The sequence below is a fragment of the Streptomyces sp. SYSU D01066-1 genome, from assembly GCF_054956795.1.
In genome coordinates this window covers 166767-214752 of record NZ_JBUDHV010000010.1, presented here as the reverse complement: position 1 = coordinate 214752, position 47986 = coordinate 166767, and the positions used below count along the sequence as shown (strand labels likewise).

Genomic DNA, 47986 nt, shown 5'->3' with positions numbered 1-47986 from the left:
GCGGCGACCCTGTCGCCCCGGGCGAGCAGCTGTTCGGTGAGGTGACGGCCGAAGCCGGAGGACGTACCGGTGATGAACCAAGTGCGGGTCATGGTGTTCCCTCTCGATGAGTAACTAACTGGTTATATTCATACACCGTGCCGGGCACCGTGTAAACACCTGGATGGTTATGTACGATGGGCGCATGCCACCCGATGCCACCGAGACCAAGCGGCGCCTGATGAAGGCGGCCGTCGACGAGTTCGCCGCCCACGGCCTGGCCGGCGCGCGGATCGACCGCATCGCCGAGGCCGCCAAGGCCAACAAGCGGTCGATCTACATGCACTTCGGGACCAAGGAAGAACTGTTCGACATGGTCGTCGCCGACAGCATGTCGCAGTTGGCGGCCGCCGTCGCGATCGACGCGGGCAACCTGTCCGACTACGCCGGCGCACTGTACGACCGCCTCGAACAGCGGCCCCACATCCGGCGGCTGTACCTGTGGGCGGGACTGGAACGCCAGCGGCCCATCGACGCCGAAGTCGCCGAGTACCGCAAGAACGTCACCGCGATCCGAGCCGCCCAGGAAGCGGGCCGCATCCGCGCGGACATACCGGCCCTGGACCTCATGGCCATGGTGATCGCCCTGGTGATCAGCTGGGACACCGCCTCCTGGTCGCTCAGGGCTCTGCGGGCGGAAAGCCCGCACACCTCCCCCGCCGACCGCCGGGCCGCTCTGACAGCCGCCGTCACCACCCTGGCCCAGCCGCCCTCACCCCCCGCCTGACGGCGATGCCCGCCGGCCAGGAGCGCGGCGGGCACCACCGCCCGCGTCCTGCGCCTGCGCCGGACAGAGGCCAGCCGCCGGACAGAGGCCCGCCGGCTCCGGACGGGCCCTCGGCGCCCGGTCCGCACCGGACGGGGCGCACCCGGCGCACCCTGCCGTCGCGTCGTGCGCACCGCGACAGGGGAAGCGCGTACCACAGCAACAGAGCGAACGGCGTTAGACCAAACGGCGTTGAGACAGCTCCTGGACGGCTGCCGAGACAGCTGCCGACGGCCGGCCCGCGGCCACCCGCCCGCGGCCGTCGGCCGGTGTCAGAGCGCACGCCTAGACTCTCGGCTCATGTCGTCCACCAACTCCCCCGCCCCCAGGGGCACTTCCGGCTCCGCCGCCACCCCGGAGCCCGCGCCCGACGCCGAGACACGCGTGCGCGAGCTGATCGCCGTCACCGACTCGGGGCAGGCGCTCACCCAGGCCGCCGAACTCGCCGCCGCGGCCGGCCTGCCGCACGAACTGCTGCTGCACCTGTGGCCGTCCGCCGCCGACCCGGACGGGTTCTGCGCCGCGCTGCTGGCCCCGGCGATGATCCGCGAGGGTGTCACCAGTCTGTTCCTGACCTCGGTGACGTCGCTGCGCGGCCTGCGCCACCTCACGATGCTGCGCAGTCTCACCGTCTTCCGCTGCAAGGAGATCACCGACATCACCGACCTGGCCGATCTGACCGGCCTGGTCGAACTCGACCTGAACGGCTGCGCCGGGGTCCACGACCTCACCCCGCTCAGCGGCCTGACCTCGCTGACCAGCCTCGAACTGCACCGCTGTCGCGCGGTCGAGGACACCAGACCGCTGCTGCCCCTGAGGAACCTGCGCCACCTGGACCTGAGCATGACCGGAGTGCGCAGCGCCGCCGGGTTCGGCGCGGCCTTCCCCCGGCTGGAGAAGCTCAGCCTCCAGGGCTGCCGTTCCTTCCGGGACGCCGGCCAGCTCGCCGGCCTCGGGGCGCTCACCGAGCTGAACCTCGGCTGGACCGGCGTCCGCGACCTGGACGGCCTCACCGGCGTCAGCGGCGTCCACACCCTCGACCTCGTCAGCTGCAAGCGACTGACCAGCCTCAAGGGCATCGACGCACTCCCCCTGCTGACCGAACTGCGGCTGGAGAAGTGCAGCCGGCTGGAGAGTCTCGACGGTCTCGGCGCCCATCCCGGCCTGGACCGCGTCCACGTGGAGGAGTGCCCCGCCCTGCGGGACCTGCGCGGCCTCGCCGCCCTGACCGACCTGAGCTCCCTGCGCCTGATCTCCTGCGAACAGCTGGCGTCCCTCGCCGGGCTGGAGGCACTGACCTCGCTGGTCGCCCTGGAGATCGAGGCGTGCCCCGCGGTGAGCGACCTCGCCCCGCTCGACGGGCTGCCCGAGCTGAACCTGCTCTACCTGCAGGAGGTCGACGGGCTCCGCGACCTGACCTCACTGGGCTCCCTGCCCGCCCTGGAGACCCTGTCGATCAGGTGGTGCCCCGCGCTGCGCGGTCTCGGCGGTCTCGGCGAGCTGCCCCGGCTGGCCGAGCTCCGCGTCGACAGCTGCCAGAACCTGTCGGAGCTCGGGCCGATCGGCCATCTGAGGGCCCTGCGCGAACTGTGGGTGGAGGACTGCCCCTCCCTCGCGGCAGTCGGCTCCCTCGGCACGCTGCCCGCCCTGAAGGAGATACGGCTCAACGGCTGCGCGGTCCTCGCCGACCTGTCCGGACTGGCCGGTTGCGGGGTCAGGAAGCTGAGCCTGTCGAACCTCCCGATCCTGACGGACCTCGACGCTCTCGCGGAACTGCCGCGGCTGCGCGAGCTGGCGGTGCACCATTGCCCCCGGGTCCGGACGGTCCCCGCCCAGCAGTGCAAGCACGTCCTGCTCTTCGAGCTGCCCTGGACGGACCTGTCCGGCCTGCGGGCCGGTCCCGCCCTGCGGACCATCCAGCTCTTCTCTGAGGTGCTGACGGACATCAGCGCGCTGACGGCCCTGCCGGGTCTGGCCGATGTCGACATCGACTTCTGCACCGCGCTGGAGGACTGGAGTCCGCTGCTGGACGTCCCAGCCCTCGACCGGTTCAAACCACCGCGCTACCAGACGTACGAGATAGAGAAGGACGGCGGCACCGACCCGGTACTGGACGCACTCGCCGCCCGGGGAATCACACGGTACGAGTAGGCCCCCACGAACTCAGCACTCCGAACCCCGGACCCCAGACCCCGGAGTTCGGGGTCCGGGGTTCGGGCCCCAGAACAGGCAAAGCACTCTCCGCACGGGCCGTCATCCTCCCGGTCTCATCCTGAACGGCCCCGTGCCCGCCAGGACGAAATCCTCGAAGTCCCTGACCAGTGCGGAGCGGCGGCTGTCCCCCATGGTGGCGGACACGGTGACGGGCGACGCTGCCTGAGCCGGCGAGGCGGACACGGATAGCGCTGCCTCCCATCGCGCGAAGGGTCTCCCCCCGACCGTGCTGCTCCGGCTGGAGAGTGAGGACGGCCGAATCTTCGTCTTCCGCCTTCGAAACCGACGACTGGGTCCGGCACCCGGTCACGCCCACCGAGGAAGGGTCTCGCGTGTGCGCCGACTCGTCACCCGGTCAGCGGCGACCCCGACCAGCCTCCACCGGAGAACGGGGCCAGATGATCGAGCCGACGTCTCCCTCGACGACTCCCGAAGTCACGAACAAACGGCTGCCGAGGGAACGGGCCCGGCCGTCGTCACCTCGCTCCTGGCCGCCGGCCTCGCGCATCGGCTCGACTTCGAGTGCGTAGCCGCCGGTCGTGACCTGGACACGGCTGGCCGTCTCGACCAGTTTCCGCAGTTCAGCGACGATCTCCGCATAGCGGTTCACGCTGAGGCTGCCGACCCTGTCGGCGGTCTCGATCTCTTCGGGCATGGCATTCACCCACGACCGCGGCCCGGGCACAGCCCCGCGGTCGTGGCGAGCCCCAGCACCATTTCTCGACCGAGAGTCAGACCGGAAGTACGACTGGATGGCCTTTTATGGCCGAACGGTGCGATCCCGCCAGGGAAGGGCTGGAAACAGTCGCGTCACGCGGGGGCTTCGTGGGGAGGTAGGAGCGGTCCCATTGCTTGGAGTAACCAGGGGGTCACATGGGGTGGAAAAGTTCGTTCGATGAGGCGATGGAGAGACTCGCCGGGACAGAAGGCCAACTGAAGGCGGCTCAGCAGAGGCTCGAGCGTCTCGACGATCCGACGGTCGGGCTGACCGCGCTGCATAGCGAACTGGTCCAGAACCGCCTGAAGATCCTAGAAAAGATCGAGGGGGGCATCACCGGGCTGCGCGAGGAGAACCGAGAGATCCGTCGGCGCCAGGACCGGATGATCAGCGACCTGAACGACACACGGGGCGAACTGCGGCAACTACTTGACCTCGTCGAGGTCCTGCGGTCCTCCGCTCCGCCCCGGACACCCGGCGAGAGCACGTCGGCACCTTCCGGGGAGACGGGGCAGCCGCCCGGCCCCGAAGCCGGCGATGGCCCGACCGACTCCGCCGACACCGAACACCAGGGGGGAACCATGGAGAACAGCGAGCACCAGCCACAACCCGAGGACGGCGCCCAGGAGCAGGACCCCGCGCTGAAGAACGCCATCGAGGCCGCCCGCCAGGGCACCGGCACACCCGCCGGCCGGCTCCCCGCGGCGCCGCCGCAGGCCTCCGCCGGCGCGGACGACCCACGCGTCGCCCACGGCGTCCTCCTGCTGAAAGCTGCCGGCGTGGCCTCCGTCGAACTCATCGCACACCGCGACACCTGGGAGTGGCTCGCCGCCCTGGCCGCCGGCCACAGCCACTTCCGCACCCCGCCCTCCGTCGAGGACCTCAAGGACGGACGAGAAGGCCGAGTCCAGACCGTCCTGTCCGGGCGCTCCCTCATCGCCCTGCTCATCGAGCTGTGGAACACCCGCTCCACCGCGGCTGCGCTGCAGAGCGAATGGGCCCTGGCCACCACGGCCTACCACCGCATCGAGGCCGAACTCACCGATCCCGCCGGGCAGGGACAGACCATCCGCGTCTTCCTGGACGACGGTTACCCGCCGGAGACCGGCGACTGACACGGCGGACGGCGGTCGCCCCGATGGGTCCGGGGCGGCCGCCGGGAGCGGGGCGGCCGCGTTTTTGCACCGAACGGCCCGGCCGACCGTACGCGGGGGCGGCCCTGGCGGTGATCACCGAGGGGCGGGCGTGCGACTGACGATCGACACCGAGAAGGACACCTACGACACCTACGACCAGGTCTGAGCGGTGGCTGTTCGACGTGTTCGCCGCGCTGGTGCCCGGGCACGCGAGGTGATCCGCCAGAGCGTCGTTCCCGGCGGCCGGGCCACCCACGCCTCGGTGCGGCAGGCCTCGCCCCGGTCATCCCGTGCTCGCAGTCCGGCGGCGCGCTGAGCGGCGTCTCGGCAGCGAAACGGCGCCCCGGCCCGGCCGGCGAGGCGGAAGTCCTCCGGCGTGCCGAGCGGACCCGTGTCCACAGCGTCGGCCAGGCACCGCTGGAGCCGCTCCGGAAGGCCCGCGTCCTCGCCGGCGCGCGCTTCGATCCGCTGCGCCGCGCTGAGCCCGGGTGGTACGAGCATGGCGGTCCCGCGGCATCACTCCGGGCTGGTCCGCGCCATGACCGGAGGCACGCGCCGGTCCCTCAAAACACCTTATAAAGACCAGGGTTGTTCGCATGACGTCGCTCCAGGGCCCCCGTCATGGATCTGGTACGCGCGTCCCGGGAACCGGCCGTGGACACGGCGCGGCTCCGTACGGGGCGCCCCATGTGCCAGGTGATCGAGTCCGCCCTGGCGGCGGGCGGCGCCGGCCACGTGAACATGCTCGCGATCGACGCCTTCGGGGACGCGGATGCCGGCAGCGGACATCACTGTGCTCCCTCCCGTTCCTTGAGTGCACGGGTACGTGCCCGTACCCGACACGCGCAAAAGGGACAGCAAGGCTCGAACCGAAAGACGACCGCTCCCGTGCCGACTGATGACGCGGGTGGGCGCCGGGTACCCACGGAGCCATGACAGAGGTGATGCAAGCAGGTCTGTGGGGGTTGGTGGCAGGTTCGGCGCTGCTCGTCGGGGCGGTGGCGGGGTTCGGGCTGCGGGTGCCGCAGAAGGTGATCGCGACGGTGATGGCCTTCGGGGCCGGGGTACTGCTGTCGGCGGTCAGCTTCGAGCTGGTCGCGGAGGCGTACGAGCAGGGAGGTCTGGTCCCGGCGGCGATCGGCGCGCTGGCGGGTGCCGCGGCCTACACCGCGGGCAACGTGTGGCTGGCCCGGCGCGGCGCCCGGCACCGCAAGCGCTCCGGCCACCACCAGCGCCAGGCGCAGCCCTCCGAGGAGCAGCAGAGCGGTTCGGGGCTCGCGCTGGCCTTCGGGGCGCTGCTCGACGGTGTTCCGGAGTCGGCGGTCATCGGGGTGAGCCTGCTCGACGGCGGAGCGGTGAGCCTGGTGACCGTGGCGGCGGTGTTCATCAGCAACGTCCCCGAGGGGCTGTCCAGCTCGGCGGGGATGAAGAAGGCCGGCCGCGGCAAAGCGTACGTCTTCGGGGTCTGGGGTGCCATCGCCGCGGCGAGCACCCTCTCCGCGGTCCTCGGCTACACCGTGGTCGGCGGCTTCTCCCCGGCGGTGATCGCCGCCGTGACCGCGGTCGCGGCCGGGGCCATCCTCGCGATGATCGCCGACACGATGATCCCCGAGGCGTTCCAGGACGCCCACCTGGCCATCGGCCTGGTCACCGTCGGCGGCTTCCTGGTCTCCTTCGCCCTCTCCCACACCTGACGAGGCCCTCGCAGCCGGCCCGGCCCGCTGCCGGAGGCGACGGGCTCGTCGGCCTGGCGGCCGGGCCCCGTGCCGACGGGCGAGATCGCCGGACACGGACGACGGGCGAGGCCGTCGGACACGGATGACGGGTACCGGCCTGTCGACGCCGGTGGCCGGCTCCGGGTCCGCCGGCAGGACTTCCGTGCGTGCCGGACGGACACCTCACCGAGGGCGCCGAGGAACATGCCCGCTGCCGGACGGGCCGGCCGGCTGCCGCGCGGTCCGCCCAGGAGAGGACGGAGGTCATCGTGTGGCGGGAGGCGTGGCCGACGGCAGCGGAGTGAGTCTGATGTCCTTGTCCTCGCTGCCGCTGGCGAGCCAGCGGGTGTCGGGACTGAAAGCGACCGCGAGGACGTGGTGGCCGTGGCGAACGCGCATGACCCGGTCGCCCCGCCCGGTGTCCCACACTGCCGCGGTGCGGCCCGTGCTCGCGGTGGTGAACCAGTGACCGTCGGGACTGAAGACGATCGCCCTCACCGCGACGCTGTGGCGGACCAGCGGGTTGTGACGGCCGCTGCGGAGGTCCCGGACGCGGGCGGTGCCGTCCTCGCCGGCGGTTGCCAGCCGCTTACCGCAGGGGCTGAAGGCGACCGCCTTCACCACGTGGTGGCGCCTCAGCCGGAGCTGGGCGTCGCCGTCGGCCGACCAGACCCGTACGGAGCGGTCCCCGGACGCACCGGCCAGGAGCTGCCCGTCCGGGCGGAAGGCGGCGTCGGACGCCACTTGGTCGTGGCCGATCCTCAGCAGCGGCTCTCCGTTCGACACATCCCAGACCCGCACCGTGCGGTCGGCCGAGGCGGTGGCCGGGCGACCGCCAGGACGGAGACGGTCGCCGTCCAGCGGTGAGCTCCGTCTCACCGGGCACCTCGCCCACGCTCACGGCCCGGACCGCCCGCCCGTGCGCGCACCGGTGCCGGCCCGGCGGTCGGAGGGCGTGCTGGGCGTCCCCTGGCGGCCCTTGGGCGAGAGGTGCTCTTCCGAGCTGGTGGGCACGCGGTGCAGCAGCCCGTCCTCCAGCTCGCCGTACTGGCCGGTCCGCTCCAGCGGCGGTGAGTAGGCGTGGATGGTGACCGTGGGGCCCGCCTGCGGCTCGCGGCGCATGCGGTGGATGAAGGTCTCGTCGAAGCAGAAGCCCTCGCCGGCCGGCACCCGGTCCCCCACCGGCCGTTGCCCGAGCCGCAGGTGTTCGTGCCGGACGGCGCCGCGGGCCACGTGCACGGCCCCCGCCGAGCGGTCGTGGTCGTGGTAGCCGGTGTCGTGCTCGTCCTGCGTCCACTCCAGGACCCAGACGCCCACGTGCTCGTCGAGGAAGAGTTCCGCGTAGCCGCGGTCGTCGACGGGGTGTTCCAGCAGGTCCGTCCACAGTTCCTCCGCGTCGGCGACGGCCGCGGCGAGTTCCTGGAGTTCCTGACCGCTGAGCGTGCGGCCGGGCAGGGGGTAGGGCAGTCGTGTGTTCATCGTCCATGCCTCCTGGCCCTTGGGCCGCCGCCGGTCGGGGGAGTTCCGTGCGGCCAGGCGGCGGCCGGTCGGGGCAGGGCCGTACCTGGCGGCCACCGGCCGCCCATGACGTCGAGGACACCGTGCGCGGCGGCGGTCGTCACCGCCGGCACGGAGACGGAACTCCTGCCCACGCTCGCTTCCCTTCCACAGGACCGCCCGGGTACCCCAGCGCGGACGTCCTCACCCGGACCTCTGGCGGTACAGGCCGGTCTCGCTCCGAGGGGGCGCTCACGCGCCCAGGGGCTCCGTGGTCCGGGTGGTGGTGTCGTAGGTGCGGGCCTCGGTGAAGGTGCCGTCCCAGGGGTGGGCGAGGGCGGCCGGAAGGAGGCCGTCGGCCCAGTTCGCGGAGGTGGACCGGGTCCGGCCCAGGGTGATGTGCGGTACCCATCGTCCTGGCGCGTGCAAGGGGTTCCCGTCCGCGTCGTCCCGCGAGCGGAGGATGTGCCACACGGTGCGGTGCAGGTCCAGCAGCGCGGGGCCGGGTACGACCCGCCAGGCCAGTGTCCTGGTCCGGCCGGTGAAACGGAGCGGACCGGCGAGGCGCAGGGGCAGGGGCAGGGCGGCCAGCGCGGCCACCAGGCGCTGCCGGGTGGGGTGCGGCAGCTCGTCGCAGGTGGCGACCGTCAGATGGGGGCGGTTGGTCGCGTGCCGGTGACTCGCCAGGCTGGGCAGTCCGCGGGAGGCGAGCTCCCGCCAGACCTCGCGCACCCGGGCGTCGGTGGCCGGGTCGGGCAGCAGCTCCACGGTGTGCACCGCAGCAGCGTAGGCCCGAAAGGCGGGGCGGGGCCGGCGCGGCGAGGGCGGGATCCGCCGAACGAGTGGCGCTGTCTCACGTTCGGTGGTGCCGATGAGTCACGACGGTGACGGACAGGGCATCGGCCAGGAATCCGGCCGTCACCCGCTGCCGCCCCCGCGCCGCTCGCGGTGTGGGTCACGGGGAGTCGACGGGCTCCGGGCGTCCCCGTACCGGGCCGGGCCGGGCGGCGGCCGTGGTCGTGCCGCGGGCCGCGGCGCGGGCGGGGCCGTCGGGGAGGGTGAAGGCAAAGACCGCGGTGACCGCGGCCAGCGCGGCCAGCGCCAGGTACGCCTGCTGGTAGGCGGTGACCGGCGGGTCCGCCACGGCGGCGGGCGGGGTGCCCAGGACGAGGACGGCGGTCACCGCGGCCGGGGCGAGGGCGCCGCCGGTCTGCCGGACGACGGTGTTCAGCGTGGTGGCGTGCGGCAGGTCCCGCGGGTCGATCGTGGCGAGGGAGGCCACCGTCGTCGGGATGAAGAAGCAGCCCATGCACAGGCCGAGCAGGAACATGTAGAGGCGGAACGTCCACAGGCTCGTGTCCGCGTCGCAGGTGGCGAACAGCAGCAGCACGGCGCTGACGCCGGCCGTGCCGCAGCCGACGATGAGACGCGGGCCGATGCGGGCGTACAGCACACCGACGACCTGGACGGTCAGCAACACGCCGAACGCCTCGGGGAAGGTGGCCGTGCCGGACTCCGACGCGCTGCGGCCCTGGGCCTGTTGCAGGAAGAGCGGCCCCAGGTACATGGCGCCGAGGATGGGCACCAGGCCGACCAGGTTGAGCAGGTTGGTGTCGCGGAAGAGGCGGTCGGCGAACAGCCGTATCCTCAGCAGGGGGACGCGGACGCGCAGTTCGTGGACGACCGCGGCGGCCAGCAGGACCGCGCCCGCGGCCAGGGAGACGACGACGGCGTCCGACGACCAGCCGCGGTTGGGGCCTTCGCAGACGCCGAACATCGCGGTGCCCAGGCCCGCCGCGCTCAGCAGCAGGCCGGGCAGGTCGAAGCGGCTCGGCCGGCCGTCGTGGTGCCCGGCCAGGAACAGCGCGCCGAACAGTACGGCCGGCAGGCCGACCGGCACGTTGACGTAGAACACCCACCGCCAGGACAGGTGGTCCACCAGCAGCCCGCCCAGGACCGGTGCGACGGCCGGGGCGATCTGCTGCGGGATGATCGTGTACCGGGAGACGCGTACCTGCTCGGAGGCGGTGAAGGTGCTGAACAGCAGCGCCGCCGAGGCGGGCAGCAGCAGTCCGGCGGACAGGCCCTGGACGGCGCGGTAGGCGACGAGCTGGCCGAGGCCGGCGGCCGCGCCGCACAGGGCCGACGACACGAGGAATGCGACGAGCGCGGTCAGCAGCACACGTTTGCCGCCGAACCGCTCGACCAGCCACGCGGAGGCGGGTATGGCCATCGCCAGGCAGACCGGGTAGACCACGACGACCCCGTCCAGGGCCGCCGCCGTCAGCTCGAACTGCCGGGCGATGGAGGGCAGCGCCACGGTGGTGATAGCGCCGTCGACGATCGCGATGAAGGTCACGCAGACGCAGACGACCGGGACGACGAGACGCTGGCTGAGGCGGAGGGACAGGGCAGACAGCACGGAGGAGTGACGTCGGCGCATGTGCTGAGCATACACACTATGTGTGGGTTCAGTACCCTGGACCCCTCGGTCACGAACGCGTGCCGGAGCGGAAGACAGGACGGCGGACATGGCGACGGTGCAGGGCAGCAGCGACATCCTGATCGACGAGTTGTACGAGACGACGTACCGGTTGCGGAACTTCGTGGAGACCCGGCTGCGGGAGAAGGGGGCGTCGGTGGCGCGGCTGCGCGCGCTGCGCATGCTGGACCGGGCCCAGGAGCCCCTGCGGATGCGGGATCTGAGCGAGATGGCGGGCATCGCGCCGCGCACCGCGACCAGCATCGTCGACAGTCTGGAACGTGACGGGCTGGTGGAGCGGGTCCGCCACCCCCGCGACCGTCGGGCCTTCCTGCTCCGGCTCACCGACGAGGGCGTGCGCTGTCACCGCGAGGCCGAGGAGGTCGACCGCTTGGCGCTCGCGGAGGCGACGGCCGCCCTGGACGCCGGTGAGCGCGAGCAGTTGCGCGGTCTGCTCGCGCAGATCAGGAAGCACACGGTCTGACGGCGGCGGACGACAGGGGACGGGGGGGCAGGGGACGGGGGGCAGGCGATGGGTGACGGCCGGGGTCCGGGCCGGTCAGGACGGTCAGGACGGTGATGACGGTTTGTCGGCCGGCTCCGCCGTCCCCGCGGACGACGGTTCGTCGGCCGGTTCCGGCGTCCTGGTGGTCCGCGCCGGGTGGCGGGCGCGGCGGACGGTGACGAAGGCGGCCAGGACGGCGCCGGTCGCCAGGACCAGCAGGCCGCGCAGCCAGACCGCGGCCTCGACCTGGGTGGCGAGCAGCACGCAGGACGCGGCGCCCAGCACCGGCAGTACGGTCGGGGCCCGGAAGTGGCCGGTGTCCCCCGGATCGCGGCGAAGCACGAGCACGGCGACGTTGACCATGAGGAAGACGACGAGGAGCAGCAGGACCAGGGTGGACGCGAGGGTGGCGACACTTCCGGTGAGGGCCAGTGCCGTCGCCAGCGCGGTGGTGACCGCGATCGCCACCCACGGCGTACGGCGGCCGGGCAGCACCTTGGTCAAGGCGGCGGGCAGCAGTCCGTCGCGGGCCATCCCGTAGGCGAGGCGGGAGGACATGATGCCGGTGAGCAGCGCGCCGTTGGCCACCGCGACCAGCGCGACGGCGCTGAAGAGGCGGGGCGGCACCCCTCCGGCCTCCTCGACGACCTCCAGCAGCGGCCCGCTCGACGCGGCGAGCCGGGCGGTCGGTACGGCGGCCGACGCCGCGAGGCCGACCAGGACGTACACGGCACCGGCGGTCGCCAGCGCGCCGAACAGGGCGCGCGGGTAGGAGCGCCGCGGGTCCCGGGTCTCCTCGGCGACGTTCACCGAGGTCTCGAACCCGACGAAGGAGTAGTACGCCAGTACCGAGCCGCTGAGCAGGGCCGCGGCGGCGCCCTTCTCGGGGGTGCCGAGCCGGGTGAGCCGGCCGGGGTCGCCGTCGCCGCGCAGCAGCAGCCAGGCGCCCAGCGCGACGATGACCAGCAGCCCGCCCACCTCGATCACCGTGGCGACGACGTTGGCGCGGGTCGACTCCCGTACGCCCCGGGTGTTGACCAGGGCGAGCAGGACGAGGAACAGCACCGCGACGAGGCCCACGGGCAGGGTCACGAACGCGGACAGGTAGTCGCCGCCGAAGCCCCGCGCCAGCGCGGCGACCGAGACGACGCCCGCGGCGAGCATGCAGAAGCCGGCCACGAATCCGGCGAAGGGGCCGAAGGCGCGGGCGGTGTAGTGGGCGGCGCCGCCCGCCCTGGGGTACTTGGTGGCCAGTTCCGCGTAGGACGCGGCGGTCAGCAGGGCGAGCAGCAGCGCGACGGCCAGCGGTGCCCACACCGCTCCCCCGGCGTCGGCGGCGATCTGGCCCACCAGGACGTAGACGCCGGCGCCGAGGACGTCGCCGAGGATGAAGAAGTAGAGCAGGGGGGTGGTCAGGGCGCGCTTGAGCGCCGGTCCCTCGGTGTCCGCCGACAGCGGTTTCGCGACTCTTGGCATGCCCCGACAAGTCCCCCGCCCTCCGCGCGTCACGCATCGGTGTTCGAGCCGGGGCAGGTCAGGCGCTTCCCCGCGGAGACAGCGACGTCGTGCGGATCACCATGGCGGCCAGGCGGGCAGAAGGCGCGCGCTCACCGGGCCCGAGGTGGTGGGCCGGGTCCGCGGGTTGGCCGGCGGCGCCCGCTCGGTGGTGTCGGCGTGCCTCGGAACGCGCCTGCCGGCCGCCGCCGGTCCGCTCGACGGCAAGCGCGCGAGCACGCACCGGCCGACCGCGCACCCGCCGACCGCGCCGCAGCTCGCCGCCGAGCATCCGGGGGCGGGGCCGATGCCGATCCGCTCCTCGTGCGGGACGGGGCGGTGCGGGCCGGCGCGGGCGTCAGCGTTGCCTGGGCCGGTTCCTCGCGCTGGTCGCCGGCGGCCCGCCATTCGTCCCGCCTCTCCGGACGAAGCTCACGCACGTCCCCCGGGCAGGCACCGGTCGTGTCCCGACGACACGGGTCAGGGTGTTCCTCCGGCGGCGTCCCGCGCGTCCCGGATCAGCTCCCGGAGGATGCCCGACTCCGCCCGTCCGGCCAGCACGAGCTCCAGTTCCTCCACCAGCGCGTCCGCCGACGGCAGGCCGTGTTCCCTGCCGATGAGCACCATGCGGCGGAGCGAGAGCTCACGTATCCGCGGGTCCTCGGCCGCGAAGAAGACCTTGCGGAAGAAGGTGACGCAGGTTTCCGCGTGGCCGAGCGGCATGCGGCCGCCGCAGAACCGGGTGAAGGCCGCGACGACGGAGCCGAACGCCGCCGCGGAGGCGGCCTGCATCGCCGACAGGGTGACCGCGGGCAGGAAGGGCACGACGGCGCTGCAGAGCATCTCGTCGCGGGCGTGTTCCTCAAGGAAGCGGACGAGGGCCGATGCGGCGTCCGTGTCGCCTTCCAGGAAACGAACGCCCAGGCGGCGGGCCTCCCGCTGCAGAGGGTCGTGGCCCGGGGCGTCCACCGACAGAAGCGACAGCTCCTGCTTGAACTCGGCCATGGACTGGTACCGGGCGGACGGATCGGCACTGACCGCCTTGTTGACGACGTACCGGTACTTGGCCGGGATGGCCTCCTGCCGCAGGCGGGGGAAGGGGAGGTTGCCCGTCAGGGAGTGGTAGAAGACGCGGCCGAGCGAGAACACGTCCGAGCGCGCGTCCACGCCCCGCCTGCCGTGGTACCGCTCGGGCGCCGAGTAGGCGATGGTGTCGAGTGACGTCGGCAGCAGCGCCTCGCGCCCGGTGCCCGGCGCGGTGCGGCCACCGTCGGATATGAAGTCGGTCAGGACCCACCGGCCGTCCGTCAGCAGGATGTTGCTCGGCTTGATGTTCCCTCCGTGGACGCCCTGGGCGTGGGCGAACTCCACGGCCTCGCACACGGACATCGCCATCCGGAAGGCGTCGGCCTCCGCCATCGCCCCCGCCTTCAGCAGCTCCCCGAGCGACACGTCCGCCACGGGCAGTACGACGGCGGGGGCACCGGGCTCCTCAAGGATGCCCAGGACCGGCAGCACACCTGGGTGGACGAGTCTCGACTGGGTCCGCATCACCTGGATGAACGTTTCTCCTGCTGATGGACGCAACCGGTAGACGTCCTTGGCGTCCTTGGCGGAGAAAATCTTCACGACCACGCACCGCGACGTGACGTCGTCCCGGCCGAGGAAGACCTCTCCCCTGGGCCCCGACCCCAGCCGGTACTCCGCACGAAACCTGGACCGCATACTTCTCCCCCTGTCGCCCCGTTCGCACCCTGTGACCGCTTCCCGCGGCACGTGATCTTGGCGAAAATCAAGTGATTCTCCCCGCCCGCATCCGTGTCATACAAGCGATCACAGTCGAATTACTTCGAAGGGGTGACAGCTGCTCACCGGCCCTCATGGCCCGTCCCCTCGGCACCGACTTCCGCGCCGCCGCGTCGAACCGTCCGGCACACCCGCGTCGTGGTGGCGAAGACCTCCGGTGCCGATCGGGGAACCACGGTGTCCCCGTCTCCTCTTCGCGTACCACCGGGCGGCGACTCCTCCGTCCTCCTCGTGGCGGACGGGTACACCACCCTGCTTCTCGGCCGCCCGGAGCGGCGGTGGACCGGCCCCGGCGGAAGCCGTCGTGCCCGCCGGGGCCGGTCCACCGCCGCACACCCGCCACGTCGCGGCCCTGCCGGGCCCGTCCGGCGCCGAGCCGTGGGACCGGTACACCGGGTACGACAGGGACTACGGCGCCGTCGTCATGTCCGAGCGTCACGGGCTGCGCGACCCCGATCCGCAGACCTTCCGCCTCGTGCTCAAGACGCTCGGCCCGAACACCGGCCAGGTGACCTAGCCGACAGCGCCGAAGAGCACCTCGCCGCCGCGGAGCCGTGGTTCGCCACCGCGCACGCCAAGGGCCCGCGACGGACGGTCCGCGAGCTGGAACGGCTGCTCGGCGTTCCACCACGGCCTGTTTCCGGCCGTCGGCGCGTCGCGCCGGCTCCTCGGCCGCGCCGATGTCCCCGCCCGGGTGCGGCGGGGATTGCGCGACGTCCGCGGCCACGGCCCGTCCAGCGGCCGTACCGGAACCCTCCCGGCCAGGACCGGGACGGCCCGCAGGCGCGAGGAACGAACACCGGGCCAGGCACCACGATGCCGGTGGGACAGCCGGACGCGCCGAGTCGGCAAAGGCGCACCGGAGGCGTCCACGTCGAACGCCGGGCTCAGCTCTGCTGCCGGCTGCCCTGGAGAGCCTCGTCGGTCATGTCGGTGACCTGGTCGGCCGGCGGGGCTTCGGCGTCGGCCTCGGTCCCGAAGTCCGAGAACTCCATCACCGTACTCATCTTCAGCTGCTGCGGCGAGGCGTCGCCTTCCGGCCGCGCGGAGGCGGAGGCCGGGGCCTTGACGGTCATGTCGATCCGCTGGCGGCGCAGCCGGCCTTCGTCGTCGAGCCAGACCTGCATCGGCAGCGTCGGGCCGATCTGCTTGCTCATCTGGTCGCCGCCCGGCAGCTTGGGGACGTCCACGGAGACCTTGTAGTGCGTGGTGTCGACTCCGCCGACCTTCTCGGTGCCGACCTTGGTGACGTCCTTGTCGGTGATCGCCTTGGCGTAGGCGGCGGTCTGGGCCGGGTCGCCGATCTGCTGGTTGCTCAGGCCCTGCTGCGCGACGGCCCTCTCCAGGTCGATCTTGATCCAGGGCTTGCCGCCCGAAGCCTTCTGGCCGGAGACCTTCTGGTAGAGGACCTGGTCGACCACGCGCTGCTCGACGGTCTTGTCCTGCGCGGTGATGGTCGTGACGCTGTCGCCCTCGGCCAGGTCGAGGACGCCCTCGCCTTTGGACGTGATCGTCTCGCCCCCCGCGGCGAGATCCATCGTGATCGTCATCCGCGCGGACTCGGCTTCGGCCGTCTTGTCGTAGGCGGCCCGGACCTGCGTCGTGCCCTGCTCCTGGGTGTCGGCGCTGCTGCTCGCGCTCGGCGACGCGCCGTCTTCCTCGGCCTGCGAACCGTCACCGTCACCACATCCCGTCAGGACAACGCTCCCCGTCACCGCGGCGACCACGATCGCGGCGGTCTTCGTCCCCCTGCAACGCATGCGAATCCCCATCTCCTCGACGAGTGCCAGCCGCCGTCACATCACGTCGGCGTGCTGGACCGAATGCCCCGAGCGGCAAGCAACACACGTACGTACGGCGCGAGTTGCCGGCTCCAGTCGAGTCAGGAGGTCGAGCGGGGGAAGACGGCACCGAGCCCGACGCGGTCCGAAGGCGTCGTCACAGGTGCAGGCGGTACCTCCCCCCAGGGGAATGAGAAGGCCGGGAGTCCCCGCTCTCCGGAATCACCGCTGACCATCAGGGACACGGAAAGGCCACCCCCGGGGCGCGGAGGAAAGCGGCGAACCGCCGCCCCCTTCGCTCCAGCCCGTTGCTCACCGGTCCGCCCCGGGGGCACGGTCACTCCTTGCGCGTCATCCAGGTGAGACCGATTTGTTTCGCGGCGCGAGGGATCCGGGGAAACGGTTCTGCCGGGAACCGGCCGACGGGAACGGGACCGGCCGGCGAGGAACGGCCGTCCGGCGAGGAACGGCCGTCCGGCCGCACGGCTACCGCCGGCTGTTTCGTCCACGCTTGCCGGCCCGGCGCGCACCACGCGCCTCCTCCGGTACGGCCGCGGCCAACTCCCCCACGGCGGACACCTCGTGGCCCTCGCCGTCGCCGCCGCTGCGGCACCACCACACCGGCGCGCCGAGCGCTTCCCCCTCGTCCCGCCGCCCGTCCCCGGCCCCCGTCGCACGGACATGCAGTCCGGTCCCGTGCACCCAGCACACCGGCCAGACCTCCCACAGCACCTCCATGACCGTCTCCTGCGCGGCCTCCGCGACCACGGCCAGGACCGTGTGCGCGTCGTCCGGCTCCGGCGGGTCGTCCTCCTCCGGGTCGTACGCGTTCACCGGGTTCCCGTGCCAACGGCCGTCCGGCATCGCCACGACGACATGCCCCTCGCCGGTCCCGCTCGCAGACGAGCCATGCCCGGACGGGACGACGTTGAGGACCAGCGGGTCCTGATCCGGCAGGACCGCCGTCAGGTCACGGTTGACCACGGCGAGCGCGGCCTCCAGTCGGGACCACTGACCGGGCTCCGCCCGCCCGGGCTCCGGCAGCTGCCGCGGACCATGACCAGGACGGGTGCTGGGATCCGGGAAAGAGTTCACCCGGGCATCCTCCCACGCCGCCCGGCCCTCATCCGTGATCCGGGGAGAGAACGGCTTCCGCATCGGTCCGGCCGGCCTCCCGCGCGACGTGCCCGGCCGTTCTCACGTCGGCCACGGTCCCGGGCCGGCCCCCGGAGCCCGTACGAGGCAGTCGGGAACGAGTTGCCCGGGACCGCTGAAACCGGACAGGGCGAGGGTCAGTTCGAACTCCGCGAGGAGTGTCCGGACGACGTGCTCGACACCGGGCTGCCCGTCGAGGGCCAGCCCGTACACGTACGGCCGGCCCAGGAGTACCGTGCGGGCGCCGAGGGCGATGGCCTTGAGGACGTCGTCCCCCGTGCGGATGCCACTGTCGAACAGTACGTCGAGACGGGCGCCGGCGGCCTCCACGATCGCGGGCAGCACGTCGAGGGAGCCGACGGCACCGTTGACCTGTCGGCCGCCGTGGTTGGACACCACCAGGCCGTCCATGCCGGCGTCCACCGCCCGCCGCGCGTCGTCGGGGTGCTGGACGCCCTTCAGCACGAGCCGACCCTTCCGGTGTTCGCGCAGGAACGCCAGGTCCTCCCAGGTCTTGCCCGGGTCGCCCGACAGGCGGAAGAAGTGCGTGACGGCGGCTTGCGGGTCCTCTTCGGCGGGTCTGGCGAGCCCGGCGAGGAACGCCGGGTCGGTGAAGTGGTTCGCCGTCCCCACCCCGTGCAGGAAGGGCATGTACCCCTGGTCGAGGTCGGCCGGCCGCCAGCCCAGGAGCCAGGTGTCCAGGGTGACCACCAGGACCGTGCACCCGCACGCCCGCGCCCGCGCCATGAAGCTCTTCGTGACCTCTCGGTCCTTCGCCCAGTACAGCTGGAACCACCGCTCGCCGTCCCCCATCGCCCGCGCGACCTCCTCCATCGGCGTGCTCGACGACGAGGACAGGACGAACGGGACACCTCGTGCCGCGGCGGCGCGGGCGGCGGCCTTCTCCGCCCCGGGGTGCGCCACCGCGAGGGCACCGACGGGCGCCAGCGCGACCGGGGCCGGCAGCCGGCGGCCGAGCACGTCGACCGACAGGTCCCGTACGCGGACGTCACGCAGCATCCTGGGCACGATGTGCCACCGGTCGAACGCCTCGCGGTTGGCGCGCGCGGTACGCCCGTCCCCCGCGGCTCCCGCCACCGTCCCCACCGGTCCGGCGCCGAGCCGTCCCGCGGCCAGCTCCTCCAGACGGGTCAGGTCCGTGGGCAGCCGAGGAGGCGCCCCGGCCAGACCGTCCCGGAAGATCTCGCGCTGGTACGCCGTCCAGTCGGTCCGGCGTCCCGTGCCACGTCCCGCTCCACCGCTCATACGGGATCCGTTCCGCACCCCCCTTCCCGCGCTCCGGGGCCGTGCCGGGTTTCACCCGACTGCCCGGACCGGCCGCCTGCACCGCGTCGAGGGCTTATATGTGCTTCTGGACAGGTGACGGCGCACGCGTCCCGTGTCTTTCCGTACTCACGTCGACCCGAAGCGAGACAGGCGGCGGCCATGGCAGCGAAACGCACAGTGGTGATCGCGGTCCTCGCGAGCGCGGTCCTCCTCCTGGTGGGCACCCCGGCCCCGGAACCCCCGCGCGCTCCGGTGTCCGCCGACACCGCCGTCACGGTGCGCACCGGCAGCGGCCTCGTCCGGGGCCTGCGGACAGGACCCCACGTCCTCTTCCGGGGCATCCCCTACGCGGGACCTCCCACGGGCGCTCACCGCTGGGCCGCGCCGCGCCCGGTACGGCCCTGGAAGGGCGTACGGAACGCCGTGCGGCCCGGCCCGCTCTGCCCCCAGGTCGCCTCCTCCTACGCGGGCGTGTCGAGCGTGGAGGAGGACTGTCTGGTCCTCGACGTCACCACGCGGGCCCCGGCTGCCGGGAAACGGCCCGCCCCCGTCCTGGTGTGGATCCACGGCGACGGCTCGGTGGGCGGAGGAAGCCTCTTCGACGCGCGGCGGCTCGCCGACCGCGGCCTGGTCGTCGTGACGGTCAACTACCGCCTCGGGGTGTTCGGCGGATTCGGCTATCCAGGGCTCGAGGGGTCGGGGACGTTCGCCCTCCAGGACCAGCAGGCGGCGCTGAAGTGGGTCCGGCGCAACGCCGCCGCGTTCGGCGGCGACCCCCACAACGTCACCGTGGCCGGGGTGTCGTCCGGCGCGGGCGCCATCAGCGCACACCTCACCTCACCGGGGGCCCGGAGGCTGTTCCACCGCGCCGTTGTGGCCAGCGGCGAGGGCATGATGGACATGCCCGCCGGCGCGATGGGCGAGGGGGTACCGGCCTACCCGTACTACCTCTGGCGCACGGAAGAGGAAGTACGTGACGCCGGTGTCGCGATGACCTCCTCCCTGGGCTGTGCCGGGCACGGCCCCGAGCGCGCGCTGCGGTGCCTGCGCGCGCTGCCGGTGGAGAGACTGCTGGCGGTCCCGCACATCATGAACACCTTCCAGACGTTCGCCTACGGCACCGACGTGCTCCCGGAGCTGCCGGAGGAGGCGCTGAGGGAAGGCCGCTTCACCCGCGTCCCGGTGATGACGGGGGCCACCAGGGACGAACACCGGCTGTTCGTCGGGATGGCCCACGACGCGGTCGGCTCCCCCTTCACCGCCGGCCAGTACGAGCGGGCTCTCGCCACGGCCTTCGGCGACCGGGCGGACACGGTGAGCGCGTACTACCCGGTCGGGGACTTCCCCTCACCCGCCCTGGCCTGGGCCACCGTGGTGACCGACCGGATGTGGGCCCGGGGCACCTACGCCCAGGCCGTCGCGTTCGGGCGTCGCACTCCCACGTACGCCTACGAGTTCGCCGACCGGGACGCCCCCATGTACCTTCCCTTCCCCGGGGACTTCGACTTCGGCGCCTACCACGCGGGCGACACCCCGTACCTGTTCGAGGACACCGCCGCGCAGAAGCACTTCACCCGCGCCCAGGTGCGCCTGTCCGGCACCATGACCGACCAGTGGGCGCAGTTCGCCCGCACCGGCACACCGAACCGGCCGGGACTTCCCCGGTGGCCCCGGTTCGATCCGGCCCATGCCGTACCGCACACCCAGTCCCTGGCACCGGACCGTATCGGGCCGGTCGACTACGTCCGGGAACACCGGCTCGACTTCTGGCGCCGGCTCGCGCGACAGGACACCGTCCCGCAGGCGGAACCCGTCGAGGGCAAGTAGCCGGTCCCAGGGCCGCTCCGGCCCCCGCGGCAGCGGCTCCCCTCCTCCGTCCGCGCCCCGTGCTCACCGCCTCCAGTACGCCTCGGCCACCGCCGAGGCGTACTCGAACCGGCGGAGGGTGACCACCCCCCTGTCTCCCCAGCTCCGTGCCTCGTGCGTCGGGGTGCGAAGCGACGGATGCCGACGGCCGCCCGCCGCGGAAGCGGGCGGCGTGATCACGGCCAGTCGTGTTCCCGCTGCCGGTACGTCTCGCCGCCCCGGCCGGGCCGACCGCGCACCGCGCCGGCCGGGGCCCCCGTACTTCTGGCTGCTCCCCCTCCGCCGATCCGTCGGTCCGGGGATTGGGGAGGACGGTGGGCGACGCCCGGCTGGTCGGCGTCGGGCAGGCCGCCCACGGCGGGCATGAGTTCCTCGCCTTCCAGCACCGGGTGTTCCGGTACCTCGTCGAGGAGAAGGGCTTCCGCTCGTTCGTGCTCGAGGCTCCCTGGAGCACCGGCCTCCGTCTGAACGATCACCTGCTCACCGGAGCCGGCGACCCCGCCCGGATCATGTCCGAGGAACTCCACAACGCCTACCTGTTCATGCACACCGGCGAAGTCCTCGAACTGATCCGGTGGATGCGCGCGTACAACGTCGCCCACCCCCGCGACCCGGTCGGGTTCGCCGGCAACGACAGCAGCTACGCGGGCCCCGGACTGTACCGGGGTCTGCGCCCCGACCGGCCCGCCGGGGAGTACATGGCGGCGTACATCGAGGAGCCCTTGTCCGTGCGGCGGGAGAAGGCGGAGCGCACCGGCCGCGTCCTGGCGCTGCTGCGCGCCCGCGAACCCGCCGGTACGGACGAGGACCACGCCTGGGCGGTCCAGCACGCCGCCGCCGTCGACCAGGTCGCGCGCCAGTACGCCTTCGACTACGACGACCCGGGGCAAGAAGGCGAGGCCCTGGCGTACCGCGACACCGTCATGACCGAGAACACCCTCTGGTGGCTCCGGAGGACCGGCGACCGGACGGTGCTGGCCGCCCACAACGGGCACGTGTACCTGGAGGGCTTCGACCCGGACTACCCGGTCATCCAGGGCGGCCTGCTGCGCCGCGCGCTCGGGGACGGCTACCGGGCCGTGGGCCTGTCCTTCGGCCGCGGCTCCTTCCACGCCACCGACCCGGGCGTCTCCGACCCCCGCGACGAGGACGTCGAGCGGTTCGCGGTGGGGCCCGCCGCGCCCGGCTCGCTCGAGCACACCCTGGACCGGGTGAGCCACCGCGACTGGTACCTCGATCCGCGCACCCTGCCGCCAACGGCCCGCGCCTGGCTGGACACCCCCAGGCCCAAGCGGGAGATCGGCACGCACTGGCCGCGGGACCCGGACCCGGTCAACCTGCTCAGGTCGGCGGACGCGGTGGTCCACCTGCACGAGATCCGGCCGAGCCGGCTGCTTCCGCGCGGCTGACCCCGCCGGTGGGGCGGAACCGCCCCGTTCGCCACAGCACACCACCGGGCGTGACACAGTTCACGGCGGAATCGGGTCGATCTTGGAATGCCCATCGTCTCGTCACCGCTGCACTTCGGGGGGCTCGGGCCGATCAGGTGCGCCGGATGACGGCGGAGCTTGACGGGAACGCCCGTGCCCCGGTTCCCGTACCGAAACCCCGAAAGGTCGCCCGCACCATGCCCCTGGCCCTGCTGGCCCTCGCCGTCGTCGCGTTCGGCATCGGCACGACCGAGTTCGCCACGATGGGGCTGCTGCCCCAGATCGCCGACGGCGTCGGTGTCTCCGTACCGCAGGCCGGCAACCTGGTCTCGGCCTACGCGCTCGGTGTCGTCGTGGGCGCCCCCGTCCTCACGGGCATCGGAGCGCGTATACCGCACAAGCGCCTGCTGCTGCTCCTGACCGCGCTGTTCGTGGTCGGCAACGTCGCCTCCGCGGTCGCTTCGGGCTTCGGCCCGCTCTTCGCCGCGCGGTTCCTGGCGGGGCTGCCGCACGGCGCGCTCTTCGGTGTCGGCGCCGTGGTGGCCTCGCGGCTGGTGACGCCCGAGCGCGCGGCACGAGCCGTCTCCAGGATGTTCCTCGGGCTCACCGTCGCCAACATCGTCGGTGTGCCGGCCGGCACGGCTCTCGGACAGCAGCTGGGCTGGCGGTTCGCCTACGGCGCGGTCGCCGTCATCGGCCTGGTCGCCCTGGCCGCGCTGGCCCTCTTCGTTCCGCACCAGCCGCGCGGCGGGCAGTCCGGCGTCCGGCACGAACTGCGGGCGATGGGCAACCGGCAGGTCGTGATCGGCCTGGCCACGGCCGTCGTGGGGTTCGGCGGCTTCTTCGCCGTGTACAGCTACCTCGTGCCCATGCTGACCAACCTGACGGGCGTCTCCGACTCCTCGACCACCCTGGTCCTCGCCCTCTACGGGGTCGGCATGACGCTCGGCACGCTGGTCGCGGGCCCGTTCACCGACCGCGCGCTGCGGCCGACCCTGTACGTGGGGCTCGTCCTGCTCACCGCCACGCTGGTGGCGTTCTACTTCACGGTGCACAGCACGGTGCCCGCGCTCGTGACCATCGCCTTCCTCGGCGCGATGGGGTCCTTCATCACCACGCCGGTCCAGATGCTGCTCATGGCCAAGGCCAGGAACGCTCCGACGATGGCGGCGGCCTCCAACCACTCCGCCTTCAACCTGGCCAACGCGGGCGGGGCGTGGCTCGGCGGCCTGACCATCTCGGCCGGCTGGGGCTGGGCCTCGCCCAACCTGGTCGGCGCGGCACTCGCCCTGGCGGGTCTCGGACTCGCGTTCACCGGGGGCCTCATGGACCGGGGCGACAGGCGCTCCGCCGTGATCCCGGCTCCCGGCCGGAACGCCTCGACGGCCGCCGGGGACGCCCCGGCCCACCGACGCGAGGCGGCCTCCACCGCCTCGCTCCTGCCTTCCGCCGCCCCCGGTGAACGCGGATAGCGGTCCGCAGGGGTATTGCGTACGGGCGGTACGTACGGCCAGTACGTACCGCCCGTACGTACGGCCAGACGGCCAGACGGCCACGGACCGCGGAGCACCGGCCGGCGCGGCGCCCGGGTGACCGGTGTGACGGCCGTCGGGGCCGTCGGGGCCGTCGGGGCCGTCGGGGCCGTCGGGGCCGTCGGGGCCGTCGGGGCCGTCGGGGCACCGTACGCCGTGGATCATGTCTTTCGGCACGGAGGGTCCGGGGAGACGCCCTGGCAGAGACCGGTGGTCAGCTGATCCGCGAACTCCGCGGTCAGCGGCTGCGCGAGCATCAGCAGCCGGTGGTGGACAGCGCCCCGGAGCTGATCGGCGATCGGCTTCCGGCCGCATCCGCACGGATCCGGCCGGCCCGCCGCGGGCCCGCGAGAGGTCCGGCGGTGAGGCGGTGGCGGCGGACGGCGTAGCGCGCCGGGAGCGCCTCCGTCGGACCGGGGCCGTCCCGGGCGGCGCCGACGATCCCGGTGAGGACGGCTCCGCTGCGGTCGCAGGAGGTCGACGAAGGCGCGCAGCCGTGTGGGGTCAGGTCGCGCCCGATGCCGCCGGCGCCGGAGAGGACGAGGGGGCCTGGGAGGCGTCGACGCGGGCGTCGAAGGCCGGGGGCCCGGGGAGGGCCACCACCGGCGGGGGCCTCTCGCCGGCGCACCGGCGGCCGATGGGCCGGCGGGGGCGCACCGGCCGCCGACGGCGGTGCCGTCCGGCCGTCGGGCCCCCGCGGTCCGCTCGGCCCGGACCGCCGTCAGACACGGGTCCCTCACAGCTCGCCAGAACTCACGAAAGACATTGCCAGACGTTGATGAAAACGATTATCGTCCTTGATCGTGTCCGAGGGGGCATGAACATGACCTAGAGGGGTCTCCTTTGCGTACCCACAGACGTCTGCTCACCGTCACCGGCCTCGTGGCCGCCGCCGTCGCCACGGCCGGCCTGAACGCCTCAGCCTTCGCCGCCACCACTCTGACCAGCGGGCACGTCGACGTCCTCGACGCCGAGTGGGACGGCGCCGAGCTCCACCTCCACGTCCACGACGAGGAGAACGACACCGAGTACGAGCCCGCGGACGTGACGCTGTCCGTGCCGGCCGCCGCCAAGGTCACCAATCCCGGCTACGGGTTCCTCGGCTCGGGCAGCCAGATATGGCTGCTGCCCGACACCGAGGCCGAGGCGGACGCCGCCGGCGTGCTGTTCGCCGGTGTCTCCACCGAACACCTCACCACCGGCGTCTTCGCGGGCGACAGCGTCTCCTACCAGCTCGTGAGCGCCACCCGCGACGGCGCCGCGACCGACGACTTCAGCGTCTACACGGGCAGCGGTGTCCGCTGGTACGACAGCGACACCGCCACCGGTTCCTACAAGTCCCGTACGTTCGCGGTCGGTTCCCACAACCACGCCAACTGGGCGTTCGAGGAGGCCGGTACCTACCGGCTCACCTTCCGGGTGCAGGGCACGGCCGGCGGCGTGACCGAGTCCGCCACCGGGACGTACACGGTCGTCGTCGGCTCGTGACACCGGCCCTGGCGCGCGACGGACGCGTCCTCACAGGTGTGGCGCTGACCGTGGCGGCCGCGGTGTTCCTGGGCGCGGCAGGGCTGGTCGCCGGCGGCGGGGACGCCCGCGCCGCCGGCGGTGCCGTCGTCCTGGACGAGGGCGAACTCGACCTCACGCCCCGGCTCGTCGACGGCACGCTCCAGTTGCAGGTCGACGACCGCACCGGCGGTACGACGGTCGTGCGGGAGCCCTCCGACGTGGTCCTGCACGCGGTGCCGGCCACCTTGCAGTACACCGTCGATCCGCTGGCCACGGCGCTGGGCACCAGCACCCTGGACAGCTGGCAGCTCAACGGCTGGGAGGCGGGGAACATCTTCGCCCCGGAACCGGGCTGGAACGGTACCGAAGCGGGTGGTGACACCGAGGTCACGCTGTCCGGTTTCGACGGTCCCGGGGACTTCGGGATGGCCTCGTACACCCGGGAGATGGACGACGTGAACGCCCCGGCGGTGCCCTACCTCGGCACCGCGGCCTCCGTCCAACGTTCCTTCACCCTCCCCGCTGACGCCGGACGCGCGCTGCCCACCTGGCAGTTCACCGCGGAGGGCGTCTACCGGCTGACGTTCACGGTGCGCGGCGGCGGTTCGGCCGACACCGAGACGCTGGCCGTGGTCGTCGGCGACGACGTCGCCCCGGAGGACGTCCTGCCCGGTGACGGCTCCACGACCGCCCCCACCACCGGCCCGTCGGGCACGGCCACGGGCACACCCACCGCGGCCCCCTCCTCGTACGTCATCGACAACGGGCACCTGGACCTGGCCGCGCGCCCGGCCGACGGGGGCATGCGGTTCCAGGTGAGGGAGGGCGGCTCACAGGCGTACCGGTGGCACGAGCCCGGCGCGGTCGTGCTGCACGTGAGGCCGCAGGCCCGCCGGAAGATCCCGGAGGGGTACGAGTTCCTCGGCGCGGCCGGCGACGAGGTGTGGTGGCTGCCCGTCCAGCAGGTCGACGGCCTCATCTGGCCGGGGTTCAGCACGGACCAGTTCAAGAGCTCCGAGGTCGACGGCCGGGTCACCTTCTCGCTCGACGCCGTACGGGGCCCGGGCGCGGTGAGCGTCTTCACGGAGGGCTCGGTCGGCACGGTGACCACCCACGCGCACAGCGGGGACGGGCTGCCGGACAGTTTCGGCCTGTCCGTTCCCACCCACCGGCACACGGTGTGGGCGTTCGCCGCGGAAGGTGTCTACCGCACCACCTTCACGGTGAGCGCCACCCTCGCCGACGGTACGGAGGCGTCCGACACGGAGACCGTCGCGTGGGTGGTGGGAGACGACGTGGACCCGTCGGCCGTCGCACCCGGCGCGGGCGAGGAACCCACGGCGGCGCCGACGACCACGCCCGGCGCCACGTCCACCGCCGTCCCGTCGGGGACCGCCTCCACGGCACCGGGCGGCTCACCGGATCCGTCGTCGTCCGCGCCGAACGCGCCGGACACGGCGGACACCAGCGGCACGGCCGGCCCGGTGACGGCCCCGGCGGGAACGGCGGGCGGTTCGTCGTCCGGGGGCGACGGCACCTCGGTGACCGGGGCGCTCGCCTCCACCGGCGCGCGGATCGCGGTGGTCGCCGGGGCCGCGGCGACCGCCCTGGTCCTGGGCGGCGGCGCGCTGCTGCTCGTACGCCGCCGGCGCACCGCTCCATGAGAAACGCACATGGCACAGTCCTGTCCCAGTGAAGGAGGAGCCCCATGCGGGGCCACCCGAGACGTACTCCCCTCGCCGCCGCGTCGCTCGCGGCGGCCGTCCTGCTCAGTGGTTGCGGCGGGCCCGGCGAGGACAGCGGTTCCGGCGCGGAGCTGACCGTGTCGACGACCACCGCCGTCCTCGCCGACCTGGTGGGCCGGGTCGGCGGTGACCGCGTCGACGTCACGTCGATCGTGCCGCGCGACGGCGATCCCCACTCGTACGAGCCGAGCCCCGGGGACGCCACCGCGGTCACCCGGGCCGATGTCGTCTTCAGCAACGGTCTGCTGCTCGAAGAACCCGGCATCATGAAGATGGTCCACACCAACGCCGGGAAGTCCACCCCGAAGATCGAGCTGGGCGAGCGGCTCGAGGAGTACGGCGGCACCGTGATCGAGCTGGAGGAGGACCTCGGGCTCGACGTGCTCTGGCTCGGCTGGGCCGTCGAGGGCGAGGTCGCCGGAGCGGGGTCCCAGGTCCGTACGACGGCCACCGAACTGGAGGGCCCCGGCGATCTGCGGGTGTACCTCACCGACACGCTCGGCAGGCCCAAGGTGTACGTGGACTCCTCCGACGGGTTCGACGACGCCGACTCCTTCACCCTGCCGCCCGAGGCGCACACCCACGTCAACTGGGCGTTCAGCGAACCCGGCGTCTACCGGCTCACCGTCCGGGGACGGACGGAGACCCTCGGCGGAGGCGGCGCGGAGATCGGCAGCGGCACCTTCACCTTCACCGTCGGGGACGACGCCGAACCGCCCGCCGGAAGCGAGGTCCTCGACAGCGGGCACGCCGACGTCGCGCTCGACGCGGAGACCGGGAAGGTGTACGTCCGCACCGACGGCGCCGGCGGTGAGACCAGGCGCGTCGCCGCCGAGGACGTCGTGCTCGACGTGCCCGACCGGGCCCGGGAGTCGGTGCCCGAGGAGGAGCCGTACGCCTTCCTGGGCGCCCCCGGCGACGACCTGTGGGTGCTGCCGCAGGCGGTGCTGGGCCAGCACGTGCACGGCGACCTGGACCCGCACACCTGGGAGGACGTCGCCAACGCCGAGGCGTACGTCCGCCGGATCGAGGCCGAGCTGATCAAGGCCGACCCGGAGGGCAGGGCGACGTACGAGAAGAACGCCGCCGCGTACCTCAGGACGCTCGGCGCGCTCGACGAGGAGGTCGCCCGGACGCTGGCCACGGTGCCGAAGGAGAACCGCAAGCTCGTCACCACGCACGACGCCTTCGGCTACCTCGCGAAGGCGTACGGCATGGAGGTGGTGGGCTTCGTCGTCCCCGTGCCGAACCAGGAGCCCAGCGCCGCCGAGGTGGAGAAGCTCGGTGACACCATCCGCGACGAGCGGGTGCCGTCGGTCTTCCTGGAACCGAACCTGGCGGCCCGCGCCGACGTGCTGCGCAGGGTCGCCGAGGACCAGCGGGTCGGCGTCTGCACGCTCTACGGCGACTCGTTCGACGACAAGATCCACGACTACGTCTCGATGATGCGGCACAACGCGAGGGAACTCGCCGCGTGCCTGGGGGGATCGGCCTGATGAACAGCATGCGCGTGAACCGGCGGACCGCCGTGGCGGTGGTCCTCGCGGCCACCATGACGCAGGGCGGGTCCGCCGTGGCGGACGACGCGACCGGCACGGACGCGGAACTCGGCCGGATCGCCTGGCGGGAGGGCACCCTCACGCTGGACCCGGCGGACACCTCGCACCGGGTCGAGGTCGGCCGGGCGGGGACCCCGGACGGCTCGGCGCCGGGCTGGGACACCACCGGGGTGCCCGAGGGGGCGGTCACCGGGAACACCGTGCGGTGGTCCCTGGCCGGGCTGGAGGGTCCGGGGGAGGTGAAGGTGTACACCGGGGACGGTGACGCGCCGGTCTTCGACAGCGGCGACGCGCGGCCGGACGTACGGGAGCTGCCCGTCGGCGCGCGGGAGGAGACCCGGTGGGAGTTCAGCGAGGAGGGCACCTACCAGGTCATCTTCGAGGCGGACGCCACCGCGGCGGACGGACGCGGCCTCTCGGTGGGCACCGTGTACACGGTGACGGTGGGAGACGCGGCCCCGGCCGGTGACGCGGCGGCCGAGGAGGCCACGCAGGCGGTGGAGGTGCCCGCCGCGGGCAGTTCCACGTCCGCGGACACCGCCGAGCGGAGCGGGAGCGCGGCGGCACGGGCACCGGAGGCCGTGGCGGGGACGGCCGGCTCGCTCGCCGCCACCGCCGCCACCGCCGCCACCGCCGCCGACGACGACGGCGGGGATGTCGTGTCCGACCGGAAGGTGCTCGACGAGGGGCACGTCGACTTCGCCGCGCGGGTCGTCGGCGGGAAGCTGCAGATCCACCTCAAGGACGGCACGGTCGCGGGGCGGACCGTGTGGCGCGAGCCGTCCTCGGTCGTCCTGCACGTCAAGCCCGCGGCGAAGAACTCCATTCCGGACAACGACCAGTTCGCCTTCCTGGGCCGGGCCGGCGACCCGGTGTGGCTGCTCGACCAGGTGCAGCAGGAGGGCCTGCTGTGGCCCGGCTGGTCGACCGACAACATCACGGCCGGGGCGACCGAGGGCGGTGTGGCGTTCTCGCTCACCGCGGTCGACGGCCCCGGCGCCTTCGCGCTCTACACCTACGACGCCATGTCGGGCGCGAACGTCCTGTTCGACAGCGGGGACGGGACGCCGGACTCCTTCGACGTCGCGCCGAACACGCACGCGCACGGCGGCTGGGCGTTCACCGCGCAGGGCACGTACCGGCTGACGTTCGAGATGAGCGGGAAGCTCGCCGACGGCACGGCCGTCAGCGACACCGAGACGGTGACCTTCGTGGTCGGGGACACCGATCCCTCGGCGGTGTCCCCGGGTGACGGCTCGGACAAGGGCTCCGGCAGCACCTCGGAGCCGACGGGTTCCCCGCAGGCTTCCGGTTCCGGGACGGGTGCCGCGGACGGCTCGGCGTCGGACGGGTCCGGCGGGTCGATGGCCTCCACCGGCGCCGGTGGGACGGTGCTCGCCGGAACGGCGGCCGCCGGCCTCACCGGGGCGGGAGTCCTGGCCTTCCTGGCCGCCCGGCGCAGGAGGACCGCCCGTGGCTGACGGCACGCACCCGCTGCTGCGGGTCACCGGCGCGACGGTGGTCCTCGGCGGACGCACCGTCCTGGAGCGGGCCGACCTGACGGTGGGCGCGGGGGAACTGGTCGGGCTCATCGGCCCCAACGGCGCCGGCAAGACGACGCTGCTGCGCGCCGCGCTCGGCCTCGTGCCGCTGGCCGCGGGGGAGGTCGCCGTGGAGGGCCGGACCGGGCGCCGGGCCGGGCAGGGCGTCGGTTACGTGCCGCAGCGGCACGAGTTCGCCTGGGACTTCCCCATCGACATCACCGGCGCGGTCCTGACCGGCCGTACCCGGCGGATCGGCTGGCTGCGCCGGCCGGGCCCCGCCGACCGGGCCGCGGTGGAGGAGGCGCTGGAGCTGACCGGGCTCACCGGTCTGCGGCGCCGGCCGGTGGGCGAGCTGTCCGGCGGTCAGCGGCAGCGGGTCCTGGTGGCCCGGGCGCTCGCGGCCGGGCCCCGGGTCCTGCTGCTGGACGAACCGTTCACCGGCGTCGACGTCCCCACCCAGGAACTGCTGAACGAGCTGTTCGGCCGGCTGGCCGCGGAAGGCAGAGGGCTGCTGATGACCACGCACGACCTGGCGGCGGCCGCCCGCACCTGCGGCCGGGTGGCCCTGCTCAACCGCACCGTGGTCGCCGACGGCGGCCCGGAACTCCTCGCCGACCCGGACCAGATGCTGCGGGCCTTCGGCCTGGACCGCGCGATCGGCACGGTGAGCGCGCCGTGAACACTCTCGCCGGCTTCCTCACGGACCCCTGGCACCTGCCCTTCATGCAACGGGCCTTCACCGTGGCGGCGATCATCGGCGCGGTGTGCGGTGTCGTCGGGGTCCACGTCGTGCTGCGCGGCATGGCGTTCATCGGTGACGCCGTCGCCCACTCGGCGTTCCCGGGCGTGGCGCTGGCCTACGCCTTCGAGGGCAACCTGCTGCTCGGCGGGGCCGCGGCCGGCATCGGCACGGCCGTGCTGATCGCCTTCGTCTCGCAGAACCGGCGGCTGAAGGAGGACACCGTCATCGGCGTCTTCTTCGCCTTCGCCTTCGGACTCGGCATCGTCCTGGTCTCCACCCGCGACAGCTGGACGACGGACCTCTCGTCGTTCCTGTTCGGGCAGGTGCTGGCGGTCGGCGCCGAGGACGTGCGGACCGTGGCCGTCGTCGGGGCCGTGCTGGTCCTGGTCGTCCTGGCGATCGGCAAGGAACTCGTCACCGTCAGTCTCGACCGCGAGACGGCCCGGTGCGCGGGGCTGCCGGTGTTCCGGCTCGACCTCACCCTGTACGTCCTCGTCACCACGACGATCGTGATGTCGCTGGAGGCGGTCGGCAACATTCTCGTCCTCGCGCTGCTCATCACCCCCGCCGCCACGGCCCGCATGCTGACCGAGCGGCTGTGGGCGATGACCCTGCTCGCCTCGTCCGTCGGGTGTCTGGGGAGCGTCGCCGGGCTCTACGTCTCGTACGTGTACGACCTCGCGGCGGGCGGCTCGGTGGTGGTGGTGCTGACCGGACTGTTCGCCCTGACCTGGTGTCTGGCGCCGCGCCACGGGCTGCTGGCGAAGCTGGTGCGGCGGGCGGAGGTCACGTCCCCGGCCGTGGCCGGCCGCTGAGTCCCCTCCGGCCGGGCTCCGGTCGCAGCGAGGCCCCGCCGGCCTGTCGGCCGGCGGGGTCCCCGGGTGCGGGCCGCGCCGGTCAGGCGGGGGTGATGTTCTCCGCCTGCGGGCCCTTCTGGCCCTGCGTGATGTCGAAGGTGACGGCCTGGCCTTCCTGGAGCTCACGGAAGCCCGTGGCGTTGATGTTGGAGTAGTGCGCGAAGACGTCGGGGCCGCCTCCGTCCTGGGCGATGAAGCCGAAGCCCTTCTCCGCGTTGAACCACTTGACGGTGCCGCTGGCCATGTTGGTGCCTTCCGATCGGTGACGGGTCCGCACGGTGCGTTCCCGGAGGTGGTCGTCCTGGTCCTCGGGCACACAGCAGAACGCCCGCGCCACGGCGCGGGCTGGTACGGCGAACCACGACATCTGCTGCTGACGCTACACGGCGGCACGGTGCCCTGCCAACGGGGAACGCCATTGTCACCGGCCGTAGTTACACCTGGTCACGAGGGATCGTCCTGGGCAACACGGAGGAAATCGGGTGGCCCGCGGCGCCGCGCCCCCGCGGGCGCCGCCGTGCGCGCCCCGTCGGCGCGGGTCAGGACGCCGTCGGCCCGCCCATCACGTCGGCCACCGTGCCCAGGTCCGCGTCCGGTTCGGCGGCCCGGGCCAGGGACCAGAAGAGCAGGGCGACGCCCGTCGCGCCGGGATCGGGGGTGCCGAGGACGCGTTCGCCGAGGTAGGAGGCGCGGCCCCGGCGGGCCTTGATGTCCGCGGTGGCGCGTGCTCCGGCGAGGGCGGCGCGGGCCGCGTCCGCGAACCCCCCGTCGCCGGCGAGGGCGTCACGGGCGGGGGCGAGGGCGTCGACCATGGTGCGGTCGCCGGGCTGGGCCTCGCCGACGCGCTGGATGGCGGCGAGGCCCTCGCGCACGCCCTCCGTCCAGCCCTCGCGGCCGTCCCCGTGGGCGGCGAGCGCCCGGCCGATCTCCTGGAACAGCAGGCCGATCAGCGGGCCGCTGGTGCCACCGACCTCGTCGAGGAAGACGCCGGCGGCGACGGTGAAGGGGGCCTCGGCGGGGCGTTCGTCGAGCGCGGCCTCCACGCCGTCGAGGCCGCTGCGGAGGTTGTCGCCGAAGTCCCCGTCGCCGGAGAGCTGGTCGAGGGCGGTCAGCGCGTCGTGGGCGGTGCGGGCGGCCTCCGCGTAGGTGCGCAGGACCTTTTCCTGGTCGGCGGTGGTGGTCATCGGGCGGTCTCCGAAACGGGGAAGGCGGGGGTCAGGGCGGGCGCGCGCCACCAGTCGAGCCAGGTGTCGCGCAGCGAGGTCACGGTCACCGAGAACCCGCTCATGTCGAGTGCGGGCACGAAGGTGCCGACCAGTTGTCCGGCGACGCTCACACCGTGCTTGCCGAGGACGTGGCGGACCCGGTCGTGGACGGCGTACAGCTCCAGCAGGGTGGTCGCGCCCAGGCCGTTGACCAGCAGCAGTACGGTGTCCGGGCCGCCGTCCGGGAGCGCGGTGAGGACCTGCTCGGTCATGCGGTCGACGAGGTCGGCGAAGTCGGGGCGGGGCACGGTGCGGGCGGCTCGTTCGCCGTGGATGCCGACGCCGTACTCGATCTCCCCGTCGGCCAGCTCGAAGGCCTCGCCGCCGCGGCCGGGGGCGGTCTGGGCGCGGGCGGCGACGGCGACGCTGCGCGAGGCCGCCGCGAACTGGGCGCCCGCCTCGGCCAGTTCGTCCAGCCCGAGGCCCGCGTCGGCGGCGCCGCCCAGGAGCTTCTCCACGACGACCGTGGCGCCGGTGCCGCGGCGGCCGGTCGCCGTCTCCGTGTCGTCGGTGGCCAGGTCGTCGTCGACCAGGACGCGGCGGACCGGGATGCCGTCGGCGCGCAGGCGTTCGGCGGCGATGCCGAAGTTGATGCGGTCACCGGTGTAGTTCTTGACCACGTGCACGACGCCGTCCGGGCCGGCGACGGCACGGGATGCCTCGTAGACCTGGCGGTTGTGGGGGGAGGCGAAGACGCGGCCCGGTACGGCGGCGTCGAGTATGCCCCGGCCGACGAACCCGCTGTGCAGGGGTTCGTGCCCGGAGCCGCCGCCGGACAGCAGAGCGACCCGGCGGCCGGGGTGCCGGTCGCGGGCGGTGACGTAGAGCGGGTCCTCGTGGAGGCGGACGAGGCCGGGGTGGGCGAGCGCGAAGCCGCGCAGGGCGGCGTCCACGGGCGCGTCGGCCGGCAGGAAGAGATGGTTCACGGCGTTGTGTTCCTTTCGGGAGTGCGCCCGGCCACGGTATCCGCCCCGTCCGGGCCGTCCCCACCCCGGCCCGGACGTGTCGTGACGGGCGCGGCGGTACGGCCACGCCGCCGCCCGGGGCGGGCTCTGCCCGTCCGCCGGGCGGGTGACGCGGATCTCGGGCCGGCCGTGGCCGGGTTCCTCCCGGTCGTCCGGGACACGGGCCGCCGGGCCGTGGCCTGCTGGGCGTGCGCACCCGGACCGGGGCCGTGACGGCCGCCACCGTTCACTGCCGTGACCGGCCGGGGGTCCTCCGGGCCACGGACGCGGTCACCCGCCGGGCGTGGCCGACTGGTGGGCGGCGAACCAGGCGGCGGTGGACGGATCCGGGGGCGGGACGTCGACGGGGACGCCTCCGGAGCGCAGTGACGTGGCGGCGGCCAGTCCCGCGGCGACCGCCTCGCGGGCGGCGACCGGCGAGGTGTCGGTGGCACCGCCGTGGGCGGCGAAACGCAGGAACTCCGCGACGATCGCCCCGTCCGCGCCGCCGTGCTCACCGCCGCCCTCCTCGGCGACCGTCAGGTCCAGGTCGGCGTCGGACCGGTAGCCGGAGCGCCGCCGGTTCCAGACCCTGATCACCGGGGCGTCGCCCTCGATGCCGTCGCCGAGGTTCTCCATGCGGCCCTCGTCGCCGATGACCGTGTAGTTGCGCCAGTAGTCGGGGGTGAAGTGGCACTGCTGGTAGCTGGTCAGCACCCCGTTGTCGAGGCGGGTGAGCATCATGCTGATGTCCTCCACGTCGATGACGGGGTTGAGGTCGCGCAGCGCGGACGGCGGCCACACACCGGTGTCGAACCAGTCCTGGACCCGCTGCGGCCCTTGCGGCCGGGTGCGCCGGTGCGGGTTGTCGCCGTAGACGGCCAGGTCGCCCAGGGCGGTCACCGAGCGGGAGTAGCCGCCGGCCAGCCAGTGGATGGCGTCCAGGTCGTGCGCGCCCTTCTGCAGCAGCAGGCTGCCGGTGCGGGCGCGTTCGGCGTGCCAGTCCTTGAAGTAGTAGTCGCCGCCGTGGCCGACGAAGTGCCGGCACCACACCGCGCGCACCCGGCCGATCGCCCCGTCGTCGATGAGCCGCCGCATGCGCCGCAGGACGGGCAGGTGGCGCAGGTTGTGACCGACGTAGAGACGGGTGCGGGTGCGGACGGCGGCGGCCAGGACGCGGTCGCAGTCGGCGAGGTCGACGGCCAGCGGTTTCTCGGCGAACACGGCGACGCCCGCTTCCAGGAAGAACAGGACGGGCCCGGTGTGCGCGTCGTCGGGGGTGAGGACGAACACCGCGTCGAGGCCGTCGGCGAGCATGTCCTCGTACCTCTCGTGGACGTGGACGCCGGCCCCGAAGAGCTCGCGGGCGTCGTCCCGGCCGCGCCGGGCGGGGTCGGCGCAGGAGACCACCCGGGCGGTTCCCGGGCGGTCGGCGAGCGTGGCGAGCCGGGCGCGCTGGCCGACGCCGACGACGCCGACGCGCAGTTCGGGCGCGGCGGTGGCTTGCGACATGGTGATCCCTTCTCCGGCCAGGGCGATCACGCACGACGATAGGTGCTCGAAAGTGTTCGATCAATGGCTGTAATGAACACGTGCGAGCACATGTGCCGTGGTGGCGGAGCAGACGATCGCCTTCCCCGCCCCAGGGCGTCAGCTCACCGCGAGGGCGGGCACGTGCGGGTTCGCGTCGCCGGGCAGCCGCACGCCGCCGATCCGCTCGCCGTCCGGCGCGGTGGACGGCGCGGTGAACGGCTCGGCGGCGAACGCGTACGTCGCCACCGGGTCCCCGTCCGCGCCCGCGAGGTCGCGGTACGCGGTCTTGGCGGCGGTCTCGTCGCCGTACGGGACGGTGGCGCCCCCCCGCCGCCGGCGGTCCGGTCGGCGCAGGCGGGGCCGCCGGGGGCAGTGGTGCCGCCGGGGGCAGTGGTGCCGCCGGGGGCAGTGGTGCCGCCGGTCCGGGTGACGGTGGCCTCGCTCCCCCGGCCGTCGTTGACCACGGGCCCCGGCGCGGTGATCGCGAGGCGCGCAGGCCCGGGCCGGCGGCGTGCGACCGCCGCCGCGTCACCCGCAGGAACGGGACACCTCACGGCACGGACCGCCTCGCGGGAAACGGCCGGGCGCGGCGGGCGCGTTCGACGGCCGTGCGAAGCCGGTGGGCGACGCCGACGGTGCCGGACGGGTCTGCCCGCGCCGCGCGCGGGGCGCGGCGGACGACAGGCGGTAGGAGCCGGCCAGCTCCCGCACCTCCGCCGACAGGACCACGCCGTCCGCCCTCAGGTGCCGGCCGAGCAGGGCCAGGACGCTTTCGGCCAGGTGCCCCTTCAGCGTCTCGGACCGCCCCGGCTTGAGGCCGACCTCCACGTGCACGAAGGCGGCCCCTTCAGCCGCTCCGTCACCGACGTACGTCTCGGCCGGCCGCACCAGCGTCTTGCACACCCCCGTCGAGCCGCTCCCCTCGAGGACGAGCGGGTGCAGTTCCCTGACCAGGGCCGCGCGGTCGAAGACGTCGGCCAGGTGTGCGGAGTAGTCGATGGTGAGGTGGGGCATGGGGGACCTTTCACGCGGCCTGGTTTCTGCAGGCAACTATTTTCTCGCGCCACGGGACACCTCCTCCCACCGGCCATCCCTCCACTCCGCGTCAACGACGCGCCGTGGCACTCACCCGTACGAGATCCGGTGCGGTACGGCCGGACCGGCCACGTCAGCGGGGTGCCGCCCGGCGCGCGGCGCGCGGACGCGGGCGCCGAGGGCCCGCCGACCGGCCACGCTGCGGTGACCGGCCGATTCCAGACCGTAACGTGGGTGCGGCAGACTGCTCTGCCGCACGGCGAGGGAGATCACGGCGTGCGGCGACGCGAGGGAAGGGGACGAGGATGGAGATGGGGGTCCACACAGCGGGCGGGCCGGTCGAGAGGACGCCGGGGCGGTCCTGGATGGTGCGCCTCGATCCCGTCGGCCGCGGCAGCGCGGCGGTGCGGTTCTCCTGCGCCCGGCCGGCGTGCCCGGCTCAGCGCCTGCCCTCCGCCGCCGCCGGCCGGACCTTCGCCGTCGCCCACCTCACCGCGCACCTGCGGGCCGCCGCGGGCCCGCGGAGCGAGGCGTACTGCGCGTGCCGGGCCGACGGGTGCCATGGACACGGTGACGCCGCCGCCGGTGGCCGGCAGGCCGGCGTCACGTCGTGGCGGTGTGGCGGCGGGGTCGTGTTCGCGGTCGTCGCGGACCGGGCCGGGCGCTGGTGGCAGGCGCTCGAGTGCTGTGCGCGCTGCGCGGCCGCTCGTCCCGGCGCGCAGGTCGTGGCCACCGCCCCGGTGCCGTCCGGGCCGGTGCCGACCCCGGCCGACGCCCGCCCCGCCCGGGCCGCGGTGGGACCGAGCTTCTCCCACGCTCCCGCGTCCCTGGCCGAGCCCGGCGGCACCTCGCGCCCCGGCACCGCGGGCGCCGGACTGCCCGCCCCGCGTCCTTCCGGGAACCGGCCGTACGGCAAGCAGGGGAAGATCGCGCAGCGGATCGTGCCGCACCATCTGCGGCCGACCAGTCTGCGGGACGAACTCATCGACCTGGGCAATCAGTTCCGCGCCTACCAGAAGCGCGCCGAGCCCGACCTGTCGCTCCTCGCCGACCTGCACGCCCGCAAGGCCCGCGCCTTCCACGAGTGGGCCGACGTCATCGGGGACGTCCAGTTGCGCGCGGACGCGGTGCGGGCGGAGCAGGCCGCGGCCACCGCCCGCCGTCAGCACCAGCAGCGCACCGGGCACACCGTCGACGGCCAGGAACCCCCCGTGCCGCGCGTGCTGAGCGGACCGCAACTGTGGGAGAACGCCCGTACCGTCCTCGCCTACGCGCGCGACCACGCGCCGCTGCCCGGCCCGGAGGCCCGCCTGCTCACCCTGCTGCTCGTCCTGCGCACCGCGCGCACCGGCGCCGGCAATCTGACCGGGCAGGATCTGACCGCCCTGCCCCTGGGCGAACCCGAGCGGCTCATCAGCCGGCTGACGGAGTGCGGGTGGCTGCTGGTCCCCGGTTCCCCCGGCGACGTGCTCGCCTCCCGTCCGGAAAACCCCACCCCGGTCACCGTGCCGTCCCTCGCACCCGGCCCGGACGGCAGCCGTCCGCTGCCGTTCGGGAAGAACACCCGGGCCAAGCTGAGCGGTTGGGCACAGCGCGTCGCCACCGAGCGGAAGCTGCGCAAGTCGAGGACGAGCGCCGGAGCCCGGCTGCTGGCCCTCTCCCTCGCCACGCGCACCGGCCTGGACGGGCGGACGCTCGGCCCCGACGGGCAGGGGGTGGACGTCGTGACGCTCGGCGCCCTGTGTGCCGGTGATCCCGGCGCGCTGCACCCCCTGGTCGACCAGTTGACCGCCGCGGATTGGCTCACCGACGCGGAGCTGACCGGCGAGCGCCTCACCGGACGGCTGTCCGAGCGGGTGTGGCCGCTCAGTTGCCCCATGTCCTGAGCGCCGTCCGACGAGCGGCCCCGGTACAGCGCGCGCAGCGGGAGGGCGGCTCCTAAGGCCGGGTCGCGCCGGGAGCGGACGGTCTGCGGGGCGCCCGTCAGGTGCGGGTCGAGGCGGTGGAGGCGGACCGGCTGATCCGGTCCGAGCGGGGTGACCGGGAGCGGCCGACGCCGGTCGGGACGGCGTTCACCCGCACGCGGGGGACGCCACGCTCGTGCGGGCCGCCACGACCGGTTTCCGGGGCTCCGGGCTCCGGGGCGAGGCCGCCGGCTGGATCAACGACACCGTCGGCGGGTTCACCGCCGTGCCGTGCGCGTCGAGGGCCTCCTGAGGCACGGCATCGGACTCGGCGCGGTCGCCGGCCACCGCCCGGCCCGACGCGTGACGGACGCGACCGGCCCCGAGGACAGGCAGACACTTCCTGACTGCACGGCTCCGCGGATTCATGGCTCCACGGATTCACGGCTCCACGGCTCCGCGGATTCACGGCTCCGCGGATTCATGGCTCCGCGGATTCACGGCTCCGCGGATTCATGGCTCCATGGGTTCATGGCTTCGACGAGTAAGGAAGCAGACGGTGTGGCCGAGGCGATCGCGGGCGAGCTGCAGTTGATGACGCCCCGGGTCAGGGCATCGAGGGAACTGGCCGGGCGTCTCCTGGACCCCGACTTCGTGGAGGTGGGCGCCTCCGGTCGTCGGTGGGACCGGGAGACGATGCTCGCCGAACTGCCGGGGAAGCCGGGTGCGTCGGACGAGGGCCCGCGGTACGAGCCCGTCGGCATGAGAGGGACCGCACTGGCACCAGGCCTGGTGCACGTGACGTACGAGGCCGTCCTCGGCGAGCGACGGAGCCGGCACAGTTCGATCTGGCGGAAACTGGACGAGGGGTCCGGGTGGCGCATGTACTACCACCAGGGCACCCTCGTCCCGGCCGGAACCGCGTAGGGCCAGGCCCGGTACCCGCCGGGACCGGCTCACGCCCTGACCTCACGGGCCCCGCCGCGGTCCCCGCCCGGAACCTCCGTCACCTCCGTCACCGCCGTCACCGCCGCAGCCCCCGTCGTCCGTGCCGGGGAGCGGCGGCCCGGTCGTGGTGGCAGGCAGGTGATGACCATCCCGGCCAGGATCAGGGCACAGCCCGCCCACGCCGAGGGGGTGAGACGCTCGTGCAGGAGGAGTACGCCGATCAGGGCCGCGGCGAGGGGCTCGGCGAGACTGAGCGTCCCGGCCGTGGTCGCCCGTACCCGGCTGAGCCCGGCGGTGAACAGCCAGTAGGCGACAGCGGTGGTGGCCACGCCCAGCCAGGCGATCAGGGCCAGGGTGCCGCCGTCCCGCAACGGGGCGGTGTCCTGGAGCATCCAGGGCAGCAGCGGTACGCACCCCACCAGCAGGGTGAGTGCGGAGAGGGTGGGCAGGTGGGCGTCGGGACACGCGTCGGCCGTGCGCTTGGCGACGACGGTGTACAGGCCGTAGCAGGTGCCGGCGGCCACCGCCAGGAGCAGGCCGAACGGGTCCACGTGGGCGTCGCCCGGTGCCAGCAGCAGGGCGCAGCCGGCCACGGCCGCGACGGTCCCGGCCAGCCAGACGGGGCCCGTCCGCTCACCGGTGATCCAGCGGGCGCACACCCCGGTCGCCGCGGGGGCGACGCCCAGGGCGATCACCGTGGCCAGCGCCGCGCCGGTCCGCGCCACGGAGGAGAGGAACGCCGCCTGGTAGAGGCCGGTCGCGAACGCGCAGACCAGCAGTGGGCCGACGGCCCCGCGCGTGGCCAGTCCCCGCAGCTGCCGCGGGCGGACGGTGAACACCGCAAGGACCAGCCCCCCGGCGGCCAGCCGCCAGCCGCCGAGGGCCGCCGGGGTCATGGGACCGGCCGCCAGGACCTGGGCGGGTCCGACGGTGCCCCAGAGCACCGCCGCCGCCAGCACCAGGTACACACCGGGATCAGGACCGTTCTTTCGTGCTTCCATGACCGGTGAGGTTAAGCAGGAATGCGCCTCCGGCGGACCCCTGCCGAACTTCGTACGGCGTAGGGTGGCTTTCATGGAACTTGATGCGTTGGACCGGGCTCTGCTGCGGGAGTTGCAGAACGATGCGCGGCAGACCAACCGCGACCTGGCGGCCAAGACCGGGGTCTCGCCGTCCACCTCGCTGGAGCGGGTGCGGCTGCTGCGCGAACGCGGCGTGCTCACCGGCTTCCACGCGGCCCTGGACCTCGACGCGGCCGGCCGTCCCGTCCAGGCGCTGATCTCGGTACGCATCCGGCCGCCGGCCCGGCCCGTCATCGAGGGGTTCCGGGAATGGGCGGCGCGGCTGCCCGAGGTGATCGGCCTGTTCGTCACCTCGGGCAGCCACGACTTCCTGATCCACGTGGCCGTCCCGAACGTGGACAGCGTGTACGCCTTCGTGATCGACCGTCTCACCGAGCGCCGTGAGGTCGCCGACGTGCAGACCACGATGGTCTACGAGCACGTCCGGTCCCGCTGCATCGAGCCGGCCGTCCCTGACCGCCCCCGCTCCTCGCGCACGGCCCGCTGACGGCCGGCCGCCGCCCCGTCAGCCCTGCTGCACCGGGACCACGACCACCTCGGCCATGTTCACGTGGGCCGGTGCCGCCGCGGTGAAGGCCACCGTCTCGGCTATGTCCTCGGCGGCCAGCGGCCGCAGGTCGGCGCGCATCCGTGCCAGGGCGGTGCGCAGGTCGTCGACGTGATCGCCCGGGCGCTGGTGCTCGACGAGGAGGCGACCGCGTATCTGCGGCGGCTCGCCGCCCCGGCTCCGCGCCGCCGGCGCCGGGCGGGTCGGGGTCAGCGGGGGCCTGCTGCGGATCATGGCCGGCTGGCAGCACCGCCCTGCTCGGCAGCCTGGCGGCGGAGTCCTCGCAGGACGCCGGGCAGCAGCGGCACCCGGCCGGGCGGCCGCCGCGTCCGCGCGGGTAGCGGAACCGGCCGGGCCGGTCGCCGGGCAGCCCCTCTCCCGGTCCCGCCACCGCGCCGGGACCGGAAGAGGCGGGCGCGTCAGCCGCCTGCGGACAGCAGCGGCAGGTCCAGGCGGCCGGCGAGTTCGTCGACGGTGGTGCCGAAGGTCTCCCGCACCGAGACGCCCCGCTCGGTGATGTCGAAGACGGCGAGGTCGGTGTAGACCCGGTCGACACAGGCCAGCCCGGTCAGCGGGTAGGTGCACTCGGGAACCAGCTTGGGCACGCCGGTCTTGGTGAACAGCGTCATCATGACGAAGACCTTCTTCGCCCCGATCGCCAGGTCCATGGCCCCGCCGACGGCGGGTATGGCGTCCGGCGCCCCGGTGTGCCAGTTGGCGAGGTCACCGGCGGCCGAGACCTGGAAGGCGCCCAGGACGCAGATGTCCAGGTGGCCGCCGCGCATCATGGCGAAGGAGTCGGCGTGGTGGAAGTACGCCGCGCCGGGCAGCTCGGTGACGGGGACCTTGCCGGCGTTGGTGAGGTCGGGGTCGATCTCGTCGCCCCGCGCGGCCGGCCCCATGTTGAGCATGCCGTTCTCGGTGTGGAGGACCACGCCGGAGTCGGCCGGCAGATGGTCGGCGACCAGGGTCGGCTGGCCGATGCCGAGGTTGACGAAGGCTCCGTGCGGGATGTCGCGGGCCACCAGGGCGGCCATGTCGTGCTTGCCGAGCGGGCCGCGCCCGGTCCGCGTGACGGGGGAATCGGTGCTCATGCGGTCGCCTCCTGCACCACGCGGTCGACATAGATGCCCGGCGTGACCACGGTCTCGGGGTCGATCGCGCCGGTGTCGACGACCTCGCGGACCTGGGCTATCACGGTGGTCGCGGCGGTGGCCATGACCGGTCCGAAGTTGCGGGCGGTCTTGCGGTAGACGAGGTTGCCCATGCGGTCGGCCCGGTGGGCGCCGATCAGCGCCACATCGCCCTTGATCGGGTACTCCAGGACGTAGGTCCGCCCGTCGATGACGCGGGTCTCCTTGCCCTCGGCCAGCAGGGTGCCGGCGCCGGTGGGGCAGTAGAAGGCGCCGATGCCGGCCCCGGCCGCCCGCATCCGCTCGGCGAGGTTGCCCTGCGGCACGACCTCCAGCTCGATCCTCCCGCTCCGGTACAGCTCGTCGAAGACGTAGCTGTCGGCCTGCCGGGGGAAGGAGCAGACGACCTTGCGGACCCGTCCCTTGGCCAGCAGCGCGGCCAGGCCGGTGTCGCCGTTGCCGGCGTTGTTGGACACGACGGTCAGGTCGGTGGCGCCCTGCCGGATGAGGGCGTCGATCAGGTCGACCGGCATGCCGGCCATCCCGAAGCCGCCGACCAGGACCGTGGAGCCGTCCTCGATCCCGGCGACCGCCTCGTCGGCGTCGGCGCACAGCAGTGTGCTCATCGCCTGGCCTCCGTCACGTTCTCCAGGACCACGGCGAGCGCCTGGCCCACCCCGATGCAGATCGCGGCGACGCCCCACCGCTCGCCGGACTCCTCGAGCCGGTGGGCGAGGGTGCCCAGGACGCGGCCGCCGGAGGCGCCCAGCGGATGGCCGAGCGCGATGGCGCCGCCCTTGGTGTTGACGGTGTCCGGGTCGATCCCCCAGGCGTCCACGCAGGCCAGCGACTGCACGGCGAACGCCTCGTTGAGCTCGACCGCCGCCACGTCGGACCAGGTGATGCCCGCGCGCTCCAGGGCCCGGTTCGCCGCCTCGACCGGCGCGAACCCGAAGTCCTGCGGGTCGAGGGCGAAGACGCCGCGCCCGGCGACGCGGGCCAGCGGGGCGGTGCCGATGCGGGCCGCGGCGGCCTCTGAGCCGAGCAGCACGGCCGAGGCGCCGTCGCTCAGCGGTGAGGCGTTGCCCGCCGTGATCACACCGCCGGGCCGGAAGGCCGGCTTGAGCCCGGCGAGCTTCTCGGGTGTGGAGCCGGGCCGGATGCCCTCGTCCCGGGTGAGAGTGGTGCCCTCGGCGTCGGTCTCGACCGGCACCACCAGGTCGTCGTAGAAGCCGTCCGTCCAGGCGGCGTCGGCGAGTCGGTGGGACCGGGCGGCGAACTCGTCCTGCCGCTCGCGGGGGATGGCGAACCGCTCGGCGAGCAGCTCGTTGGCCTCGCCCAGGGAGACCGTCCACTCCTTCGGCATGTTCTTGTTGACCAGGCGCCAGCCGAGGGTGGTGGAGACGGCGGTCATGTCCCCGGCGGGGAACGCGCGGGAGGGCTTGGGCAGGACCCAGGGGGCCCGGCTCATCGACTCCACGCCGCCGGTGAGCACGATGTCCGCGTCGCCGGTCTCGATGGCGCGGGAGGCGATGATCGCCGCGTCCAGCGAGGATCCGCACAGCCGGTTGACGGTGGTGGCCGGCACCGAGGTGGGCAGCCCGGCCAGCAGGACGGCCATCCGGCCGACGTTGCGGTTGTCCTCGCCCGCGCCGTTGGCGTTGCCCCAGACGACGTCGCCGATCTCGCCCGGGTCCAGCTCCGGGGCCTTGGCCAGGACGCCCCGCACGGCGAGCGCCGCGAGGTCGTCGGGCCGGACCCCGGCGAGGGCACCGGAGAACCGTCCGAAGGGTGTTCTTGCCGCTGCGTACACGTAACTGTCGGTCACACCCTCACGCTAGGCCCGCGGCCTTCATCACGTCCAAGACCTAATCCGGATCGATTGATAACGCTCTCTTATAGGCTGGGGGTATGGAGCTTCGTCAGGTCCGCTACTTCCTCGCGCTCGCGGAGGAGTGCCACTTCGGGCGGGCGGCGGCCCGGCTGCATGTCGCCCAGCCCGCCCTGTCCCAGCAGATCAAGCAGCTGGAACACGAGCTGGGCACGACGCTGTTCCACCGCTCCACCCGGCACGTCGAGCTCACCGAGGCGGGCCGGCACCTGACCGGGTACGCGCGCACGCTGGTCGCCGAGGCCGAGCGCGCCCGCGTGCACATGGCGGAGCTCGCCAGCGGCCACACCGGCCGGGTCTCCGTCGGTTTCGTCGGCACCGCCACCTACGACGTGCTGCCCCAGGTCGCCCGTACGGTGCGGTCGCGGCTGCCGCACATCACGCTGGACCTGCGCGGCGAACTGCTCACCCCGCAGCTGGTGGAGGGCCTGCTCACCGGCGCCTACGACCTCGCCGTGTCGCGGGCCGACGCGGCCGGCACCGAGGGGGTGGGCATCACGCCGCTGCGGGCCGAGCCGCTGGTCGCCGTGGTCCCGGCCCACCATCCGCTGGCGGCCGGCCGGGCGATCCCCCTGGCGGCGCTGGCCGACGAGCCCTTCGTCATCCATCCCTCGCAGCCGCGGTCCGCCATGTACGACCGGGTGCTGGCCGCCTGCGACCGGGCCGGGTTCCGGCCCTCGGCCCTCGTCGAGGTCGGTGAGACCGCGACGCTCGTCGTCCTCGTGGCCGCCGGGCACGGTGTCGCGCTCGTGCCGCGGTCGGTGCAGAGCCTGCGGCTCGACGGCGTGACGTACCTGCCGCTCGCCGAGACGGAGACCATCGACCTGGTGCTGGCCCGCCGCGCCCACCGCAACTCGCCGGCGACGCAGCAGGTCGCCTCGGTCATCGAGGAGTGCGTGCGCGGCTGACGGCGGCGGGTCCGGCTCGTGGCACGGGGTCGCCGTACGGCGTATCGTCCCCGGCCGTGCGGTCTCCCGCAGGGCCGCCCCGTCGGTCGCCCGTGGGGGGCCTCGTCACCATGTCCGCCTCCAGTGCGCCGCGTCCGCCGCCGGGGTACGCCTTGCCGGCGCCGGTCAGCGTGACGGCGGGTGCGGTGCGCGCGGTGTCCGGCGCGACGGCGGTGCTCACCGGCGCCCGCGCAGGGCGGGTACGGCCAGGGTGCCGGCGGCGAGCACGGTGACGAAACCGCAGGCCAGGTTGGCCACGACGGGGGTGTCTCCGTAGGAGACCGCCATGTTGGCGACGGCGCTGAGCACCACCACGGCCCACAGCAGGGTCCGTGCGACGTCGGAGCGGCTGACGCCGTCCGTACGGTCGCCGTCGCCGGCGTCGCTCAGCCGGCGGGGGTCGGTGTGCGGCATGGGGGCTGCCTCCAAGGGGTTCGTGACGGCCGACCTCGACGCCCCCGACGCCAGGGGCCCGCGCCCCTCGCGGCCGATCCAGTGGTCCGCCCGGCCGGAGGTACAGCAGGCTGTACCTTTCCGGCCCCCGGCTGACGGCCGTCCCGCGGGCGGCCTAGGGTCGGTGCGCGACACAGTGGAGGAGGGCGGATGACGACCCGCGACGCGGCGGCCGGGACCACCGGCTTCAAGGACATCGCGGTACGGGCCCTCAGGGACGCCCGCGCCGCGACCGCACAGCTCGCCGGCGGGCTCGGCACCGCCGTCCCCGCCCTCGGCCTGCTGCTGCTGACGGCGGTGGCGGCGGTGACCGCGCCGCTCGGCGTGGGCCTGCTGATCGGGCGGCCGGTGCCGCGCGCCCTGCACGCCCTGGCCCGCCGGGAACGCGCGCGGCTCGGCCGCCGCGGGCCCGAGGTGATCGCCCCCGAGCCGCCGCCCGTCCGGCTGCGGGCGGCGCTCGCCGATCCCGTCACCCGCCGGGAGCTGCGCTGGCTGGCCCGGCACGCCACCTTGGGGTCCGCCCTGGGGCTGCTCGGGGTGCTGCTGCCCATCGCCGCCGTCCGGGACTGTGTCTTCCCGCTGCTGTGGCCGCTGGCGCCCCCGGACGCCACCAGCACCTCCCTCGGAATCGGCACCGCGCACACCTGGCCCCAGGCCGCCGCCGTAGCCCTGCTGGGGCTGGGCTGGACCGCCGTTGTCCTGGGCCTGTTCCCCGCCCTGGCCCGCCTCCAGTCCGCGCCCGGACGGCTGCTGCTGGCGGCCGGCCCCGAGACCGACCTGTCGCTGCGGGTCGCCGAGCTGACCGCCACCCGCGCCGCCGCCCTGGACGCCCACGCGACCGAACTGCGGCGCATCGAGCGTTCGTTGCACGACGGCACGCAGAACCGCATCGTCACCGTCACGGTGCTGCTGGGTGCCGCCCGCCGCATGGTGGCCCGCGACCCGGAGGGCGCCGGGGAGTTGCTGGAGCGCGCCCAGTCGGCCGCCGAACAGGCCCTGGCCGAACTGCGCACCGTCGCCCGCGGCATCCTGCCCCCGGTGCTGGCCGACCGGGGGCTGGCGGGCGCGCTGGCCGGTCTGGCCGCGCACTGCGCGGTGCCCTGCCGGACCGACGTCGACGTGCCCGAGCGGTGCGCCGCCTCCGTCGAGGCGACCGCCTACTTCGTGGTCGCCGAGGCCCTGACCAACGTCGCCAAGCACAGCGGCGCCGGCTCGGCCACCGTCACCGCCCGCGCCCGGGGCGGTCGGCTGCGCCTGCGGATCGAGGACGACGGCCGGGGCGGGGCCGACGAGCGGGGCGGTTCCGGGCTCACCGGCATCCGTGACCGCGTCGCGGCCCACGACGGTACGCTCACCCTGGCCAGCCCGCCGGGCGGCCCGACGGTCCTGGACGTGGACCTGCCGTGCGGAACGTGAACTCGAACTGCGGAACGTGACATGCGCATCGTGATCGCCGAGGACGACCCGCTGCTGCGCGAGGGACTCGCCCTCCTGCTGCGCGCCGAGTCCCTCGACGTGGTCGCCACCACCGGCACCCCCGGCGGTGTGCTCGACGCCATCGACGAGCACCGGCCGGACGTCGCCATCCTCGACGTGCGGATGCCGCCCAGCCACACCGACGAGGGCATCCGCGCCGCCGTCGAGGCCCGGCGGCGCCACCCCGGGCTCGCGGTGCTGGTGCTGTCCGCGTACGTCGAGCAGTCCTTCGCCACCGACCTGCTCACCGGCGGGGTGACCGGCCTCGGGTATCTGCTCAAGGAGCGGGTGGGCCGGGTCGAGGAGTTCCTGGACGCGCTGCACCGGGTGGCGTCCGGCGGCACCGCCATCGATCCCGAGGTGGTCGCCCAGCTGTTCACCCGCTCCCGTCAGGACACCCGGCTGGAACGGCTCAGCCCGCGGGAGCGGGAGGTCCTGGCGCTGATGGCGGAAGGGCTCGGCAACACCGCGATCGCGCGACGGCTGGTCGTCACCGACGGCGCGGTGCACAAGCACATCCGCTCCATCTTCGCCAAGCTCGACCTCTCGCCCGCCGACCAGGTCGACCGGCGGGTGGCCGCGGTCCTGCGCTACCTGGAGGACGCCCGCCGCCGCGGCTGACGGCACCGCCCCGTTCGACTCTGCCGGTTCTTCACAACCTGCCTTCCCGCTGCCTCGTCTCTCTCGTCGATTCCCGCCCCGCCCCGTCACGCCGACCGGGCGGACCGACGAAAGAGGGCGATCGCGCGCCGGACCACCCTCGGTCCCCCGGCCCTCGCGGGCACCGCCGTACTGGCGGCCGCCGTGCCCGCGGTCGCCTCCTGCCCCACCGCCGTTCCCGCCGGGAGCGAGCCGCCGACCGCGGTGGCCTCCGCTCCCGGGACCGCCACCCCCGCGAAGGAGGAGCCGACCGAGGCGCCGTCCGCGCGCGAGGTGCCCGCCGAGGAGCGGGTCCCCTCCCCGGGGCAGGTCTCCGTCGTCCCGTCCGGCGCCGCCGACAGCTGCCGTTCCCGCGGGCGGCGCCCGAACGCCCCGCGTCCCCGGCGGTGCCGATGGCGCCGCCCTCCGCGACCGCCTCGTGGCCCTCTCCTGCGGCCACCGACAAGCCGGCCACGCCGGTGCCCTCCGATCCGGGGCAGACCACCTCCGCCCCCTCCCAGGCACCGTCGGCCTCACCCACCGTGGGTGTCCCGCCGGCCGTGGACGTCAGCCGGCCGCCCTGACCGGGCTCACTCCCAGACCACCACGCTGCGCCGCACCGGCACCGTGGTGGGGTCCGCGGCGAACAGCCCGGGGGCGTGGGCGCGGATGCGTTCGATGTCGTTGAAGACGGCCCGCAGATGGTCGCGCATGCGCGAGCGGGCCAGCGGCACGTCACCGCCCTCGACCGCCGCGAAGATCTCCTGGTGCTGGTCGGCGAAGACGGCCGGGGACTCGTGCCCGTGCAGG

At 73.8% G+C, this 47986-nt stretch carries 44 protein-coding genes (1 of these 44 running past the window's edge); 21 read left to right on the top strand and 23 right to left on the bottom strand.

Features of this window, described 5'->3' with window-relative positions; all coding sequences use genetic code 11:
- The first annotated feature begins 184 nt into the window (after nucleotides 1-184).
- Nucleotides 185-766 carry a TetR family transcriptional regulator gene (locus ACY1JF_RS13345; protein WP_462705280.1) on the top strand — a complete coding sequence of 194 codons (582 nt, stop codon included), beginning with the start codon at nucleotides 185-187 and terminating at the stop codon, nucleotides 764-766.
- A 339-nt stretch (nucleotides 767-1105) separates the two neighbouring features.
- A complete protein-coding gene (locus ACY1JF_RS13340) occupies nucleotides 1106-2956 on the top strand; it encodes a leucine-rich repeat domain-containing protein (RefSeq protein ID WP_462705279.1) in 1851 nt (616 codons plus the stop codon).
- Nucleotides 2957-3374: 418 nt separating this feature from the next.
- Here ACY1JF_RS13340 and ACY1JF_RS13335 read toward each other — a convergent pair whose 3' ends face one another.
- Entirely contained in the window at nucleotides 3375-3674 is a 300-nt protein-coding gene (locus tag ACY1JF_RS13335; protein WP_462705278.1) for a hypothetical protein, read from the bottom strand.
- 248 nt (nucleotides 3675-3922) lie between these two features.
- Between ACY1JF_RS13335 and ACY1JF_RS13330 the strand changes: the two genes are divergently transcribed.
- Together ACY1JF_RS13330 and ACY1JF_RS13325 are read left to right on the top strand one after the other, a co-directional pair.
- A complete protein-coding gene (locus tag ACY1JF_RS13330) occupies nucleotides 3923-4852 on the top strand; it encodes a hypothetical protein (protein WP_462705277.1) in 930 nt (309 codons plus the stop codon).
- Nucleotides 4853-5805: 953 nt separating this feature from the next.
- Nucleotides 5806-6567 carry a ZIP family metal transporter gene (locus ACY1JF_RS13325; protein WP_462705276.1) on the top strand — a complete coding sequence of 254 codons (762 nt, stop codon included), beginning with the start codon at nucleotides 5806-5808 and terminating at the stop codon, nucleotides 6565-6567.
- 285 nt (nucleotides 6568-6852) lie between these two features.
- Here ACY1JF_RS13325 and ACY1JF_RS13320 read toward each other — a convergent pair whose 3' ends face one another.
- From ACY1JF_RS13320 to ACY1JF_RS13305, 4 genes are all read right to left on the bottom strand, one after another.
- Entirely contained in the window at nucleotides 6853-7467 is a 615-nt protein-coding gene (locus tag ACY1JF_RS13320) for a WD40 repeat domain-containing protein (protein WP_462705275.1), read from the bottom strand.
- 18 nt (nucleotides 7468-7485) lie between these two features.
- Nucleotides 7486-8067 (bottom strand): cupin domain-containing protein, encoded by a 582-nt coding sequence (locus tag ACY1JF_RS13315; RefSeq protein WP_462705274.1) that lies wholly within the window; start codon nucleotides 8065-8067, stop codon nucleotides 7486-7488.
- A gap of 270 nt (nucleotides 8068-8337) precedes the next feature.
- Nucleotides 8338-8862, bottom strand: a complete 525-nt coding sequence (locus ACY1JF_RS13310) for a 2'-5' RNA ligase family protein (protein WP_462705273.1) — start codon at nucleotides 8860-8862, stop codon at nucleotides 8338-8340.
- 178 nt (nucleotides 8863-9040) lie between these two features.
- Nucleotides 9041-10444: a DHA2 family efflux MFS transporter permease subunit gene (locus ACY1JF_RS13305; protein ID WP_462705293.1), complete on the bottom strand. Its 1404-nt coding sequence runs from the start codon at nucleotides 10442-10444 to the stop codon at nucleotides 9041-9043.
- A 172-nt stretch (nucleotides 10445-10616) separates the two neighbouring features.
- Between ACY1JF_RS13305 and ACY1JF_RS13300 the strand changes: the two genes are divergently transcribed.
- Entirely contained in the window at nucleotides 10617-11051 is a 435-nt protein-coding gene (locus ACY1JF_RS13300) for a MarR family winged helix-turn-helix transcriptional regulator (protein ID WP_462705272.1), read from the top strand.
- 84 nt (nucleotides 11052-11135) lie between these two features.
- Here the strand turns inward: ACY1JF_RS13300 and ACY1JF_RS13295 are convergent, their stop codons facing one another.
- Nucleotides 11136-12548 carry an APC family permease gene (locus ACY1JF_RS13295; RefSeq protein ID WP_462705271.1) on the bottom strand — a complete coding sequence of 471 codons (1413 nt, stop codon included), beginning with the start codon at nucleotides 12546-12548 and terminating at the stop codon, nucleotides 11136-11138.
- A gap of 498 nt (nucleotides 12549-13046) precedes the next feature.
- On the bottom strand, nucleotides 13047-14291 hold the full coding sequence (locus tag ACY1JF_RS13290) for a serine/threonine-protein kinase (RefSeq protein WP_462705270.1): 1245 nt from the start codon (nucleotides 14289-14291) through the stop codon (nucleotides 13047-13049).
- A gap of 385 nt (nucleotides 14292-14676) precedes the next feature.
- On the opposite strand from ACY1JF_RS13290, the gene ACY1JF_RS13285 reads away from it, so the two are divergent.
- Nucleotides 14677-14889, top strand: a complete 213-nt coding sequence (locus ACY1JF_RS13285; RefSeq protein WP_462705269.1) for a hypothetical protein — start codon at nucleotides 14677-14679, stop codon at nucleotides 14887-14889.
- A gap of 370 nt (nucleotides 14890-15259) precedes the next feature.
- Here the strand turns inward: ACY1JF_RS13285 and ACY1JF_RS13280 are convergent, their stop codons facing one another.
- From ACY1JF_RS13280 to ACY1JF_RS13270, 3 genes are all read right to left on the bottom strand, one after another.
- Nucleotides 15260-16132 (bottom strand): SCO4651 family lipoprotein, encoded by an 873-nt coding sequence (locus tag ACY1JF_RS13280; protein WP_462705268.1) that lies wholly within the window; start codon nucleotides 16130-16132, stop codon nucleotides 15260-15262.
- 507 nt (nucleotides 16133-16639) lie between these two features.
- Entirely contained in the window at nucleotides 16640-17248 is a 609-nt protein-coding gene (locus ACY1JF_RS13275) for a hypothetical protein (protein ID WP_462705267.1), read from the bottom strand.
- Nucleotides 17249-17350: 102 nt separating this feature from the next.
- Nucleotides 17351-18574 (bottom strand): lactate 2-monooxygenase, encoded by a 1224-nt coding sequence (locus ACY1JF_RS13270; protein WP_462705266.1) that lies wholly within the window; start codon nucleotides 18572-18574, stop codon nucleotides 17351-17353.
- A 180-nt stretch (nucleotides 18575-18754) separates the two neighbouring features.
- On the opposite strand from ACY1JF_RS13270, the gene ACY1JF_RS13265 reads away from it, so the two are divergent.
- The 9 genes from ACY1JF_RS13265 to ACY1JF_RS13225 all read left to right on the top strand — a co-directional run bounded on the left by ACY1JF_RS13265 (nucleotide 18755) and on the right by ACY1JF_RS13225 (nucleotide 31337).
- Nucleotides 18755-20422, top strand: a complete 1668-nt coding sequence (locus tag ACY1JF_RS13265; RefSeq protein WP_462705265.1) for a carboxylesterase/lipase family protein — start codon at nucleotides 18755-18757, stop codon at nucleotides 20420-20422.
- A gap of 353 nt (nucleotides 20423-20775) precedes the next feature.
- Nucleotides 20776-21870: an erythromycin esterase family protein gene (locus tag ACY1JF_RS13260; protein ID WP_462705264.1), complete on the top strand. Its 1095-nt coding sequence runs from the start codon at nucleotides 20776-20778 to the stop codon at nucleotides 21868-21870.
- Between the two features lie 218 nt (nucleotides 21871-22088).
- Nucleotides 22089-23363 carry an MFS transporter gene (locus ACY1JF_RS13255; protein ID WP_462705263.1) on the top strand — a complete coding sequence of 425 codons (1275 nt, stop codon included), beginning with the start codon at nucleotides 22089-22091 and terminating at the stop codon, nucleotides 23361-23363.
- Nucleotides 23364-24266: 903 nt separating this feature from the next.
- A complete protein-coding gene (locus ACY1JF_RS13250) occupies nucleotides 24267-24911 on the top strand; it encodes a choice-of-anchor M domain-containing protein (RefSeq protein WP_462705262.1) in 645 nt (214 codons plus the stop codon).
- Nucleotides 24908-26596, top strand: coding sequence for a choice-of-anchor M domain-containing protein (locus ACY1JF_RS13245; protein WP_462705261.1), 1689 nt, complete (start codon nucleotides 24908-24910; stop codon nucleotides 26594-26596). The genes ACY1JF_RS13250 and ACY1JF_RS13245 overlap by 4 nt, the downstream gene beginning before the upstream one ends.
- Nucleotides 26597-26640: 44 nt before the next feature.
- Nucleotides 26641-28173: an anchored repeat ABC transporter, substrate-binding protein gene (locus ACY1JF_RS13240; protein WP_462705260.1), complete on the top strand. Its 1533-nt coding sequence runs from the start codon at nucleotides 26641-26643 to the stop codon at nucleotides 28171-28173.
- Nucleotides 28173-29717 (top strand): TIGR03773 family transporter-associated surface protein, encoded by a 1545-nt coding sequence (locus tag ACY1JF_RS13235; RefSeq protein WP_462705259.1) that lies wholly within the window; start codon nucleotides 28173-28175, stop codon nucleotides 29715-29717. Before ACY1JF_RS13240 ends, ACY1JF_RS13235 begins: the two co-directional genes overlap by 1 nt.
- The gene (locus ACY1JF_RS13230) at nucleotides 29710-30459 is read left to right on the top strand and encodes an anchored repeat-type ABC transporter ATP-binding subunit (RefSeq protein WP_462705258.1); all 750 of its coding nucleotides are present in this window, start codon (nucleotides 29710-29712) and stop codon (nucleotides 30457-30459) included. The genes ACY1JF_RS13235 and ACY1JF_RS13230 overlap by 8 nt, the downstream gene beginning before the upstream one ends.
- Nucleotides 30456-31337 (top strand): anchored repeat-type ABC transporter permease subunit, encoded by an 882-nt coding sequence (locus tag ACY1JF_RS13225; protein ID WP_462705257.1) that lies wholly within the window; start codon nucleotides 30456-30458, stop codon nucleotides 31335-31337. Before ACY1JF_RS13230 ends, ACY1JF_RS13225 begins: the two co-directional genes overlap by 4 nt.
- An 82-nt stretch (nucleotides 31338-31419) precedes the next feature.
- Here ACY1JF_RS13225 and ACY1JF_RS13220 read toward each other — a convergent pair whose 3' ends face one another.
- From ACY1JF_RS13220 to ACY1JF_RS13195, 6 genes are all read right to left on the bottom strand, one after another.
- Nucleotides 31420-31623: a cold-shock protein gene (locus ACY1JF_RS13220; RefSeq protein WP_037622929.1), complete on the bottom strand. Its 204-nt coding sequence runs from the start codon at nucleotides 31621-31623 to the stop codon at nucleotides 31420-31422.
- A gap of 295 nt (nucleotides 31624-31918) precedes the next feature.
- A complete protein-coding gene (dhaL, locus tag ACY1JF_RS13215) occupies nucleotides 31919-32563 on the bottom strand; it encodes a dihydroxyacetone kinase subunit DhaL (protein ID WP_462705256.1) in 645 nt (214 codons plus the stop codon).
- A complete protein-coding gene (locus tag ACY1JF_RS13210) occupies nucleotides 32560-33570 on the bottom strand; it encodes a dihydroxyacetone kinase subunit DhaK (protein ID WP_462705255.1) in 1011 nt (336 codons plus the stop codon). The genes dhaL and ACY1JF_RS13210 overlap by 4 nt, the downstream gene beginning before the upstream one ends.
- 309 nt (nucleotides 33571-33879) lie before the next feature.
- On the bottom strand, nucleotides 33880-35100 hold the full coding sequence (locus tag ACY1JF_RS13205) for a Gfo/Idh/MocA family protein (RefSeq protein ID WP_462705254.1): 1221 nt from the start codon (nucleotides 35098-35100) through the stop codon (nucleotides 33880-33882).
- 138 nt (nucleotides 35101-35238) lie between these two features.
- Nucleotides 35239-35367, bottom strand: coding sequence for a hypothetical protein (locus tag ACY1JF_RS13200; RefSeq protein ID WP_462705253.1), 129 nt, complete (start codon nucleotides 35365-35367; stop codon nucleotides 35239-35241).
- 282 nt (nucleotides 35368-35649) lie between these two features.
- Complete coding sequence (locus ACY1JF_RS13195; RefSeq protein WP_462705252.1) at nucleotides 35650-36135, bottom strand: 5-carboxymethyl-2-hydroxymuconate Delta-isomerase; 486 nt, start codon at nucleotides 36133-36135, stop codon at nucleotides 35650-35652.
- 332 nt (nucleotides 36136-36467) lie between these two features.
- Between ACY1JF_RS13195 and ACY1JF_RS13190 the strand changes: the two genes are divergently transcribed.
- Entirely contained in the window at nucleotides 36468-38042 is a 1575-nt protein-coding gene (locus ACY1JF_RS13190; RefSeq protein ID WP_462705251.1) for a hypothetical protein, read from the top strand.
- Between the two features lie 549 nt (nucleotides 38043-38591).
- Nucleotides 38592-38987: a nuclear transport factor 2 family protein gene (locus tag ACY1JF_RS13185; protein WP_462705250.1), complete on the top strand. Its 396-nt coding sequence runs from the start codon at nucleotides 38592-38594 to the stop codon at nucleotides 38985-38987.
- Nucleotides 38988-39016: 29 nt separating this feature from the next.
- Here the strand turns inward: ACY1JF_RS13185 and ACY1JF_RS13180 are convergent, their stop codons facing one another.
- Nucleotides 39017-40009, bottom strand: a complete 993-nt coding sequence (locus ACY1JF_RS13180) for a DMT family transporter (RefSeq protein ID WP_462705249.1) — start codon at nucleotides 40007-40009, stop codon at nucleotides 39017-39019.
- 73 nt (nucleotides 40010-40082) lie between these two features.
- On the opposite strand from ACY1JF_RS13180, the gene ACY1JF_RS13175 reads away from it, so the two are divergent.
- Entirely contained in the window at nucleotides 40083-40577 is a 495-nt protein-coding gene (locus ACY1JF_RS13175; protein ID WP_462705248.1) for an Lrp/AsnC family transcriptional regulator, read from the top strand.
- 18 nt (nucleotides 40578-40595) lie between these two features.
- Here the strand turns inward: ACY1JF_RS13175 and ACY1JF_RS13170 are convergent, their stop codons facing one another.
- The 4 genes from ACY1JF_RS13170 to ACY1JF_RS13155 all read right to left on the bottom strand — a co-directional run bounded on the left by ACY1JF_RS13170 (nucleotide 40596) and on the right by ACY1JF_RS13155 (nucleotide 43598).
- On the bottom strand, nucleotides 40596-40871 hold the full coding sequence (locus ACY1JF_RS13170) for a hypothetical protein (protein WP_462705247.1): 276 nt from the start codon (nucleotides 40869-40871) through the stop codon (nucleotides 40596-40598).
- Nucleotides 40872-41056: 185 nt separating this feature from the next.
- On the bottom strand, nucleotides 41057-41731 hold the full coding sequence (locus tag ACY1JF_RS13165) for a 3-oxoacid CoA-transferase subunit B (protein WP_462705246.1): 675 nt from the start codon (nucleotides 41729-41731) through the stop codon (nucleotides 41057-41059).
- Nucleotides 41728-42396: a 3-oxoacid CoA-transferase subunit A gene (locus tag ACY1JF_RS13160; protein WP_462705245.1), complete on the bottom strand. Its 669-nt coding sequence runs from the start codon at nucleotides 42394-42396 to the stop codon at nucleotides 41728-41730. Before ACY1JF_RS13160 ends, ACY1JF_RS13165 begins: the two co-directional genes overlap by 4 nt.
- On the bottom strand, nucleotides 42393-43598 hold the full coding sequence (locus tag ACY1JF_RS13155; protein WP_462705244.1) for a thiolase family protein: 1206 nt from the start codon (nucleotides 43596-43598) through the stop codon (nucleotides 42393-42395). The genes ACY1JF_RS13160 and ACY1JF_RS13155 overlap by 4 nt, the downstream gene beginning before the upstream one ends.
- 83 nt (nucleotides 43599-43681) lie before the next feature.
- On the opposite strand from ACY1JF_RS13155, the gene ACY1JF_RS13150 reads away from it, so the two are divergent.
- Complete coding sequence (locus ACY1JF_RS13150) at nucleotides 43682-44569, top strand: LysR substrate-binding domain-containing protein (RefSeq protein ID WP_462705243.1); 888 nt, start codon at nucleotides 43682-43684, stop codon at nucleotides 44567-44569.
- Between the two features lie 216 nt (nucleotides 44570-44785).
- On the opposite strand, the gene ACY1JF_RS13145 is transcribed toward ACY1JF_RS13150, so the two are convergent.
- Nucleotides 44786-45022, bottom strand: coding sequence for a hypothetical protein (locus ACY1JF_RS13145; RefSeq protein WP_462705242.1), 237 nt, complete (start codon nucleotides 45020-45022; stop codon nucleotides 44786-44788).
- Between the two features lie 189 nt (nucleotides 45023-45211).
- Here ACY1JF_RS13145 and ACY1JF_RS13140 point away from each other — a divergent pair, with 189 nt between their 5' ends.
- Nucleotides 45212-46477 (top strand): sensor histidine kinase, encoded by a 1266-nt coding sequence (locus ACY1JF_RS13140; RefSeq protein WP_462705241.1) that lies wholly within the window; start codon nucleotides 45212-45214, stop codon nucleotides 46475-46477.
- 21 nt (nucleotides 46478-46498) lie between these two features.
- Nucleotides 46499-47158 (top strand): response regulator, encoded by a 660-nt coding sequence (locus tag ACY1JF_RS13135; protein WP_462705240.1) that lies wholly within the window; start codon nucleotides 46499-46501, stop codon nucleotides 47156-47158.
- 608 nt (nucleotides 47159-47766) lie between these two features.
- On the opposite strand, the gene ACY1JF_RS13130 is transcribed toward ACY1JF_RS13135, so the two are convergent.
- Nucleotides 47767-47986, bottom strand: partial view of a GntR family transcriptional regulator gene (locus ACY1JF_RS13130; protein WP_462705239.1) — the 3' portion only. 494 nt of this gene lie beyond the right edge of the window; the window shows 220 of its 714 coding nt (coding positions 495-714); its start codon lies beyond the right edge, outside the window — the gene reads right to left on this strand; its stop codon occupies nucleotides 47767-47769.

Excerpts from the sequence above, each read along its gene's own strand:
- ACY1JF_RS13190 (WP_462705251.1), top strand. The coding sequence starts at position 36,468 with ATGGGGGTCCACACAGCGGGCGGGCCGGTCGAGAGGACGCCGGGGCGG.
- ACY1JF_RS13295 (WP_462705271.1), bottom strand. The coding sequence starts at position 12,548 with ATGCCAAGAGTCGCGAAACCGCTGTCGGCGGACACCGAGGGACCGGCG.
- ACY1JF_RS13300 (WP_462705272.1), top strand. The coding sequence starts at position 10,617 with ATGGCGACGGTGCAGGGCAGCAGCGACATCCTGATCGACGAGTTGTAC.
- ACY1JF_RS13160 (WP_462705245.1), bottom strand. The coding sequence starts at position 42,396 with ATGAGCACACTGCTGTGCGCCGACGCCGACGAGGCGGTCGCCGGGATC.
- ACY1JF_RS13255 (WP_462705263.1), top strand. The coding sequence starts at position 22,089 with ATGCCCCTGGCCCTGCTGGCCCTCGCCGTCGTCGCGTTCGGCATCGGC.
- ACY1JF_RS13330 (WP_462705277.1), top strand. The coding sequence starts at position 3,923 with ATGGAGAGACTCGCCGGGACAGAAGGCCAACTGAAGGCGGCTCAGCAG.
- ACY1JF_RS13205 (WP_462705254.1), bottom strand. The coding sequence starts at position 35,100 with ATGTCGCAAGCCACCGCCGCGCCCGAACTGCGCGTCGGCGTCGTCGGC.
- ACY1JF_RS13180 (WP_462705249.1), bottom strand. The coding sequence starts at position 40,009 with ATGGAAGCACGAAAGAACGGTCCTGATCCCGGTGTGTACCTGGTGCTG.
- ACY1JF_RS13150 (WP_462705243.1), top strand. The coding sequence starts at position 43,682 with ATGGAGCTTCGTCAGGTCCGCTACTTCCTCGCGCTCGCGGAGGAGTGC.
- ACY1JF_RS13290 (WP_462705270.1), bottom strand. The coding sequence starts at position 14,291 with ATGCGGTCCAGGTTTCGTGCGGAGTACCGGCTGGGGTCGGGGCCCAGG.
- ACY1JF_RS13240 (WP_462705260.1), top strand. The coding sequence starts at position 26,641 with ATGCGGGGCCACCCGAGACGTACTCCCCTCGCCGCCGCGTCGCTCGCG.
- ACY1JF_RS13175 (WP_462705248.1), top strand. The coding sequence starts at position 40,083 with ATGGAACTTGATGCGTTGGACCGGGCTCTGCTGCGGGAGTTGCAGAAC.
- ACY1JF_RS13145 (WP_462705242.1), bottom strand. The coding sequence starts at position 45,022 with ATGCCGCACACCGACCCCCGCCGGCTGAGCGACGCCGGCGACGGCGAC.
- ACY1JF_RS13340 (WP_462705279.1), top strand. The coding sequence starts at position 1,106 with ATGTCGTCCACCAACTCCCCCGCCCCCAGGGGCACTTCCGGCTCCGCC.
- ACY1JF_RS13280 (WP_462705268.1), bottom strand. The coding sequence starts at position 16,132 with ATGCGTTGCAGGGGGACGAAGACCGCCGCGATCGTGGTCGCCGCGGTG.
- ACY1JF_RS13325 (WP_462705276.1), top strand. The coding sequence starts at position 5,806 with ATGACAGAGGTGATGCAAGCAGGTCTGTGGGGGTTGGTGGCAGGTTCG.
- ACY1JF_RS13270 (WP_462705266.1), bottom strand. The coding sequence starts at position 18,574 with ATGAGCGGTGGAGCGGGACGTGGCACGGGACGCCGGACCGACTGGACG.
- ACY1JF_RS13135 (WP_462705240.1), top strand. The coding sequence starts at position 46,499 with ATGCGCATCGTGATCGCCGAGGACGACCCGCTGCTGCGCGAGGGACTC.
- ACY1JF_RS13165 (WP_462705246.1), bottom strand. The coding sequence starts at position 41,731 with ATGAGCACCGATTCCCCCGTCACGCGGACCGGGCGCGGCCCGCTCGGC.
- ACY1JF_RS13235 (WP_462705259.1), top strand. The coding sequence starts at position 28,173 with ATGAACAGCATGCGCGTGAACCGGCGGACCGCCGTGGCGGTGGTCCTC.
- ACY1JF_RS13170 (WP_462705247.1), bottom strand. The coding sequence starts at position 40,871 with ATGATCCGCAGCAGGCCCCCGCTGACCCCGACCCGCCCGGCGCCGGCG.
- ACY1JF_RS13140 (WP_462705241.1), top strand. The coding sequence starts at position 45,212 with ATGACGACCCGCGACGCGGCGGCCGGGACCACCGGCTTCAAGGACATC.
- ACY1JF_RS13265 (WP_462705265.1), top strand. The coding sequence starts at position 18,755 with ATGGCAGCGAAACGCACAGTGGTGATCGCGGTCCTCGCGAGCGCGGTC.
- ACY1JF_RS13335 (WP_462705278.1), bottom strand. The coding sequence starts at position 3,674 with ATGCCCGAAGAGATCGAGACCGCCGACAGGGTCGGCAGCCTCAGCGTG.
- ACY1JF_RS13220 (WP_037622929.1), bottom strand. The coding sequence starts at position 31,623 with ATGGCCAGCGGCACCGTCAAGTGGTTCAACGCGGAGAAGGGCTTCGGC.
- ACY1JF_RS13315 (WP_462705274.1), bottom strand. The coding sequence starts at position 8,067 with ATGAACACACGACTGCCCTACCCCCTGCCCGGCCGCACGCTCAGCGGT.
- ACY1JF_RS13195 (WP_462705252.1), bottom strand. The coding sequence starts at position 36,135 with ATGCCCCACCTCACCATCGACTACTCCGCACACCTGGCCGACGTCTTC.
- ACY1JF_RS13345 (WP_462705280.1), top strand. The coding sequence starts at position 185 with ATGCCACCCGATGCCACCGAGACCAAGCGGCGCCTGATGAAGGCGGCC.
- ACY1JF_RS13185 (WP_462705250.1), top strand. The coding sequence starts at position 38,592 with ATGGCTTCGACGAGTAAGGAAGCAGACGGTGTGGCCGAGGCGATCGCG.
- dhaL (WP_462705256.1), bottom strand. The coding sequence starts at position 32,563 with ATGACCACCACCGCCGACCAGGAAAAGGTCCTGCGCACCTACGCGGAG.